The following is a 42,901-nucleotide window of genomic DNA, read 5'->3' on the forward strand; positions in this document are numbered from 1 at the left end:
ATATGTGAACCGCCTGTCGGACCTGCTGTTCGTACTGGCGCGCGTCCTGAACCGCTTCGCCGGCGGCAGCGACGTGCTGTGGCACCACGACCGCAAGCGCGGCTAAAAGCCTGCTTGTCCTGCAAAGCGCTGCTGCAGGTAATCAAGCATGAGCCGCACCCGGTGCGGCAGATAGCGCCGGCTGGGATAGAGCAGGTTCAATTCCTGCTCCTGTCCCTGCCAATGAGGCAGCACCCGGCGCAGCTTGCGCTGGACCAGCAAGTCCCGCACCAGCCATTCCGGGCATAAGCCAATGCCGCCACCCGCGGCCAATGCGTCGCGGATGGCCAGCGCGTTGTTGACGCGGTAGCGGCCATGCGTGGCGACCGTCACCCATTTCTCCCCGTCCGATAATTCAAGTCCGTCGCCCATACTCGCCCAGGCAAAGCGGATGTACTCGTGAGACGCCAAGTCACCGGGCGCCTGCGGAACACCATGCGTTTTCAGGTAGCCAGGCGACGCAACCAGCAGGCGTGGCGAGGCCCCGGCTCGGCGCGCGATGACACTCGGCGGCAGCTCGGGCCCCAGGCGCACTGCAATGTCCACGCCCTCTTCCACCAGGTCCACCATGCGGTCGTTCAAGATCAGCTCTACTTCAATGGCGGGGTATCGCTTCAGGAAATCCTGCACGAAGGCATTCAAGCAGAATTGGCCAAGGGCGACGGGCGCATTGATGCGAAGCAGGCCGCTTGCCGCTGCAGTTTCCCCGCGCGCATCCGCCACCGCGTCGGCATATTCTTCCAGGACGCCACGGGCGCGTTCGTAAAAGCGGCGCCCCGGCATGGTGGGCGACAAGCTCGACGTGCTGCGCTCCAGCAGGCGCACGCCAAGTTCGTTTTCCAGCGCAGCGACAATTTTGCTGATATTCGATTGCGTGGTGCTCTGCTCGCGGGCGACAGCTGACAAGCTGCCCAGTTCGACGGCACGCACGAAGCATCGGAGGGAACGTAAGGTATCCATAGTTATTCCATTCAAGACTTAACTATAGTCCACTTCGCACTCTTCCAGTCCAATCGAGAATGAATGACGATCTCCATACCCGAATCAATGTGGAGGACCCTCATGAAACGACTCATCTTTTCGCTCGCGGCCATGCTGGCTGCGGGCGCCGTACATGCCACCGATTGGCGCACCACCTGGTATGCCGCACCAATGCCCAGTTGGGGCGCCGAATTTCCCCTCCCAACCATGATGCCAGCCACCTTTGAAGCACAGACTGTGCGCCAAGTCATACGTACCAGCACCGGTGGCGAGCGGATTCGCGTCAGCTTTTCGAACCGCTATGGCAAGACGCCGCTCGTGATTGGCGCAGCGCGGGTCGCAATCACGTTTGACGATCCCTCGCGCGCCGCTAGTGCGCGGCAGGCGGACAGCGGCATGCCACTGACTTTTTCCGGCCAACCCAACATAACGGTTGCAGCGGGACAGGCAGTCACCAGCGATGCCGCGGCGCTGCCGGTGGCGGCTCGCCAGCGGCTGTCGGTTTCGGCCTGGCTTCCGGAACGAACTCCTTTAAGCACCTTTCATTGGGGCGCACAGCAAACCGCATTTGTGGCGCCAGGGAACCAGGTCGATTCCATCGGCTTGACCGGTGCGCAGAAGATCACGGGGCGCGCATTCCTGAGTGCAGTGCAGGTGGACGGTCCGGGGCGCCGCACCATTGTTACCCTGGGCGACTCGATCACCGACGGCAACGGCTCCACACCGGACCGCAACCGCCGCTGGCCGGACCAGTTGGCCGAGCACTTGGCGGATGTCGCCATCGTGAACGCCGGGATCTCCGGAGCGCGGCTGCTGGCGGATGGCATGGGCGAAAAAGCCATGGCGCGCTTTGAGCAAGATGTCCTGTCACAGCCTGGCGTCGATACGGTCATCGTCCTGCTCGGAATCAACGATATCGGCTGGCCCGGCAGCGCATTCGCCGCAGACGAAGCGCCCGCGGCTACTTCGGCGATGATTGCAGGCTTTCGCAGCTTGATTGCCGCGGCACATGGGCGGCAGGTCCGCATCGCGGGCGGCACCTTGCTTCCTTTCGAAGGCGCCCTTCAAGGTACGCCTTACTCCGGCCACTATTCCCCGTCAAAGGACAAAGTACGCCGCGAATTGAACGAATGGATCCGAAGCAGCGGAGAATTCGATGCCGTGATTGATTTCGATCTCCTGCTGCGCGACCCCGATCACCCATCGCGCCTGCGCCGCGACTTCGACTCTGGCGACCATCTGCACCCAGGGGATGCCGGCTACGCGGAAATGGCAAGGGCTGCCGCGCTAATTGCCAAGTAGCCGCGACATGCCTTTGGCTAAACTGAGGCGCGTCGCGCCGCTGGGGTGGCTCGCAAGCAAGGTTGGCCCTGCGGAATCCTCCGCGAGTTTGGCGTAGAAGCGCAGCATGGCCGAACAGGGCCAGCCTGCGCGAAACGCCATCAGCATCCCAAGCTGGTCGGCCTCGCGTTCCTGGATCGCCGATAGCTTGGACAGGCGTAATTGGAGCGGGATGTCGGACGCCAGCCGTTCGTCGACCACTTCGAGCGGCAAGTCGCGATGGCTGTCCAGCAGCGCTTCGGACAAGGTTTCGCGCTCATGCTCCGCGACGATGTGGGCGATTTCATGGGCCAGCAGGACTGCCAATTCGCCATCGTCAAGCTTGAGGCGTGCGACAAACGACCTTCCGAGGAGCAGTTTTCCGCCAGCCTGGCTTTCCGCTTCGACGCCCGGATCGCCAGTGACGTGGATTTCCCACTGCCATCCTGCGGCTTCGGGCTTGAGCGTCGTGGCAACGCGGATCAAGCCGTTGGCAATGCGCTGTACGCGGGCAAGAAGCACACGGTCGCGGTCAAGCTGGCCGGCAGCGGCGAGCGACACCGTCTGCTCGATATAATGCTCCTCGGAGAGCTGCCCTACTTCTTGCGCCGAAAAGCGCAGTTCTTGCCAGCGGCCGGAGTCGGGCACTTGCGCAGCCGCTTGCACTGCAACCAGGAAAAGGAGCGATAGAAGACGCATTCGAGGCTCCGATTGACATAAACTATTTATACCAATGTAGGCGACGCGGGGAACACAAACAAGATATGAGAAAAATGATTGCGTTCGCAGCGAGCATCATGATTGCGGCTCATGCTGCGGCACCTTATCCCGCGGATCACTTCGAATCGCCGCTCTGCTAAACTGCGGAGATGCGAAAAATTCAACAATGCGTTTTTGCCATCGCGCTGGCGTTTGCGGTGGGTGCTGCAGTCGCCGAGGACACGACGCCGAGCGTCGAGGTGCAGGGCGTGAAAAACCCGGATATGCGGTCATATCGCGCCGTGGTGGCGGGGCTCGATGCATTCGAGGAGCATCATGCGCTGGCGCCTGCGCTGCCGGAACTGCGTTTCCGCCTTTCTGCGCGCGGCGGTGCGGACATGCCGGCGGGAGATGCAATCTACCTGCGCATCGTCGGCAACGGCGATCCGATCCCGGTGCCAGTGGCACAGGACGGCACCTTCACAGTGCCGCGCGTACAAGCGGCAATCGACGATGATGCAGACCTGGTCCTGAACCGCAAGAAAGGCGTTCTGAAAGGCCGCCCCGAGGTCCGCACGCCGGGCCTGCCGGACAATGTTCGCCGCCTGGGTGATTTGCGGCTGGAGTGCCGGGTGATCGTCGCCATCGCCAAGAAGGAAATGGGGCTGATGATGAATCTCTTCATCAATACCGTGCTGTTAACACCTAATTGGTGCACTGCCGGTTACGGCAACGAAAAGATCAAATTCCCCTTCCCCAGCCTGCGCGCACTTGACGACGCCGAAATCGTGGACGGCGACCGCCGCGCTCCCATCAAGGTCAGCGAATTCAGTTTCGAGACCCCGATTGCGGAAGCCGAATGGTCGAATGATGCGCGCATCGTATTGCACTACGCACCCGATCTGACGCCGGAAGAGAAAGCAGATCCCTGGCTGCAAACCATGTTCGTCGTCGGCACGATGAATAACCGCGATTTGCGCAGCACGCTGCGTAAATCCGAGGATGGCTTGTACTCGGCCGAACTGGATCTGGACAAGGGTTCGCACTGGCTCAAGGTCGGCACGCGCAACCTGGAAGCGATCAGCCTTGGCGCAACCCGGGCCGACCAGCTGCTGGTCGACGGCGCCATCACGCCGCTGACGAAGAAAGGCAAACGTTTGCACATCAAAGTGGAAAACGCCGGCCGCTACGCGCTCACGCTGGACGCACGCGACAAGGAAGCGCCGACACTGCGCGTTTCGCGCCTGCCCTGACTATAAAAGCCAGGAGCAAAAAAAACGGCGCCGCAGCGCCGTTTCTTCACAGGCTCGGAAGATCAGCCGTTGCTGACCACCAGGCGCAGCTCGTCGCCGAAGCGGCCCTTGATCGAGGCCGCGATGCCGGCAGCATCCAGGCCCACCAGCGCCAGCAGCTTGGCCGGGTCGCCATGGTCGATGAACTTGTCCGGCAGGCCAAGCATCTGGATCGGCTTGACGATGCCTTCGGCAGCCAGGGCTTCCGCGACGGCTGCGCCGGCGCCGCCCATGATGCAGCCCTCTTCCACCGTCACCAGGTAATCATGGTCGGCTGCCAGCTGCTTGACCAGCTCCACGTCCAGCGGCTTCACGAAACGCATATTGGCCACGGTGGCGTTGAGCAGTTCGGCTGCGGCCAGCGAAGGCGCCACCATCGAGCCGAAGGCCAGGATGGCGATCTTCTGGCCCTTGCGGCGGATTTCGCCTTTGCCGATCGGCAGCGAAGTCAGTTCCTGCTCGATGGCCGCACCAACGCCGGCGCCGCGCGGATAGCGCACCGCTGCCGGACCTGGGTAGTGGTAGGCCGTGGTCAGCATCTGGCGGCATTCGTTTTCGTCGGACGGCGCCATCACCACCATATTCGGGATGCAGCGCAGGTAAGCCAGGTCGTAGTTGCCGGCGTGGGTTGCGCCGTCGGCGCCCACCAGGCCGGCGCGGTCCAGTGCAAAGGTCACGTCCAGGTCTTGCAGGGCCACGTCGTGGATCAGCTGGTCGTAGCCGCGCTGCAGGAAGGTCGAATAGATCGCCACCACAGGCTTCAGGCCTTCGCAGGCCAGGCCGGCGCCGAAGGTCACCGAGTGCTGCTCGGCGATGCCGACGTCGAAGTAGCGATCCGGGTATTCCTTATCGAAGCGCACCATGCCCGAACCTTCGCGCATGGCCGGCGTGATACCGACCAGGCGCTTGTCGGCCTTCGCCATGTCGCACAGCCAGTCGCCGAATACTTCGGTGTAGGTTTTCTTGGAAGGCGCCAGCGCAGGCTTGATGCCTTCGGCCGGGTTGAACTTGCCGGTACCGTGGTACAGGATAGGCTCGGCCTCGGCCAGCTTGTAGCCCTGGCCCTTCTTGGTCACGACGTGCAGGAACTGCGGGCCTTTCAGCTGCTTGATGTTCTGCAGGGTCGGGATCAGGGAATCCAGGTCGTGGCCGTCGATCGGGCCGATATAGTTGAAGCCCAGTTCTTCGAACATGGTGGCCGGCACCACCATGCCTTTGGCGTGTTCTTCCAGGCGCTTGGCCACTTCCAGCAGCGGCGCAGGCAGCACGGACTTGGCGATATCTTTCGACGCCGCGTAGAACTGGCCCGACATCAGGCGCGCCAGGTAGCGGTTCAGCGCGCCGACCGGCGGCGAGATCGACATATCGTTGTCGTTCAGGATCACCAGCAGGTTGCAGTCCTTCTCCACGCCGGCGTTGTTCAGCGCCTCGAACGCCATGCCGGCGGTCATGGAACCGTCGCCGATCACGGCGATCGCATGACGCTGCTCGCCCTTGATCTTGGCGCCCATGGCCATGCCCAGCGCAGCGGAAATCGACGTCGACGAGTGGGCCGTGCCAAAGGTGTCGTATTCGGACTCCACGCGGCGCGGGAAGCCGGAAATGCCGTTCAGCTGGCGCAGCGTGTGGAATTGCTCGCGGCGGCCGGACAGGATCTTGTGCGAATAGGTCTGGTGGCCCACGTCCCACACGATGCGGTCCTGCGGCGTGTTGAACACATAATGCAGCGCGACGGTCAGTTCCACTGTGCCCAGGTTGGACGACAAGTGGCCGCCGGTCTTCGATACAGAGTCGAGCAGGAAGGAGCGCAGTTCTTCAGCCAGTGGCGTCAGCTGGTGGCGGCCGAGCTTGCGCAGGTCCGCAGGGTTGTTGATGGTCTCAAGCAGTTTCATTTTTAAGCTTTCCTCTGCACGATCAGGTCTGCGAGTTCACGCAGGCGCAGGGCTTGTTCTCCGAATGGCGCCAGTGCGGCATGCGCATCCTGCCGCAATTTTTCCGCCAGGGCGATCGACGGTTCCAGGCCGAGGATGGAGACGTACGTCGGCTTGTTGTCCGCCGCATCCTTGCCTGCCGTCTTGCCCAGCGTGGCCGAATCGGCCGTGGCGTCGAGCACATCGTCAACCACCTGGAAGGCCAGGCCAATGGCGCGCGAATATGCGTGCAGCGCCAGCAGCTCGGCTTCCGTCAAATCCTTGCCTGCCATCGCGCCCAGCACGACGGAGGCGCGCAGCAGCGCACCGGTCTTCAGCTGGTGCATGCGCTCCAGCTGTTCCAGCGTCAAGCTGATGCCAACGCTATCGAGGTCGATGGCCTGGCCGCCGCACATGCCGGCCGAACCGGCAGCATCGGCCAGCAGGCGCAGCATGGCGACCAGGCGTTGCGGCGGCACAGAATCAACACCAGCCAAGACGCCGAAGGCTTGCGCCTGCAGCGCATCGCCCACCAGCAGCGCAGTGGCTTCGTCATAGGCCACATGCACCGTCGGCTTGCCGCGGCGCAGCTCGTCGTCGTCCATGCAGGGCATGTCGTCATGCACCAGCGAATAGGCGTGGATCATTTCCAAGGCAGCGGCGGCGCGGCTCAGGGCCTGCGCGTCGGCGCCGAACAGCGCGCCGGCAGCATGCACCAGCAGCGGGCGCACGCGCTTGCCGCCATCGAGTACGGCGTAGCGCATGGCGGCGTGCAGCTTGGCCGGAACAATGTCTTCGGCAGGCAGGTAGGACGACAAGTCCTGCTCCATGCCGGCCTGGATGGTCTTCATCCAGTCCTGGAACGATGCGCTCATTGGGCGGCCTCCTCGCCTTCTGCGAAAGGCTTAAGCATATCGCCTTCCAGCACTTTGACCTGGGCTTCGACTTTGTCGAGTTGCCCGGCGCAGAATTTCACCAGTTCGGAACCGCGTGCATAGGCGGCCACCGAGGCCTCCAGCGGCAACTGTCCGGCTTCCATCTGGCTGACCAACTGGGCCAATTCGGCCATCGCTTCCTCAAAGGTGGCGGGCGCATTCATTTTTTTTGGCATGGCAAATAACTTTAATGTAGCCCGCTATTTTAGATCAAACTCCCGTATCCGGTCTAAAAAGCGGCCTCTAAACCAGGGAGAAACGTTGCAATTACTTTCACTCCGCCTGCCGCGCGCCCTACCCGAGAAAGTTCAGCGAAGATAGCCTATTTCGCGCTATAATCTCCGGTTCTGTCCGAAATACCGTTTTTATTATCTGAATTCAGGTCTTTACGGATCTTTCTCTTCTTGGTTTGATTTTAATTAAGGGGGGTTTGGATGTCCGATCTGGGTAGCCACGCCAAGCTGGCGCGTTCGAACGCGCAACTTCCGGTCAACGTCTATTTTGACGAAACGCTTCTGCAGCGTGAAATGCAGGAACTGTTCAAGAAAGGTCCGAGGTACGTCGGCCATGAGCTGATGGTGCCGAACGTCGGCGACTTTGCCACGCTGGCGGCTGAAAATGAAGGCCGCATGCTGGTGCGTAATGCCCAGGGTATCGAACTGCTGTCCAACGTCTGCCGTCATCGCCAGGCGCTCATGTTCAATGGGCGCGGCAATGCGGAGACGATCGTCTGCCCGTTGCACCGCTGGACCTACGACCTGAAGGGCGAGCTGATTGGCGCGCCGCACTTCCCGGATACCCCATGCCTGAACCTGCCCAAAGTCCAGCTGCAGAACTGGAACGGCCTGCTGTTCGAGCAGAACGGCTACAATGTGATGGAAAAGCTGGGCACCCTGTCGGTAACCAAGGACCTGGACTTCAGCGGCTACATGCTGGACCACGTGGAAGTGCACCACTGCGACTACAACTGGAAGACCTTCATCGAGGTCTACCTGGAGGATTACCACGTCGAGCCCTTCCATCCGGGCCTGGGCAGCTTCGTCACCTGCGACGACCTGCGCTGGGAATTCGGCCAGGACTACAGCGTGCAGACCGTCGGCGTGAACCGCGGCCTGAAAAAGTCCGGCTCCGACACCTACCAGAAGTGGCATGAGCAGCTGCTCAAGTTCCGCAACGGCGAACCGCCGAAGCACGGCGCGATCTGGCTCACCCTGTACCCGAACATCATGGTCGAATGGTACCCGCACGTGCTGGTGGTTTCGACCCTCTGGCCGGAAGGCCCGAACCGCACCAAGAACGTGGTGGAGTTCTACTATCCGGAAGAAATCGTGCTGTTCGAGCGCGAATTCATCGAAGCCGAGCGGGCCGCCTACATGGAAACCTGCGTCGAAGACGATGAAATCGGCGCCCGCATGGACGCCGGCCGCCGGATCCTGATGGAACGCGGCGAAAACGACGCCGGCCCATACCAGTCACCGATGGAAGACGGCATGCAGCACTTCCACGAGTGGTACCGGAGCAAACTGGACATCTGATGCAATCTCTCTGGATGCTCGTAGCCAGTTTCCTGTTCGCCGCCATGGGGGTGTGCGTGAAACTGGCATCCGACGAATTCAGCGTTTCCGAAATGGTGATGTACCGCGGGGTGATCGGCATGGTCATCCTGTTCACCATGCTGCGCCTGCAAGGCGGCACCCTCAAGACCACCATGCCGCTGGCCCATTTGTGGCGCGGCGCGGTCGGCGTACTCTCGCTCTGGATCTGGTACTACACGATCGCCAAGCTCCCCCTGGCCACGGCCATGACGCTCAATTACATGGCGCCGATCTGGATCGCCGTGTGGCTGTTCGGCCATGGCTGGTGGCACCAGAAAAACCGCGTCGAATGGCCGCTGATCGTGGCGGTCGGCATGAGCTTTGTCGGCGTGACCTGCCTGCTGCAGCCAGCCTTCAGCGCCAACCAGTTGGGCCCTGCCCTGATGGCGCTCGGCTCCTCCGTGCTGTCCGCCATGGCCTATATGCAGGTGCGCAAGCTGGGCCTGGCCGGCGAGCCCGAATCGCGCGTGGTGTTCTTCTTCAGCGTGACCAATTTCCTTGCCGGCTCCTGCGGGCACCTGCTGGAAAGCGGCTGGCACTGGCACTCGCTGGCCAACACGCGCGGTGCCCTGTTGATACTGGGCGTTGGCCTGTGCGCCACCGCCGCGCAAGTCGCGATGACGCGCGCCTACCGCCTTGGCAAGACGCTGGTGGTGGCCAACTTGCAGTACACCGGCATTGTGTTTTCCAGCATCTGGGGCGTATTGCTGTTCAGCGACAGCTTCGGCTGGTTGAGCTGGGTGGGCATGGCCATCATCCTGCTGTCCGGTGTGGCGGCAACGTTCTACAATACGCGCAGCACGGAACGTGGCAAGGCCATTTCCGACACCGACCCGATTGCCAGCGAAGTATAAGGACCACGCATGTTCACCACCCTGATCGACGCCAACACCCTTTCGCAGCACCTGGACGACCCGAAATGGGTCATCCTCGATTGCCGCCACGACCTGATGAACCCCGACTTCGGCCGCAACGCCTTCGCCGAAGGCCACATCGAGGGCGCCCAATTCGCCAATATCGACACCGACCTGTCGGGGCCCAAAGTTGGCGCCGACGGCGTGTTCCGCGGCCGCCACCCGTTGCCGGACCGCGCAACGCTGATTGAAACGCTGCGCGCCTGGGGCATCAGCGACGACTCGCAAGTCATCGCCTACGACGCGCACGGCGGCATGTTCGCGGCGCGCCTGTGGTGGCTGCTGCGCTGGGTCGGCCATGGCGCGGTCGCCGTGCTGGATGGCGGCCTGGCAGCGTGGAATGCCGCCGGCCTGCCGCTGCTAACACCGGCTTTGCCGCGCACGCACGGCAACCTCACTGACAAGCCATCGCTGGTACGCACCGTATCGGTAGGCGAGCTGGTGGAAAACCTGGACAGCAAGCGCCTGCAAGTGATCGACGCCCGCGCCAACGACCGCTTCCGCGGCGAGAACGAAACCATCGACCCCGTCGGCGGCCACATTCCGGGCGCGCGCAACCGCTTCTTCAAAGACAACCTGCAAGCAGACGGCCGGATGAAGGAAGCCGCCGCGCTCAAGCAAGAGTTATCCGCCATTGTCGGCGCACCGGAAAAGGCCGTGATGCAATGCGGCTCCGGCGTCACCGCCTGTCACAACCTGCTGGCACTGGAAGTCGCCGGCCTGTCCGGCGCAGCGCTGTACCCCGGCTCGTGGTCCGAATGGAGCGCCGCCCCCTCACGCCCCATCGCCACCGGCCCCGCCTAAGTCCTCATACAGCCCAGCCCGTGTCCCACCCTGGGGTCACACCCGAAACGGGACACGGGCTCGTCCACGAGCATTGGCAGAGCTCGTGTCTCATTTCGGGTGTGACCCCATGGTGGGACACGGGCTCTGCCATGGGCTGTTAGTCGCCGCCTCCGCCGCAGCTGCTTCCGCAACTACTGCCACAGCTGCTGCCGCAACTGCTTCCGCTGCTGTCGCAGCTGCTGGAGGAGTCGCCGCAGTCTATGGAGCTGCCGCAGCCTGAGCCGCAGGCGCTGCCGCTGCTGCCGTCGCTGCTGGTCGCTGCCAGGCGGCGGGCGCGCTCTTCAAAGTCGTTGAACTGGGCTGCGGTGATCAGGCCGGCGCCCAGCAGGCCGGCTGCGGCCATCTGCGGCGGACAACTGATCATCGGATCGAAGCGCCCGGACGCGTCCAGCTGGCTATAGCCGGGTTGGCCACGCTTCACGGCGTAGCCGAAGCCAAACGGCATTTTTAACTTCTTGTCCAACAAGAAAAGCGACGGCAGGCGCGGGCCTTCGCGGTGCAGGCCCTCGGCCTGGCGTGCCCGCACCAGGCACACTGCCAGTGCTTCATCCAGGTTGCCGCCCATCGTTTCACCTTCCACATGGGGCACCGTGCGGCCAAAGTGCTTACGGCAGAAGACTTCCAGCTTGAGCGGCGATAAGCGCAGCCAGGCGTGCCACACCGAGTCGGCCGCCTTGGAGGGCAAGGCGCATGCGCCCTTGCCTTGCGCGGCGCATTCGAAGAAGTCGAGCAGGCCGATCGTGGCGCGGGCAAAAAAAACGGCATCCGCCGGGATGCCGTGATATTCGTTGCGTGCGCTGCTTTTCCAGTAATCGTAAAGGCTAGGCGGTAAGTCCTTGAGCGCTTTGCTGTGCCGGGAACGCTGCATGATGCGTTGCGCGTACCAAGTTTTCAACATTGTCGAGATCATGATGCCAGCCTATGAAAAGATTGTGACAAGTGTATTACAACGTGGTGTGCTTGCCGCATCAGCTCGGTTTCCATTGGAAATTTGGGGGAGAAAGTGTGACTATGTTCTTGAGAGTTCGTCGGGGATAACGAGCTTGTTGCGAGGGCAAAATTATGAAAACCAGAACAGAGCCGGCGGCTACGGACTTCGGCTCACAGGACATTGTCCAGATTGCCATGCGCATCAATGTGGAAGCGGGCAGCATCCACGCATGGATCTTCCTTAAACAAAATGGCTTCCGCGATGAGGAAATCATGAACCTGCTGCGCCATACGCCGACGCTGCAGGTGGTTCACTGAACCTTACTTTTTCTTCTTTCCAGCTTCCTTGCGCGCCCGCTCGAAGGACGGTGTCCAGAGCGGATGCCCTTTTTCGCCCGGGCTCAGGTCGAAGTCGGGATCCAGCTTGAACGCCTTGATGAATTGCTGGCGGCACAGCGTGGTGCGGTTGGTGACGCAGTAGCTGAACGCCGTGTACTTGATCGCTTCCAGCTGCAGCGGCGTTTCAGCCTTGGCCAGTTCCGGCGCAGTGGTGAGCTGCTTGATCGCGCCGTTGAAATTGCCCGCCTTGTACATCTCGATGCCAGCGTTCAGCGCTTTGCTTGCTGGCGTCAGCTCGGGCGGCGCAGGCGGCACAACAGGCGTATTAGTCTTGGCTTGCACCGGGGTTGCAGGCTTCGATGCCACGGCATGGGTTTGCGCTGGCTCTTGCTTATGCGGTTCCAGGATTTCGCAGCCGGCCAATGCCAGCGCGGCTGCAATCAATACGAGCTTTCTCTTCATGCTCCGAAGTCGTGTTTAATGGTCACGGGCTTCCTGGCGTCGACAGTTACTTTGTGGACGAAGACTGGGAAGTTGGGATTCTCCAGGCGAATTTCATGTTCGCCCAGCGGCAGCGTCAGTTTCTTCAAAGGCGGTGTGATGCCTTTCTGGACGCCGTCGACGTAGATTGTAGCCCACGGCTGGACGGCAATCGAGACGGTTCCGCTAGTAGGTGCACTTGGTTCTGCGGCGGCCGTCGCGGTATTCGGGACACCGGCCGACGCGGCAGGTCCGCCCGCCGCTGCTTTTGCGGTGGATGCGGTCGCAGGCGCGGAAGCTGCGGCAGCTTGTTGCGGCGCCGTGGCATTGGCCGCAACCGGGGCTTGCGCCGGCACAGTGCCCACTGCGCTGCCTGCAGCGGCCTGCGCTGCACCGGCGCCCTCCGAGGCAGCTGCAGACGCGCTGGCGGACTGGCTTGCCAGTTGCGCTTCCGCGCTCGCGACTTGGGTTGCGGCGGGAGCGACGGGACTGCCATCAGCGAACCACGCGATGCCGCCAACCAGCAGCGCCAGCGCGGCGACGCCGGCGCCGATCACGGTGTTCGATGGCCGTGCGCGGACCGCAATTACCCCCGCGGCAGCAGCTGATGCAGCCTGCCTGGCTGGCTTTACCGGCTTGGCGTCGGCTTTGCTGCGGCTGGCACGCTTGTCGGCATCGGCTGCAAGCGGCGCGGCCTTGTCGGCACTGCTGCCTTGGGTCCCGTCCGGAGCTGGCGCCGGCGCCTCTACATCAGCGGCGCGAGCAGGCTTGTCTGCCTTGTCGCTTGCCGGTGCAGCAGCCGCAGGCGCTGCGGCTCCGGCAGCAACAGGGGCCGCACTGGCCGACGACGATTTCGACGAACTGCGCGATTGGCGCACGCCTTCAAGTCCCAGCAGGATGGCGAATTCGGCGATGGTCTGCGGACGGATTTCCGGCCTGACAGCCATGCCACGGTCAATCGCTTCCAGGAACTGGGTGCCGTAGCCTTCGCGCCCGCTGATCGCCAGCGGTTCGATCGGATCATTCAGCATGCGCGCCACGGCGGCCGGCGGAGCCTTGCCGGTAATGGCGGCGTACATCACCGCCGACAGCGAATAGATATCGGTCCACGGCCCCTGGCGCATCGACTCGTCGTCCGCGTACTGTTCGACCGGTGCAAAGCCAGGCTTCAGGATCACGGTCAGCGACTGCGCCATGTCCTGCACGATCTGGCGCGCGGCGCCGAAATCGAGCAGCACGGGTTTGCCGTCCGGCTGGATCATGATGTTCTCGGGCGAGACATCGCGGTGCAGGATGCTGGCGGCATACAGCTTATCCAGCGCGCTCAGGATTGGTTTCAGCAGGCGTTTCAGCCAGGCCTCGTTCACCAGTTCCGGGTTGTCGCGCAATACCGACTTCAGGGTGCGGCCTTCGTAATAGCGCATCACCATATAGGCCGTGCCGTGCTGCTCCCAGAAACGGTACACCTTGACCAGCGCAGGATGGTCGAACTGCGCCAGCAGGCGCGCTTCGTTGATAAAGCTGCGCAGGCCCGCTTCAAACGCCTCCGCATGGCGCTTGGAGCGCACGGACACGGTGTGCTCGGTCGAACGCGCAGCGAGCGCAGATGGCATGTATTCCTTGATCGCCACGGTACGCTGCAGCGAGTGGTCGAAAGCGAGATAGACGATGCCGAAGCCGCCCTCCCCGATCACCTGGCGGATTTCGAATTCTGAGATGCGGGTGCCAATCGGCAGGCAATTTGGCAGGTTGATCAACTCAGCTGCTTTGTTCATGAAGCGTCACCAATAAAGATAGCCTGCGCGCTGTAGTTGTCCCGAGCCTTGTGCACCAGGCCCGCGCGCTCGTCGGCCAGGGCGCAGATCGCAGCCAGCCATTCTTGCGCGCTGCCCGCTTTCGCCAGCAGCAATTCCATCTGCGGCTCGGCGACCCATTCCCACAGGCCGTCGGTGCAGATCAGGATTGCATCGCCGGCGCGCAGGGCCAGCGGAGGTTGCACAGAAGGAGGCACTTCATTTTCGGTGCCAATAGCAGCATACAGCACATTGCGCTTGGGATGGCTGCGCGGATCGGCGCCTGCTGCCAGGCCGGCGTCGATCATTTGCTGCACCATGCTGTGATCGCGCGTGGCCTGCAACAGGCGGCCGGCGCGGAACAGGTAGATGCGAGTGTCGCCCATGTGCGCCCATGTCGCTTGCGCGCCGGCGCGGTCCACCAGGGCCAGCGCCACGGTGGCGCTCATGCCTTGCAGCGATGGGCGCGCCCTCTTGCTGCGGGCCACGGCGATGGCCGCCTCGGCCACCATGGCCGGCGTGGCGTCGGCGCTGAAGGCCGGCCGCTCGCCGAAATTGCTCAAGACCGATTGCACCACCGTTTGCGCCGCGACCTCGCCGCCTTCATGGCCGCCGGCGCCGTCCGAAATGACGAAGCAGGCCAGTTCGCCGCGTTCGGCGCGGCCAATGGCATCCTGGTTGGACGCACGTCCGCCGACGGAGGACACCTCCGCGACGTTGAGCGCAATGCGCTGGGGCATATCGGCCATGGGTGCTACTCCTTACTCCAATGTATCCAGCTTGCGTTCGTAGGCGGCGAGGAAGGCGTCGCCCAGCGATGCGTGGAAGTCGGCGCTTGTGGCCTTGGCCAGGGCCGCGTGCTTTTCGCAGTAGTGGTCCCACAGCGCCGCCTTGCGCAGCGGCGGCAGCATCGCGGTCAGCGGGCTGGCGCGATGGCGGGCAGCGAGGGTTTCCGGCGCCAGGCGCTTCAGGGCTTCCGCCACGGCGCCTTCCATGCCGGCCTTGACGCACTTCTGATGCGCGGCCAGGTCGGCGAAGGCGTCTTCCAGCGCTTCCACCGGGCCCATAAAGCCAGGCATTTTCTTGCGCAGCATCTGGGTCTTGGCGGCCAGGCTGTCAGGCAGGAATTTCAGGGGATTGTTATTGCGCACCACCACCACGGTTGCATCGGCGTGGATGTCGCGTTTGAGTTCAGCTCGATTTCCCAGCAGACTGTGGGCTCCGCCAATCGAGGTGGCTACCAGCTTGCCCAGCATTTCCATGAATTCTGGCGTGAGTTGCCAGTTGGGTTGCACCCCTGCGCCGCGCTGGAAAGCGGCCATCAGGGTCTCGGCGGTATGGTTTTCGGTCGAAGTTTCGAGCATCGGGGGTCTCCTATCCCCCTACCATAGCAAAAATGATGCCAATCGGAAACTGATTAATGGCTATCGTGCGCGCTTCCGGTCAAGAATAGCACAATTACAACACCTAATGCTATAAGTAAAACTTGTGGAATGGTTTCACGCATGGTGGCGCGGCGCTGCATTTGCGGCATCAGGTCGCTCACCGCGATGTAAATGAAGCCCGAGGAGGCGAATACCAGCACGAAGGGAATCAGGTTGGTGGCCTTGTCCAGCGTGTAATAACCGAGCAGGCCGCCCGCCACGGCGAGCAGGCTGCACAGCAGGTTGTAGACGTAGGCGCGGGTGCGCGAGAAGCCGGCGTTCAGCAGCACGATGAAGTCGCCGATCTCCTGCGGGATCTCGTGGGCGATGATGGCGACGCCGGTGACGATGCCCAGTTGCGGATTGGCCAGGAAAGCCGCCGCGATCAGGATGCCGTCGGTGAAATTGTGCATGCCGTCGCCCAGCAGGATCATCCAGCCGGCGCGGCCTGCTTCGGCCTTGTCGTGGCCATGGTGATGATGGTGGCCGTCGTGTTCGTGGTGGTGCGAGTGGCGCAGGATGGCCAGCTTTTCGAGCAGGAAAAAGGCCAGCAGGCCGGCCAGCAGGGCGCCGAACAGGTGGCGCGGGTCGGTGCCCGACTCAAACGCTTCCGGCAGCGCGTGCAGCAGGGAGGTGGACAGCATGATGCCGACCGACAGGCTGACCATTTTCTCCACCACTTTCGACAGCAGGGCGAACGAAAACACCGCCGCTGCCGTAATGCTGGCAACGCCGGCAATCGTGGTGGCCAGCAGGATGGAGGTCAGGACGGGGTCGATGGTGCTTCCTTTGCATGCAAACCGTGCATTTTACCGTTCAGCTGCATTTTCCGCTAACTTGGGCCACGCCGTTGGCCCGGAACCAGTCCAGGGCGCGCTGCCAGCCGTCCTGCGCCGCCTGCGGATGGTAGCTGGGGCGGTAGTCGGCATGGAAACCGTGTTGGGCGTCGGGGTAGACGTGGATCTGCGACTTGCTCTGCCCTTGGGCAAGGGCGGCGCGCATCTGTTCCACTGTATCGAGCGGGATGTGCTCATCCTTGCCACCATACAGGCCTAGCACCGGGGTTTTCAGCGCGGTGGCGATTTCCACTGGCAGCGTTGGCCATCCTTTGGTCGGCGCGCCGGCCAGGCGGCCGTACCAGGCGACGCCGGCCTTCACCTGCGGATTGTGGTGACTGTAGAGCCAGGTGATGCGGCCGCCGTAGCAGAAACCGGTAATGCCGAGGCGGCGGGTTTCGGCGCCGTAAGTGTGCGCCCACTCTACTACTGCATCGAGGTCGGCCATCACTTGCGCGTCGGGGGTTTTGCGGACGATGTTGGACATCAGGGCGGCGACGGTGGGCTCGCGGCTCGGGTCGCCTTGGCGGATGAACAGGTCTGGCGCGAGGGCCAGGTAACCTGCTTCGGCCAGGCGGTTCGCTACGCTGATGATGTAGTCGTGGATGCCGAAGATTTCGGAAATGACAAGTATCGTCGGCAGGCTGGACTTGCCTTCGGGGTGGGCCAGGTAGACCGGGAGCTGCTGGCCGGCCACGTCGATGTGGATGGTGCGGGTGATCATTGTTGACAAGCTTTGTCTGAGGGGAGTGCCAAAATTTGTCAGTAGTGACAAAAATTGGCCTTTTAAACCCGGTAAACCAGGGTCTGACCCAAGGGTCAGACCCGCCTGCTCAACGGCCTTGGATGATTCCAGATTCATTGGCCGGCGAACAGACGGGGTTCAGTGCGCCTCTTCCCAGTTGCAGCCAACCCCCACTTCGGCCACCAGCGGCACTTTGAGCTCCGCCACGCCCGCCATCAGCTTCGGCAGCATGTCCTTCACCAGTTCCAGCTCAGCATCCGGCACTTCGAGCACCAGTTCGTCGTGTACCTGCATGATCATCTTAGAAGCCAAGCCTTCGCGCTCAATCCAATCCTGCACCGCAATCATCGCCAGCTTGATCAGGTCCGCCGCCGTGCCCTGCATCGGCGCGTTAATGGCCGCACGCTCCGCGCCTTGGCGGCGCGGGCCGTTCGGCGAATTGATCTCCGGCAGCCACAGACGGCGGCCGAAGACAGTCTGCACAAACCCCTGCGCCTTCGCTTCCGCCCGGGTCTCGTCCATATAGCGTTTCACGCCAGCGAAGCGTGCGAAATAGCGGTCGATGTAGTTCTGCGCCGCCGTGCGGTCGATGCCCAAGTTGGCAGCCAGCCCGAACGCGCTCATGCCGTAGATCAGGCCAAAGTTGATTACCTTGGCATAACGGCGCTGCTCCGGCTGCACCTCGGACGGGGGCACGCCAAAGATTTCGGCAGCCGTGGCACGGTGAATGTCCTCGCCTTCGTGGAAAGCGCGCAGCATCGCCTCGTCGCCCGAAATATGGGCCATGATGCGCAACTCGATCTGCGAATAGTCGGCCGACACGATGTGCGAACCGGGCGGCGCAATGAAGGCTTCGCGAATGCGGCGCCCTTCGGCTGTACGCACCGGAATGTTCTGCAGGTTAGGATCGTTGGAAGCCAGGCGGCCCGTGATCGCCACTGCTTGCGCATAGTTGGTGTGAACACGGCCAGTCAGCTGGTTGATCATCTTCGGCAGCTTGTCGGTATACGTCGACTTGAGCTTGGCCATGCCGCGGTATTCCAGCAGCACTTTCGGCAGAGGATAGTCTTCCGCCAGTTTTTGCAGCACCTCCTCGTCGGTCGATGGCGCGCCGCTTGGCGTCTTTTTCACGACCGGCAGTTCCAGCTTGGTGAAGAAGATTTCGCCGATCTGCTTCGGCGAGCCAAGGTTGAACGGCTGCCCCGCCAGTTCGTAAGCCTTCTGTTCCAGCTCCAGGATGCGTGCGCCCAGTTCATTGGACTGGGTCGCCAGGAGCGCTGCATCAATCAGTACGCCATTGCGTTCGATCTTCTGCAGCACCACGGCAGTCGGCAGCTCGATCTTGCTGTAGATGCGGGTCAGGCCCTCGTCGCCGGAGACCTGGCCGTGCATGGCCAGGTGCAGTCGCAGCGTGATGTCGGCATCTTCCGCCGCGTATTCGGTGGCGCGGCCGATTTCAACCTGGTCGAAACCGATCTGGCTGGCCCCTTTGCCGCACACTTCCTCGTAAGCGATGGTCTTGTGGTTCAGGTGGCGCAGCGCCAGGCTGTCCATGTCGTGGGTCCGGTGCGATTCGAACACATACGACTGCAGGAGAGTGTCGTGGACGATCCCGCGCAGGGTCACGCCGTGGTTGGCAAAGACGTGCGCATCGTACTTCAGGTTCTGGCCCAGCTTAGGCTTGCCGCCGTTCTCCAGCCATGGCTTGAGCTTGGACAGCACCCGGTCGCGCTGCAGCTGCTCCGGTGCGCCGGGATAGCGGTGCGCCAGCGGGATATAGCAGGCAATGCCCGGCTCGGTGGACAGCGAAATGCCGACCATCTCCGCCAGCATCGGTTCCAGCGAAGTGGTTTCGGTATCGAGCGCGGTCAGTTCGGCGGCATCGATGCGCGCGATCCAGGCGTCCAGCTGCTCCTCGGTGAGCACGGTCTCGTAGCTGATGGTGGCCGGTGGCGCGGCGAACAAATCGGCGGTGGCGCCTGGCGCCGGTTCGGCAGCGCGGGCGGCGGCAGGGCTGCCCGCAGGCGGAGCTGCCGGAGTCAGTCCAGACAACTCGCGCAGCAGCGTCTTGAAGCCGTACTTGGTAAAGAAGGCAATCAGCTGCTCGCGGTCTTCATCCTTGGCGCCAAGCGACTCGGAAATCGACATCATATGGGCCGACAGGTCGCAATCGCACTTGACGGTGATCAGTTCGCGGCCCTTCGGCAGCCACTCCAGTGCTGCGCGCAGGTTGCCCCCCACCACGCCGCCGATCTTGTCGGCGTTCTGCATGATGCCATCGAGGCTGCCGTATTCCTGCAGCCATTTCAGCGCGGTTTTCGGGCCGCACTTGGCCACGCCCGGCACGTTGTCGACGGTATCGCCGATCAGGGTCAGGTAATCGATGATGCGGTTTGGTGGCACGCCGAACTTGGCCAGCACGCCCGCCTCGTCCAGTTTTTCGTTGGTCATTGTGTTGATCAGCATGACCTTTGGCGTGACCAGCTGCGCCAGGTCCTTGTCGCCGGTGGAAATCACCACGTCCATGCCAGCCTGCTCGGCCTGCACCGACAGGGTCCCCAGCACGTCGTCCGCTTCCACGCCTTCCACCATCAGGATCGGCCAGCCCATGGCGCGCACCGCCTCATGGATAGGCTCGATCTGCAGGCGCAGGTCGTCCGGCATCGGCGCACGGGTCGCCTTATAGTCCGGGTACATATCGTCGCGGAAGGTCTTGCCCTTGGCGTCGAAGACGCAGGCGATATAGGCGGCCGGGAAATCGGCGCGCAGGCGGCGCAGCATATTGACCATGCCGTGCATGGCGCCGGTAGGATGGCCTTCAGCACTGCGCAGGTCAGGCAAGGCGTGGAAGGCACGATACAGATAGCTGGAACCATCGACCAGCAACAGGGTCTTTTGCATAGCAGGGATGTGGTGTAAATCTCAATATTCCATTATCGCAGAGTTTTACAACGGGACAGGAGGGCTTTTGATACAATGGTCAAACCAATAAATTGAACGAAATCCCATCATGAGCGCCCCAATTTCCTGGATTGCCCTCCCCCTCGTCCTGTTGGCTACCGGCGCCGCCGCACAATCGGCCCCGCCCCAACAACAGCCGCAAAAGCTGGAACAGATCGAAGAAGTGGACAACCCGGTGACGGTGAGCTCGAAACCGAGCCCGCAAACCAAGATTGTGGAAAAGCGCGATGGCGGCCGCGTGACCGAAGCCAAGGTCACCAGCGGCGGAAGCACATATACCGTCAAGCCGAATACCCCGGTTGGCAGTGCACTGCCCGGCGACGCCGCCGGCATGGCCAATCGTGGCCCGCAGTGGACCGTGTTTGAGTTCGACGTCCTCAGCAAGAAGAAGAAACGCTCTGCCGAGGAGGCGGACAAGGAGGACGGCCCGCCGCCTCCTGCGATGCCATCCCAGCCGGCCGCGCCGACCAAGTAAGCGCGCGCCCCGAACGAACATTTAACCTGGTTTCTCATGGCAGTTTTTACCCCGGTCACACTGGAAGATGTCGGCCATTGGATTTCGCAATTCCCCCTTGGCAAAGCCGTCGCGCTGAAAGGTATCGCGTCCGGCATCGAAAACAGCAACTTTTTCCTGACAACAGAGCGCGGCGAGTACGTACTCACGATTTTTGAAAACCTCACCTTCCAGCAGCTGCCGTTCTACCTGCAGCTGATGCGGCACCTGGCCGAACACGGCGTGCTGGTGCCGGCCCCGGTCGCCAACGACAAGGGCGAGCTGTGCGTGCCGCTGCACGGCAAGCCGGCCGCCATCGTCTCCAAGCTCGAAGGCAAGCCGCAGATGGCGCCGCAGCCCGTGCATTGCGCCGCGGTGGGCGGCATGCTGGCGCGCATGCACCTGGCCGGCCAGGACTTCGCGCTCAAGCAGCCCAACCTGCGCGCCCTGCCCTGGTGGCGCGAAGCCACCGCCGCCGTGCTGCCGCACATAGCGCTGGAACAAGCCCACCTGCTGCACGAGGAAATGAAATTCCAGGAAGCCCTGCACGCTTCCGCCGACTACCACGCGCTGCAGCGCGGCCCGGTGCACGCCGACCTGTTCCGCGATAACGTGATGTTTGATGGCGAACGCCTGACCGGCTTCTTCGACTTCTACTTCGCCGGCTGCGATACCTGGCTGTTCGATGTCGCAGTGACCGTCAACGACTGGTGTATCGACCTTGCCACCGGCGCGCTGGACGAAGCGCGCGTGCGCGCCATGCTCGACGCCTACCACGCAGTGCGTCCGTTCACGGCCGCCGAACACTCGCTGTGGCCGGCCATGCTGCGCGCCGGCGCCTTGCGTTTCTGGCTGTCGCGCCTGTACGACCTGCACCTGCCGCGCGCAGCCGAAATGCTGACGCCGCACGACCCTACCCACTTTGAGCGCATCCTGCGCACACGCATTGCCGTTCCGGCACCGGAGTTGTATTAAAAATGAGTAACATCCCCGCCAGCACAGGCGTCGCCTGGATCCGCGAAGGCTTCACCATCTTCCGCAAACAGCCCGGCGGGCTGATGCTGTTGATGCTGGCTTACCTGGTGGCGGGTCTGGTGCTGGGCTTCATTCCCCTGCTGGGCCAGATCCTGCCGATCGTGCTGACACCGGTATTCACGGCGGTGTTCGTGCAGGCTTGTGCGACGGCCGACCGCCAGCAAAGCCTGACGCCGGAAATGCTGCGGCCGATCTTCCAGAAACCGATCTTCCCGCGCCTGGTCGGCCTGGGTACCCTGTTCATGCTGGCGCTTGCGGCGATGGCCCTGATCTTTGGCGCCGTCGTTGGCGGCGACACCCTGCGCCAACTAGCCGAACAGCAGCTGGCGCCGGAAGCTGCTGCAGCCAACGGCAACTTCGGCCTGGCGATGCTGGTGGTGTTCCTGCTCTCGCTGCCGGCGAGCATGGCGATGCTGTTCGCTGCGCCGCTGATCTTCTGGCAGCAGATGGGTGTGGGCAAATCCCTGTTCTTCAGCTTCTTCGCCGTTTGGCGTGCGCTGCGCGCTTTCCTGCTGTTCTTCGTGGGCTGGATGATGATTGTGATGCTGCTGACCCAGGTCGTGCTTCTCCTACTCGGCAAAACCCTGCTGGGCATGGCGATCGTGCAATCGCTGCTGATGGTGATCGCGATGATTTTCCAGTGTTCGGTCTACGCCGCCTACCGCACTATTTTCGGCGAGCCGGAAGTGCCTGCCGCCAAAGAGTAAAGCAAGAGCCATTCTCTTGCTTCTTGATCCAGGCATAAGACCTTTTCAAACCCTAATCTGGTGACCAGGTCGCTGACCATCGACTCGTTTCGAAAGTCGCCAACAGGACCGCGGTAATGAGCCGGTGAGCCATTCCGATCGTTGAACTCAGTGCTATAGCCTTGCGATGACAAGGAAACGAAATACCACTTATAAGCTCTTGCTGCGTCATGGCAGCAACCGTCATAGGCCAGTAGTTCTGCCAAGAACTCAGCAGCATCGGCGGAACCTGCTTCTGCGAATTTCTCCAACTGACTTAGCGCGGATTTGAATTCGGGCGAATCCTTTTGCTCGCACAAAGCGTCAATCTGCGCGCACAGCTCTTCATAGGATGCGTTATCGAATCGAGCATTCATCGGAGTTCAAGTCTCCGGCGAGGTAGTCCAACTGAAAGGTCTTCATTTCTTCACTTCACCAACTGGGCCAACATCCATCCCATCGTAGGAAGCCAAGTGATGAGCCTTCGCGAATTCCGCCAGCTCGGCGTTACGCTTAAGCAGACTATCGATGGAGTGCGTTTCAATACGCTCTACATGAAGCCACCAAAGATCAGGGGCAGCGGAATCCTCCTTGTCGGACAAGTGCACGTTGACGACGCGATAGCCGGCGAGAGAGAGATCCTTCGCAGCAATATCGAGTGGCGCCCGCGATCGATTAGTAAAGAAGTATCCCCACAACATGTCTTTGGACATGTCCCATTTCGTTTTCTTAGAAATGTTCGCATACATCCACTTCAACTCTTCCCGAGTTCCCCCAGGCTGAGCGTCGGCCGATTGAGTCAAGAAAAGCCCTGCGAGAAGGACAGCAATAAAACGGTTTGCAGAATTCATGACAACTCTTCTATTACTTGCGATCGCTAGCTTCAGCGACGAGAGCTTTTATTGCTGCGTCCGAATGTGTCTTCAAATCATCAAAAGCCATTGACGTAGCATCTTTGCTGCCTGTGCCTTCACCGACAACGTCATAGCCATTTTCCCCCGGGGAAACCATGAAATAGAAGGGAAATGCTGGATTGCCAGGGGCCGAGACGACGACGATTGAACGCCCATCGGCACAACCGTAAACAAGCCAGCCTGTTTTTCCGAATGTCTTATTGATTGGCCCGGATTCGCATTTGAGCATTTCCTTATCGCTTTTCGGCGTCGCTGACGCCGCTAAGCTGGTTGAGCAAACTAAGACCGACAACAATGACCATTGGATTGCGATGCGAAGCAGATGCATAAGGCCCCTAGTATAAATTCGGCATTTTATTGCCATTTTGAAACCATATTATGACGCCGGGACCCGCCTGAAGCAAATGGCCTGGCCAGGCCGCACCAGCGCTCCGCCGGTATAATGGCGGGATGCAAAATCTCCTCCACAACCTCAATCCCGAACAACTCGCAGCAGTCACCCTGCCACCGCAAAATGCCCTGATCCTGGCCGGCGCCGGATCGGGCAAGACGCGCGTGCTGACCACCCGTATCGCGTGGCTGATCCAGACTGGCCAGGTCTCCCCGGCCGGCGTGCTGGCGGTGACCTTTACCAATAAGGCGGCGAAGGAAATGCTCACCCGCCTGAGCACCATGTTGCCGATCAATACACGCGGCATGTGGATTGGCACTTTCCACGGCCTGTGCAACCGACTGCTGCGTACCCACTACAAGGATGCGGCGCTGCCGCAGACTTTCCAGATCCTCGATTCGCAAGACCAGCTGTCGATGATCAAACGCCTGCTCAAGGCGAACAATATCGATGATGAGAAGTTTCCGCCTAAGCAGGTGATGTACTTCATCAACAACAACAAAGACCAGGGCTTGCGCGCCTCGCAGGTGGAGGCCTACGACGCGCTGGAGCGCAAACTGGTCGAGCTGTACCAGCTGTACGACGACCAGTGCCAGCGTGAAGGCGTGGTCGACTTCGCTGAGCTGCTGCTGCGCACCTACGAACTGTTGTCGCGTAACGAACCGCTGCGCCAGCATTACCAGCAGCGCTTCCGCCACATTCTGGTCGACGAGTTCCAGGATACGAACAACCTGCAATATGCCTGGCTGAAGCTGATGGCCGGCCATGGCTCGCCCTACGGCGGGGCGTTGTTCGCCGTGGGCGACGATGACCAGAGCATCTACGCCTTCCGCGGCGCCAACGTGGGCAATATGCAGGCCTTCGAAAGCGAATTCCGGGTGCAGAACCTGATCAAGCTGGAACAGAACTACCGCTCGCATGGCCACATCCTGGATGCGGCCAATATGCTGATCGCAAATAACAGCCGCCGCCTGGGCAAGAACCTGCGCACCGACGCGGGCCACGGTGAGCCGGTGCGCGTCTACGAGGCCAGTTCGGACTTGCAGGAAGCGCAGTGGATCATTGAGGAAGCCAAGTCGCTGATCGCAGAAGGCGCCCTGCGGCGGGAGATTGCGATCCTGTACCGCTCCAACGCGCAATCGCGCGTGATTGAACATGCGCTGTTCTCGGCCGGCATGCCTTACCACGTGTACGGCGGCCTGCGCTACTTCCAGCGCGCTGAGGTCAAGCACGCCATCGCTTACCTGCAGCTGATGGACAATCCGCACAACGATTCGGCCTTCCTGCGTGTGGTGAATTTCCCGGCGCGCGGCATCGGTGCGCGCTCGATCGAGCAATTGCAGAACGCCGCGGCCACTTATAACTGCTCGCTGTACGCGGCCGTTCCTTATATGGTCGGCAAGGCAGGCAGTTCGCTGGCCGCCTTCACCAAGCTGATTGAAGGCGTGCGTTTCGAAACGCAGCAACTGGCACTGCCTGAACTGGTGAAAATCACGCTGGATTCTTCCGGCCTGCTGCAGCATTACGCGAACGAGAAGGAAGGCGCCGACCGCGTCGAGAACTTGGAGCAGATGGTCAGCGCCGCCACCCAGTTTGTGTCCGAAGAAGGCTTCGGACAAGGAGCACCTGCCCACCTCGGCCCGCAAGCTTCGGCTGCGGCGGGCGCGCAAGTGGTGGTGGCCGATGGCGTGGAAATCATTGATGCCGATGCCCCGCTGGCGACCGTGATGTCGCCGCTATCGGCATTCCTCTCGCACGCTTCGCTGGAAGCGGGCGACAACCAGGCGCAGGAAGGCCAGGATGCATTGCAGCTGATGACGGTGCACTCGGCCAAGGGCCTGGAATTCGACAACGTCTTCATCACCGGCCTGGAAGAAGGCCTGTTCCCGCACGAGAGCAGCTCGAAGGAAGAAGGCGGGGTGGAAGAAGAGCGTCGCCTGATGTACGTGGCGATCACACGCGCCCGCAAGCGCCTGTACATGGCCTTCTGCCAGACCCGCATGCTGCACGGCCAGACGCGCTACAACATGAAGTCGCGCTTCTTTGACGAGCTGCCGGAGGAATCGCTCAAGTGGCTGACCGCGCGTGTGCAGCAGAACAACTGGTTCAGCACCGGCTCGCGCAAATCGGCCTGGGATGAAATGCCTTCTGTGCCAAGCGCGGACAACCGCCTGGCCGCGCGCATGAACGAACGCTCCGGCGCATCCGGTGGCTGGCGCATCGGCGAGTCGGTGGCGCATGCCAAGTTCGGCGAAGGCGTCATCGTCAACCTCGAAGGCAGCGGCGCCAACTGCCGCGCGCAAATCAACTTCGGCTCCTTCGGCATGAAGGTGCTCGACCTCTCGGTCGCCAAGCTGGAACGACTCTGATCCCGCTGCGGGCGGAAATGTTCGCATTTCCGCCCGATGATTGAGCTAGATCGAAGTATGTTGAGCAATCACGTGACACGATTGCTTTATGTGTGCCAAGAGAACTATCAACGAAAGAAGTATCATTCCTAAAAAGCGAGGAAATGGAATTCTTCGCCGCGAAGTCTGGCTAGATGCTCTCGGGACCGTTACACACTACAACCTGGCTTACATCAACCAGGAACTTTGCCAGCAAGATAACGGCCGCGTCATCGGCTATGACAATTCCCACGGCGAACATCACCGCCACTTTCAGGGGCACACCGAGCACGTGAATTTCATCAGTTTCCCGGACATTGAAGTGCGCTTCGCGCGTGAGGTGGAAGCGTTGCTGGAGGGAAGGCGGCAATGGATAAAATGATTGTACGGCTTGAAAGCGTGGAGGAGTTTCTCGCGCGAGGCAATGAAATCGCCCAAAAGGTCGATCAAGGGTTCCCTTTAGAGGAAAGCTGTATTCGCAGCTTCGAAGACCCGGAAGACTTACTTGCTCTCTTCACGCCATCCAGAAGAGAATTGCTGGCTGAAATATTGCGCGGCCCAGGTTCAATTGACGAGCTCGCCATTCGTCAGCGACGCAACAAGGATGAGATCGAACAAGACGTTCGCATGCTTGCCAAAGCCGATATCGTCACATTCGAAGATGGCATCGTGCAATCAGTGGCCAAAACAATCGTTTTCGAACCAATTCCTCAGCTCGCTTCGGAAGCCTGACTCGATCCGTTACGGCGACCAATGTTTGTATGGATCGTCGGCCGGGTTGCCGGATGTGTCGGTCCAAAAGTCGTCTTCCTGCGACCTGTCCCTGTGCAGTACCCGGTCGTGGTCGGGGTATGTAATGCGGTCTTTTTGCGCACGCGTTCCGATGACCAGGCAGCGAACGGCGGTGGCGCTCTGGTTCCAGAGATAGTGGCCTACTGGATGCGCCGCGGGGAAGGTCGCCGCATCGCCCGGGCCAAGCACATGCTCGGCCGCGCCTTCGACCACTGTCAACTCGCCCTCGAGCACGTACACAAATTCATCTTCCGACTCGTGCCAGTGTTTGATCGACGACCTGGTGCCGGGCATCAGGACGTGAACGAACGCGCCAAACTGCGTCAGCGCGCCCGGCTCGCTAATCCATTCCTCGCGGTTCCCGCTCTCAATCTCTTCGACCTGTCTTTGCGATGTACGAATGATCGGCATCCCGATACCTCCTGCATTTTTGCATAAGCCAAACGCGATAATTGGGAATATCAATGCAAGGAAGCATAGCCTACATTGGTGGCCATTGATCATCCCCATGGAGCCGAGCAAATGGAAACCCTACTGATCCCCGCATCACTCCTCGCCGGCGGCCTACTGGCAGTGCAAGCGGGCGCCAACGCACAGCTGTCCAAGGCAACCGGCAGCCCCTTCGCGGCAACGACCCTGCAGCTGTCGGTCGGAACGCTCGCGCTGCTGACGCTCGCCCTGGCCACCGGTACGCTGACCGCGCTGGCCTCCCTGCCTAGTGTACCTTGGTGGCATGCCATTGGCGGCGTGGCGAGCGCCTTTTACGTTGTTTCCACGATCCTGCTTTTTCCGCGCCTCGGCGCGATCGTGTCGGTCGGCCTTTTCATCGCGGGTCAGATGCTTGCATCATTTGCGCTTGACGTCGGCGGCCTGGCCGGTGGCGCGCCGCGCGCAATCAACGTCCCGCTGGCGCTCGGCATGCTGGCAATCCTCGCAGGCGCGGCGATCATCGTGAAAGGCCAGGCTGGCCAGCAATCGCAGCCGGTTGCGGGCAAGGCTGGATGGATTGTCCTGGCGCTGCTGGCTGGCGCGGTGCTGCCGGTGCAAGGCGTCGTCAATGGCCTGCTGCGGCATGATCTCGGCGCGCCCTTCGTCGTTGGCGCGGTGAGCTTCCTCGTCGCCACGCTGGCGATGGCTGCGACCTTGCTGTTCTCCGCCGCGATCCTTCGCACGCCCGCGCCGACGCTGCAAGGCTTGCCGGCTATGCCCTGGTGGGGCTGGCTGGGCGGCTTCGCCGGAGCGATTTATGTCACCACTGTGTTCACTGCCATTCCAGTCATCGGCGCATCGGCGGCGGTGGGCCTGACAGTCGCTGGCCAGCAAGTGGCTTCCGTCTTCGTCGACCGTCACGGCTGGTTCCGATTGCCCAAGCGCGCAGTCTCGCCGCTGCGGCTGGCGGGTGTCGTGCTGCTGCTTGCGGGCGTGGCAGTCATCAAACTGCTTTAAGCGCGGGACGTTGACGTTTAGATAAATTTCACCTACTGTGTCGGCGGGGCGGATCCTTCAAGCCGGCCTGTCCCTGCCGCGTGCAGGGCACGCCTCTGCGGGGCTACCCCGTGGGATGTTGATTGATCTGCATTTCGCCGCATGAGCGCCATTGCGTTCCACGCAAACATGCTCACGCATCACGAGACTCGTTGAAGGCTCTCCGCTCCATCCACGACGAATGAATACCGAAAAGCTCACCGCGCTTGCACTTGCCGACATGATGCTGGCCACGGACGGCAGCATGGCAAGCCTGGTCGCGGCATGCCATCGCGTATTCGACTCGCCCCAGCCATGGTCGGCGACGATTTGCGCCGCACTCATCGAACGGACCGGGGACAATTTTCACTACTTCAGCCGGCATGAGCTGGCGCATATCCTGCTGCTTCTCACGGGGCGCCGGTTCGACGACTTCGAGGATGGCGACGACGAGCCGTCGCCGCCATTGATCGAATTGCCGGCTGTACGGCGCTATTGCCTCAACCAGCCAATAAGACCGCCAAAGCCAGCGTGGCTGGCTTCACTTGCCCTTCCCGAACTCAAAACGGTAGGCGACCTCGCAGGCTGGCTGAATGAGCCGGTCGGCGCACTGGCATGGTTGGCAGACCAATGGCGGCTTGCCGGTGATGAGCAATCACGCCTGCAGCACTACCATTATCGCTGGGTTCCAAAGCGCGGCGGCGGGCTGCGCCTGATCGAAATACCGAAGGCACGGCTGCGCCGCATCCAGCATAAAATCTTACGCCAGATACTGGATCTTGCGCCTCCGCATCCGTGCGCGCATGGCTTCCGGCACGGCCATTCCAGCGTCACGCATGCAGCGCTTCACGCTGGGAAGAACGTCATCATCCGCATGGACCTGAAGGATTTTTTCCCGAGCATTCAGGCGTCGCGCATCCATGCCTTGTTTGAGAAGCTGGGCTACCCGCCAAGCGTCGCCGGAACGCTGGCAAGGATGTGCGTCAACCGTGCGCCTCGCGGCATCTTCCGGGACAAGCAAACAGGTGGCTCGCTGCCTTGGAGCGAGCGTCAGGCACTGCAATCGCCCCATTTGCCGCAAGGGTCACCCTGCTCGCCCGCATTGGCCAACCTGAGCGCCTACCGTCTCGATATACGGCTCGCATCGCTGGCGCAATCGCTTGGCGCTTCCTACAGCCGCTATGCCGACGACCTGGCGTTCTCAGGCGGTCCGGATCTCGCGCGGGCCGCAGACCGCTTCCATATCCAGGTTGCGGCGATCGCCCTTGAAGAAGGCTTTCGCATCAACACCCGCAAGACCCGCGTGATGCGCAAAGGGACCAGGCAGGAGGTGGCAGGCGTTGTGGTGAATTCCCACCCCAACCTTGCACGCGGCGAGTATGACTTGCTCAAGGCGATCCTGACGAATTGCGTACGCCATGGGCCGGCGTCGCAGAACCGTCACCGCCACCCGAGCTTCCGCGCCCATCTCGCCGGCCGTATCTCTTATGTGAAGATGCTCAATGCGAATCGCGCAGTCAAGTTGCAGCGGCTGTTCGAAACCATTGAGTGGGCGGATTAATTGAATTCCTCGCCCAGCCAGGTCTTGAACGCATCGATATTCTGCGGACGCCCCAGGAAGTCCTGCACCAGCTGCGCTGCAGGCTTGGTGGCGCCCGGGTCGATCACGTATTTGCGATAGTCAGCCGCGGCGCTGCCTCCGAGCGGATGCTCCTTGTCGAAGCGCGCGAACATGTCGATTGCAATCACCTTGTCCAGCGCATAGGTGTAATAGTTCGACGAATAGCCGGTCAGGTGCGTGAAAGTGGTGTAGAAACGGTTGCCGTCCACGAAGGTGTAAGGCATGAAGCGGTTCCACACCTGGTGCAGTTGCGCGTCGAGGTCGACATCGGCAGCCGGCCGGTCGTGCGTGTTCAGCGACAGCGTCGAGTAGAACAGCTGGCCTTGTGCCCAGCCGCCGCGTCCAAAGGCATTGGCGGCGTTCATGCGCGCCACCACGTCTTTCGGAATGACCGCCCCGGTCTGGTAATGCTTGGCGAAAGTAGAAAGCACGTCGTAGCTGCGGAAGAATTCCTCCAGCATTTGCGACGGCGCTTCGACGAAATCGCCTTCCACGTTGAAGCCGCCCTGCTGCGACCAGCGGTTCTGGCTGCCCAGGATATGGTGCATCAGGTGGCCGAATTCATGGAAGAAGGTCACCACTTCGCCATACTGCATCAGGCCCGGATCAGAAGGGATGCCGCCTGAGAAGTTACAGGTCAGCCGGCCTTCCGGAACCTGCTTGCCGCGAATGCCGGGCACCACCGGCGAGGCAGAAAACCATTTATCCTTGCCTTCGCGCGGATGCATGTCGAGGTAAATCCGGCCAACGCGCTTGCCGCCATCCATGACGTCGAACACCGTTACCGATGGATGCCACACTTCGGCGTTCTTCACAGGCCTGAACTGGACGTGGAAGATCTTTGCGGCCGTGTCGAGAATGCCCGCCTCCACCTGCTCGTAGGGGAAGTATGGCCGTACGGACTGGGCGTCGAAGGTGAATTGCTGGCGGCGGAATTGTTCGGACCAGTAACCGGAATCGGCAGCCGAAATAGCGGTCGCGCCAGGCTCCTTCGTTTTCACAAAGGCCAGCAGCTGGGCGTATTCCTTGTCCTTGGCCTCGCGCGAGGCGGCATCGATGTCATCCAGCAGCTTGTGCACGGCGGCGGCGCTGCCGGTCATCTGGTCGGCGGTGGCCAGTTCGGCGAAATTGGAGAAGCCGAGGATACCCGCCAGTTTCTGGCGCGTCGACAGCAAATCAAGCAGCACCTGTTTGTTGGCCGGATAGGCGCGCGTGTTGTAGGCGATGTACATGCGGTGGCGCAGGTCCGCGCTCTTTGCAAAAGAATTGATCGGGCCGCGATCCGGCTCGTCGGTGTTGAAGGCGTACTTGCCGTCCGCACCGGGTTTGTGGCGTGCGATGAAGTCGTCCGGCAGGCCGTCCAGTTCTTCGCGCGTCGCCGTGATGGTCTGCGTGCCATCCTGCACGCTGCGCGCGAAGGCCAGCGAGAGCGAAGTGATCTTGTCTTGCAGTGCGTGGATTTCAGCGCGCTTGGCTTCGTCCTGGTTCACTCCTGCCAGGCGATATTCGAGCAGTGTGTATTCCAGGTAGCGGCGGCTGGCCGGATCGTTGGATGGCAGCGGCACGGCGGCGAGCGCATCGTAGACCTTGCGGTTCAAAGCCAGATCCGTCGCGGCGCTGGAGATTTTCTCGGTCAGCGCCTGCGCCTTGTTGCGCACCTCGGCTGTGCGGCCAACCGTGAACAGAAGGTTGGCGCCGTTGCCGGCCAGCGCCAGCTGGTTCTGCGCTTCGTCATATGCCGCCAGCGTGTTGGCGACGCTGCGCTTTCCCTTCACAGCCAGCAGCTTGCCGATGCTGGCCTGCTCGGCCGCCAGGCGTTCATTCACCCATTGCTCCAGCCTCGCCGGATCATCGCCACCGGCCCAGGCGTGCAGCGGATCGTTCTTGCGCGCTGCGGCTTGCGCGGTCGAGGCCAGCATCGTGCACAGCAAAAGGGGCAAGAGCTTGCGGTTGAAGTGTCGCGCCATGTTTGTCTCCAGGATGGTGATGGGTCGGCTGAGCCGGATTGGCAATATAGCATCGCAGCAGCGGCCCGTCGTGACATTCGTCCTGAAAGCTACGGTCCGCTGTGCAGAACGGCACAGCGAACTCGCCACATCTTGTCGTGAAACCGACAAGCTGCAGGACGCGCCCTTGAATGCATGAAAAACGATGCGACTATGCGTCACACATCTCATTCAAAGGAGCCACGATGGACGACCTCGCATCAATCAATCAGAAAATTCTCGCCGATGGCGAGTCGCTGCCGCTGGTGCAGCTGAAGGACGGCAGCAAAGTCCAAACGGGTACCGTCGCCACCATGTTGCGCAATATCGCGCTGTACAACGCCGGCGAGCGCGGCGACATTGAGCGGCAACTGGAAGCGGCCATTCCAACTGTGGCCAAGGTCGGCCTGTTCGACCTGTTCCCGCCGGAAGAGTGGATTGCAGGAAGCAATGAAGGGCGGCGGCTGGTTGGAATGTTGGCGGCGCGCCACCTTGCATTGAAGTAGTTAATTTCTGAGGGAAACGTTTTCTGCTAGATTGAGGAAAGGGCTGTCCGCACGGAAAAACACAAACATAAGGGTGGCAATGTTCGACTACCTGATCCTCGTCCTCGGCGCGCCCGACAGCAGCGTGCTTTACCTTGGCCACTACGATCCCGTACTGGTCAGCTTGTCGGTGGCGGTTGCCATCTTCGCCTCCTATGCCGCGCTGCTTGTTGCGCAGCTGCTCTCATCGGCCGGAAGCCGCGCGCGCCGTGCGGGATGGCTGGCCGCAGGCGGCGGCTGCCTCGGACTGGGCATCTGGGCCATGCACTTCGTCGGCATGCTGGCCTTCACCCTGCCCTGCGCCAATAGCTACGATGCGGGAATGACGCTGCTGTCCACCGTGCCCGGCATGCTGGCCAGCGCCCTTGCCCTGCACGTGATCAGCCAGGGGCCGCCGAACACGCCCAGGCTTTGCCTGGCAGGCGCCCTGCTGGGGGCGGGTATCGGCGCCATGCACTACACCGGCATGGCGGCGATGCAGTTCGACGGCATGATCCAATACGACTTGCGCCTGTTCCTTCTCTCGATCGTCGTTGCGGTGGCGATGGCGACGCTCGCACTGTGGCTCAAGTTCCGGCTGGAGCGCCTGCAGGGGCGCTGGCGCCCCGCTTCCCCGCTGTGGAGTTCCGTGGTCCTGGGCCTGGCCGTGGCCTGCATGCATTACACCGCCATGGCGGCCGCCTACTTCGTGCGCGATGGCCATGCCGCAGGCGCCAACGGCGCCGACGCCGCGCATATCAGCCCAAGTACGCTGGCCGCCTCCGTGCTGGTGCTTACCAGCCTGCTGATCGTGGTCACCATCGTCGCCACCTATGTCGGCAGACGCCGCCTGTTCACCTTCGAACGCTCGTACCGCCTGATTGGCCTGCTGGTCCTGGGCTGGACCGTGATCGCTTGGCTCGGCGCCAGCTACTTCCAGGAGCGCATGGCCGATGAACTGTACCAGCACGAATTGCAGCTGGCGCGGGAGCAGGCCGCCAACGTCGCCAGCAATATCGAAGAAAGCACGGCCCGCCTGCGCGGCTTCGCACTGATGCTGGCGCGTGATCCCGGCATCCGCCAGATTGCCTTACAAGGACGCGACACGCCCAGCGCCAACGAACGGCTGGCGGAAATGGCGCGCGCACTCAAGGTCGACAGCATGTTCGTGCTCGATGCCTCAGGCACCAGCCTGGCCACCGCCACCGACGCACCGCTGTATGTGGGCCGCAGCTTCGCCGACCGCGACTACTTCATCCAGGCGCGCGCCCGCCAGGTCGGGCAGCAATATGGCGTCAGCCGCGACGGCAAGGTAGGCGGACTGTATTACGCCCACGCTATCCGCGACGGCGACAGATTCCTCGGCGTGGCCGTGGTCAAGCTGAATGCCGCCAGCCTGGCCGCGATGGCCGGCCAGTCGCCAGCCTGGGTTGCGGATGCCAATGGCGTCATCATCTACGCCACCGATCCCGCCCTGCGCCACCGGGCCCTGCCGGGTGCACACGTGCATGCGCTGGAGGCGGCACAGCGGCGCCAGCGCTATGCGCGCGAACGTTTCGACAGCCTGGCGCTGCAAGCCTGGGATAGCGCCGACATGCCGGCGGTAGCGCGCGTCGCCGGCGCCAAGGTGCCGAGCGTGACGGCCAGCCGCGCACTGGCCGACGGCACGTTGACGGTCACCGTGCCGCGTCCCTTGCCGGCCCTGCTGCACCAGGGCGCGCGGCGCTTCTGGCTTTTCCTCCTGATCGAATTCGCCGGCAGCATGCTGGTGGCCGCCGCCACCGCCACTGCGCTCTACCTGCGCGAAAAACAGAAGGCCGACGCCGACCTGCGCGTCGCCGCCACCGCCTTCGAATCACTGGAAGGCATGGCCATCACCGACGCCGGCCACGTGATCCTGCGCGTCAACCGCGCCTACACCGACATCACGGGCTACTCCGAACGCGACGCGCTGGACCGCGAATTGACCGTATGCGACGAAGCCGCCCTGCAACAGCGCATCTGGGAAGGCGTGGCTGCGCACGGCGCGTGGCAAGGCGAAGTCTGGCAGCAGCGCAAGAACGGCGGACGCTTCCCATGCTGGCTGGTGGTGACGGCGGTGCGCGACGCCGCCGGCGGCATCACCCACCACGTCTGCGCGCTGACCGACATCACCGAGCGCAAAGCCTCCGAGCAGGAAATCCGCAACCTGGCCTTGTTCGACTTCCTCACCCAGCTGCCGAACCGGCGCTGCCTGATGGACCGGCTGCAGCACGCGCTGGCCGCCAGCGCCCGCACCGGCCAATGCGGCGCCCTGCTCTTCATCGACTTGGATAACTTCAAGGACCTGAACGACACGCTGGGCCACAATGTCGGCGACCTGCTGCTGCAACAGGCCGCGCGCCGCTTTGTCGGCTGCGTGCGCGAGAGCGACACGGTGGCGCGCCTGGGCGGCGACGAATTCGTGATCATGCTGGAGAACCTGGCCGACGACACGGAGCTGGCGGCCGAACAGGCGCGCGCCATCGGCGCCAAGCTGCTGGCGCGGCAAAACGAGCCTTACGTCATGGGCCCGCACCAGCACAGCTGCACCTCCAGCGTTGGCATCACCGTCTTCCGCGGCGAGCAGGAAAGCGTGGAAGACCTGCTCAAGCAGACCGACCTGGCGATGTACCAGGCCAAGGCAGCCGGCCGCAACACCATGTGCTTCTTCGACCCCGCCATGCAGACCGTCGTGAGCGCGCGCGCCGCGCTGGACGCCGACCTGCGCCAGGGCCTGTCGCTGCAGCAGTTCATGCTGCACTACCAGCCGCAAGTCGACTCGCAAGGCCGCATCACCGGCGCCGAGGCGCTGCTGCGCTGGCAGCACCCCTCGCGCGGCATGGTCGCGCCCATGCAGTTCATCCCCGCCGCCGAGGCATCCGGGCTGATCTTGCCGCTCGGCGCCTGGGTACTGGAACAGGCTTGCGCCCAGCTGGTCGCATGGTCGCGCCAGCCGGCCACTGCGGCACTGGAGCTGGCCGTGAACGTCAGCCCGCGCCAGTTCCACCAGGCCGACTTCGTGCAACAGGTCATGGGAGCACTGATACGCAGCGGCGCATCGCCGCGCCTGTTGAAGCTGGAATTGACGGAGGGCTTGCTGCTGGACGACGTGGAAGCATCAATCGCCAAGATGTCGCTGCTGGCCGCCGCCGGCATCGGCATCTCGCTGGACGATTTCGGCACCGGCTACTCCTCGCTGGCCTATCTCAAGCGCCTGCCGCTCAGCCAGTTGAAGATTGACCGCTCCTTCGTGCGCGACATCCTGCACAACACCGACGATGCCGCGATCACCAAGACCATCCTCACACTGGCCAGCAGCATGGGGCTGTCAGCCATTGCCGAAGGGGTGGAATCGGCGGAACAGCAAAACTATCTGGCGCGCCAGGGCTGCCTGGCCTTCCAGGGCTACCTGTTCGGGCCACCGCTGCCAGTGGCCCAATTCGAAGCCCTGCTGCAGCCGGAGCAGCTGGCGCGCGCCTGAAAAAGGGGACGTACCCCTTTATTGCACCCCGGCCGCCGGGCCGCTGATGCGCACCGGCGCCTGGTAGCCGTCAGGCTTGTCGCCCAGCGGCGCAGCGCCCGACAGCATGGTCTGCATGCCCGGCGTGAAGAAGGTGTAGGGATAGCCCGGCGCCGGCGCGCTGACCGCATCCAGGCGCTCGCGCAAAGCCGCCGGCAGTTCAAAGTCCAGCGCACCCAGGTTGTCCTGCAGCTGCGCCAGCTTGGTCGCCCCCACCATGACCGTCGCTATGCCGGGACGGTTGGCCACCCAGTTCACCGCCACCTGCGCCATGCTGCGGCCAACTTCGTTTGCCACTTTCTCCAATTCCGCCACGATCGCGAAATTGCGCTCGCTGAATTTGGAGAAAGCCGGGTTGTTCGAGCCGCTCATGGTCTGCAGCCGCCCTTCGCCGAACTGGCCGCCGGTGCTGGGTTTGTACTTGCCGGACAAGAGCCCACTGGCCAGCGGGCTCCACACCATCACACCCATGCCGTAGCGCGTGCCCAGGCCGATGAATTCATTTTCGATGGCGCGTTCAGCCAGCGAGTATTCCATTTGCAGCGCCGCCAGCGGTTCATAGCCGCGCAGCTCAGCGACCGCCTGCATGCGGCTGGCATACCAGGCCGGCACGTTGGACAAGCCGATGTGGCGCACCTTGCCTGCGCGCACCGCATCGTCCAGCGTGCGCAGCACTTCTTCCGGCTGCGTGACCATGTCCCAGGCGTGCAGCAGATACAGGTCGATATAGTCGGTTCCCATGCGCTGCAGCGAACCTTCCAGCGCGCGCATCAGATGCTTGCGGCCATTGCCGCCGCCGTTCGGGTTGGAAGGATCGGCGCTGTAAGACGCTTTGGTGGCCAGCACCAGCTTGTCGCGCAGACCGCTATCGCGCACAAACTCGCCGACCCAGCGCTCCGACTCGCCGTTGGTGTACAAGTCCGCCGTATCGATCAGGTTGCCGCCCGCCTCGGTGAAGGCCATGAACTGCTCGCGTGCACTGGCCTTGTCGGCGCCCCATCCCCAGTCGGTACCGAAGGTCATGGTGCCAAGGGCCAGGCGCGATACGCGCAGGCCGGAATTGCCGAGGGTGTAATACTGTTTGAGACTCATGCTTTCTCCATGGTGAGTTAGTTGACAATGAGGAAATGCCAAATAAACAATACCATGGATTTGAAAGTCGGGGTCAGCTCTGGCAATCGGACATCGTTTTCGCAATGCGAAAAACGATGTCCGATTGCCAGAGCTGACCCCGACTTTTATTACATAACCGGCTTGGCGCTGCCGTTGCTGATAGCTTCGTCGATCAGGGCGCGCGAGGTCTTGTCGGCTTCGCGCGAGAGGCGGCCTTGTTCGCGGCCGAGCTCGCCCATCTTCCTGCCGAGCTCGCGCATCGGCTTGGCGGCTTCGCTCATGCGCTCGTGCAGCGCCGCCATATTCGGCGCCTGCCGCGCTGCCATCGCGGCATGGCGGGCGCCGATCTCGGCTCCCTGGCGCGCCATTTCTACGCTCAGCGGTTCAAGCTGCTTGCGCAAGTCTTGCAGGTCGAGCTCGAGCTGGGCGCGGGTCTTGTCGTCAGCCAGTTCCATCTTGCGGCTGGCTTTTTCCATGGCGCGGCCGATGCGTTCTTGCTGGCGCGCTGACTTTTGCATCTTGCGCTCGATCTCGCGTTCCATTTCGCGGTTGGCGGCTTGCTGTTCCTTGCTACCCATGGCTGCTTCGACTTCTTTTTCGATCTGGGCGCCGAGGGCTTCCATTTGCTTGCCCTGGGCTTCCATCAGCTTGCTCTGCTCTTCCATCTTCTTGCCCTGCTCTTCGGCTGGCTGCCAGGCGGATTTGACCTTGGCCAGCACGGCTGGGTCCTGGATCAGGTAGGACTTGCCATCCTTGCGCACGTAGATGAAGTCGCCCTTGGTTTCCTGCTTCAGGCGCTGGGCGCCGGTCAGGTCGGAATTGCGGCCATGGACGTTCATCATTTGCTGGCCGTCGCGCACAACGGTGTAGGCGGTGCCGTTGCCGTCTTCGAAGTTGTAGTTATTGCTGCCACGATAGTCCTTCAGCTCCTTCGGTGGCTTGGGAGCCTTCGGTGGCTTCGGCGGCTTGGGCGGGCGTGGCAGATCCGCCGGCATCGCTGGCGCTGCGGCTTCGGCTGCCAGCGGCGCCGGTGGTGCGGGTGGGGCTTCCGGCGCCGGTGGTGCAGGCGGGGCTGGCGGGGCCGGTGGCGCCGGCTCCACCTCATGCTGCTGGTCGCTGACGTGCAGGATGGCGGCCGGGGCTGCGGCGGCCATGGGCGCTGCGGCGGGGGCCGGTGCTGCGGCGGGCGCTTCGGCAACGTCAGGAGCATCGGCGGCGGCCGGTGCATCGGGGGCCGCAGCGGTCATTGCGGCTGGTGCGGCGCTTGCCGCCGGAAGCGCGCTGGCGGTCGGCATGGCGTGGGCATACAGCGCTGCGCAGGCGGCAAAAATTCCTAACAGCGGGGTCGCCATCTTCCAGCTCAGTGGTTGTGCAGCTGGTCGGATCAGGCGTTTGATTCGGGACATGAGGTCTCCTCCGTGTGCCGCGGGGGCAGCAAAGTGAGTGGTGGCGAACTGGAATTTATCCAGTTCGGAAAGTGCAAGTGCCAGGCGCCGCGGTTCGCCGAGCGTGCTTGCGGCTAAGTCGTCTGCTATCTGTTCGCGTTCGCGGCGGATGCATTGCGACAGCATCCACACGCTCGGGTGGTAGAACAGGAAAATCTCGATGCCGCTCTGGATCAGGTTGACCAGGTAGTCATGGCGGCGCACGTGGGCCAGTTCATGCGCCAGCAGCGCCTCCAGCAGGTCGGGCGGCAGGCCGCTCACCAGGCAGGCCGGCAGCAGCACAATGGGGCGCAGCATGCCGGCGGTGATCGGGCCGTCCAGTGCGTCATCCGAAACGCCGAGGCGCACCGGGCGCTTGATACCCATGCGCTGGGCCAGGGCGGTGGCGCGCATCTGCCAGGTCGCGTCGGCGTGGTAGTGGTTGGGCCGGGTGCGCTGGCGTACCCATTGCAGGCCGAGCGAAAGGCGCAGCGTCATCAGGGCGGCGCCGGCTGCCCACAGCAGCACGAGCCAGGGCATCTGGCGGCGCAGCAGGTATTCCCAGCTGGTCATGGCGTCGACGTCGAGCAGGGCGCTGTCGGCGGCCTGCACGTCGCTGGCGCCGGGGATGGCGGCGATGACGCTGGTTTCCAGTGGGGTGGGCAGGACGTAGCCGGTGTCGGCGGCGTCGGCCAGGCGCCAGGCGAAATTGGCCAGCGGGAGGGCGGCGCACAGCAGCAAGGCGGCGCAGGCGACCAGGTAGCGGGTTTGGGGGCGGGCGTTGCGGAGAGCATGCAGGGCCAGGGCTGCCGCGCAGCCGATCAGCAAGCCTTGCCACAGGAAGTGCAGCAGGGACCAGCCGAGGGCGGGGATGATGGCGTTTAGCAGGTGACTCATGGCAGGCGGCTCCGGGTTTTTTGGTGTCCTTGCTAACTAGATTAAATGATCTAGAACTTTGTGTCTAGAAGTTTTTGTCTAGTTTCAGGTGCAGCGGCTCAGGAGGGAATCTAGCTGCTCGGCGCGGGGATGGCCTGGGGAATGCGACAGGATGCGGATTTTGGCGGCCAGGATGCTTTTAAACCGGTAAACCGGTGTCCGACCCGCAGGGTCAGGCACCGGCTGCGGCGCGGCCGCGGGGATTAGTAGATGACGACGGAGCGGATGGATTCGCCTTTTTCCATCAGGTCGAAGCCTTCGTTGATGCGGTCGAGCGGCAGGGTGTGGGTGATCAGCTCGTCGATCTTGAGCTTGCCTTCCATGTACCAGTCGACGATTTTCGGCACGTCGGTGCGGCCGCGGGCGCCGCCGAAGGCGGAACCGAGCCAGTGGCGGCCGGTGACCAGCTGGAATGGGCGGGTGGAGATTTCCTGCCCTGCCCCGGCGACGCCGATCACGATCGATTTGCCCCAGCCTTTGTGGCAGCATTCGAGCGCCTGGCGCATCAGCTGCGTATTGCCGACGCATTCGAAGCTGTAGTCGGCGCCACCGTCTGTCAGCTGCACGATCGCGTCCACCACGTTTTCCACATTGCGCGGGTTGATGAAGTGGGTCATGCCGAACTGGCGCGCCATCGCTTCGCGGGCGGGATTGATGTCGACCCCGATGATCTTGTCGGCGCCCACCATTTTCGCCGCCTGGATCACGTTCAGGCCAATGCCGCCCAGGCCAAACACCACCACGTTGGCGCCCGCTTCCACCTTGGCGGTGAACAGAACGGCGCCGACGCCGGTGGTCACGCCGCAGCCGATATAGCACACCTTGTCGAAGGGTGCGTCGGAACGGATCCTGGCCAGCGCGATTTCCGGCACCACGATGTAGTTGGAGAAGGTGGACGTGCCCATGTAGTGGAACAGCGGCTTGCCGTCAATCGAGAAGCGGCTGGAGCCGTCCGGCATCAGCCCCTTGCCTTGCGTGGCGCGGATGGCCTGGCACAGGTTGGTCTTGCGCGACAGGCAGAATTTGCACTGGCGGCATTCCGGCGTGTAGAGCGGGATGACGTGATCGTCTTTTTTGAGCGAAGTGACGCCGGGGCCGACATCGACCACCACGCCGGCGCCTTCGTGGCCGAGGATGGCCGGGAAGATGCCTTCCGGGTCCGCGCCGGACAGGGTGAAATGGTCGGTGTGGCAGATGCCGGTGGCCTTGATTTCCACCAGCACCTCGCCCGCGCGCGGGCCGTCCAGCTCTACTTCTTCAATGGTGAGCGGGGCGCCCGCCTTCCACGCTACTGCTGCTTTCGTCTTCATCGCTGGACTCCAGATGTGATAAAGACGACAGCATAGCTTAAGTCCTAACAGCGAGCATGGACTCAAGGCCCAGCATATGCGACACGGTGCGCCACAGCTGGCGCGGCGAGGTCCACGGCTTGGGCAGGAAGGCGTGCGCCTGGTGGTGCAGCATCGGCTGGCTGGCCGAATACAGCAGCACCGGCGTGTACTGGTCGACTTGCCGCAGCTTGCGGATCAGGGTGTGCCCGTCGCCGTCCGGCAGGTCGGGATCGATCACCAGCAAGGCAAACTCGCCGCGCTGCAGCTGGTTTTGCGCTTCGCCATAGCTGGCGGCGTGCACCACTTGAATTTCCGGCGCCAGCAAGGTGGCCAGCACCACGGCGCTATCTTCGTCGGGATCGACGTGCAGCACCCGGGGCGCCGGATGCAAATCAAATGACATGTTCATGGAACGGTTCTCCGCACTGCAGGGAATGGTCGGCGGAGCTGGGCCGAGGGATCTTGCCGGGCCGCGAAGGAAGGGGCGGCCGCTGGAATTGATGGCGGTGGGCGAGTCGGGGCCCACCGCAATAGTCTACCGTATGTCGTCGCGGCGATGAAAACTATTTTTTCAGTCGTGCATTGAATGCTGCATGCAAACCATTCAAGGTTTCTTCCGCTGCAAGCAGCTGGTCGGCCACTTCGTTGATCTTGCGCCGGCTCGAGCGGGCGTGGTCGCGCAGTACTTCGAAGGCGGTGTTGCGGTCGGTCTGGAACTTGCACATCAACAGCCCTACGGCCAGGCTGGTCTCGCGGCCGGCGGCCAGCGCGGCATTGAGGTTGATTTCCGTGCGGCGCAGCTGGCGGATTTCGTCGGCGCGCGCCAGTCCCGCTTCGAAGGCCGGCATCAGGTGCTGCTCGTCGACCGGCTTCACGACGAAGCCCACCGCGCCATAGGCAGCGGCCTGTTTGCCGGCGTCGGCGTCGCCGCGGCCGGAGAGGAACATGAAAGGCACGGTGGTGTTGCGGTTCAGCTGCTTGGCCAGTTCCAGGCCGGACATGCCGGGCATGTGGATGTCCAGCAGGGCCAGGTCAGGTTCCCGTTCTGCGATCAGGGCCAGGGCCTGGTCGGAGGAATGGGCCAGGATGGTGTCGTAACCGGCGCGGGCCAGCAGCTCGCCCAGGAACTCGGTCAGGATCTTGTCATCGTCGACGATCAGGATCAGGCGCTTTGGCGGAGTCTGGGCGTTCATCGGCGTCAACCTTATGGTTATGCTAATGGGGAAATTATAGACTGAAATTCCCGCACCGCCGCCGCCACGTCATCGGCCAGGTAAATGCTGGTAATCGCTGCCACCATATGCGCCCCTTCGGCCACCAGTGGCCGAGCGTTTTCCGGCGTCATGCCGCCGATCACGCACAACGGGACGCTGATCGCTTCACGCGCGTGGCGCAGGATCGAAGGCTCGGTGGTGACTGCGTACTGCTTCACCTTGGACGGATAAAAGCCGCCGAAGGCCACGTAGCTGGCGCCGGCCGCCTGCGCCGCCTGGGCGCGCGCCAGTTCGCCATAGCACGAGGCGCCAATCAGCTTGTTCGGCCCGAGCGAAGCGCGCACCTCGGCCAGCGGGGCGTCGGTGCCGCCCAGATGTACGCCGTCGGCGCCCAGCTCGCGGCACAGCGCCACGTGGTCGTTGACCAGGAAGGGCACGCTGTACTTGTGGCACAACTCGCGCAGCGCCCCGCCCTGTTCACGGCGCAGCGCCGGACCGGCGTCCTTGTGGCGGTACTGCAGCAGGGCCACGCCGGCGGCCAGCACCTGCTCGGTGATGGCCAGCAGTTTTTCAGTGTCATCCCAGTTTGGGGTGACCAGGTAAAGTCCTTGCATTCCTTATGCTCCTTAGCGTTGCGGGATGCGCTGGCCGGGCGCGATGGCGTATGAGGCGGCCAGTGCGCGCTGGGTGTAGCCCTGGGCCTTGGTCAGCGCCTGCGCCATATTGTTGCCCAGCGCGAGCAGGGCCGCGGTGGCGGCAGCCAGGGTGCAGCCGCTGCCGTGGAAGCTGCCGGGCAGGCGCGGCCAGCTCCAGTTCTGCTGGCGGTCCGGCCCGAGCCAGCGGTTGATCACCACCCCGCTGTCCTCGTCATGACCGCCGGTCACCAGCACATGGGTGGCGCCCAGGGCGCGCAAGGCGCGCGCGTGCGCCAGCGCATCGCCGTGGCGCGTGCCGTGCCAGGCCGGGTGGCCG

At 62.7% G+C, this 42,901-nt stretch carries 42 protein-coding genes (1 of these 42 only partly in view); 17 read left to right on the top strand and 25 right to left on the bottom strand.

The genetic code is table 11. The annotated features are described in order from the left end of the window. A protein-coding gene (locus GM658_RS18235; protein WP_155455481.1) for a cob(I)yrinic acid a,c-diamide adenosyltransferase crosses the window boundary here: on the top strand, nucleotides 1–106 show its final stretch. It extends 449 nt beyond the left edge of the window; the window shows 106 of its 555 coding nt (coding positions 450–555); its start codon lies off the left edge, out of view; it ends in the stop codon at nucleotides 104–106. On the opposite strand, the gene GM658_RS18240 is transcribed toward GM658_RS18235, so the two are convergent. Beyond that, entirely contained in the window at nucleotides 103–999 is an 897-nt protein-coding gene (locus GM658_RS18240) for a LysR family transcriptional regulator (protein ID WP_155455482.1), read from the bottom strand. The genes GM658_RS18235 and GM658_RS18240 overlap by 4 nt on opposite strands. Nucleotides 1,000–1,101: 102 nt before the next feature. Here GM658_RS18240 and GM658_RS18245 point away from each other — a divergent pair, with 102 nt between their 5' ends. Next, nucleotides 1,102–2,322, top strand: coding sequence for an SGNH/GDSL hydrolase family protein (locus tag GM658_RS18245; protein WP_155455483.1), 1,221 nt, complete (start codon nucleotides 1,102–1,104; stop codon nucleotides 2,320–2,322). On the opposite strand, the gene GM658_RS18250 is transcribed toward GM658_RS18245, so the two are convergent. Next, nucleotides 2,308–3,039, bottom strand: coding sequence for a M48 family metalloprotease (locus GM658_RS18250; protein WP_155455484.1), 732 nt, complete (start codon nucleotides 3,037–3,039; stop codon nucleotides 2,308–2,310). The two genes, GM658_RS18245 and GM658_RS18250, sit on opposite strands and share 15 nt — an antisense overlap. A 170-nt stretch (nucleotides 3,040–3,209) precedes the next feature. Here GM658_RS18250 and GM658_RS18255 point away from each other — a divergent pair, with 170 nt between their 5' ends. Then, on the top strand, nucleotides 3,210–4,292 hold the full coding sequence (locus GM658_RS18255; protein WP_155455485.1) for a hypothetical protein: 1,083 nt from the start codon (nucleotides 3,210–3,212) through the stop codon (nucleotides 4,290–4,292). A 62-nt stretch (nucleotides 4,293–4,354) separates the two neighbouring features. Here GM658_RS18255 and dxs read toward each other — a convergent pair whose 3' ends face one another. The 3 genes from dxs to GM658_RS18270 are packed head-to-tail and all read right to left on the bottom strand — an operon-like array spanning nucleotide 4,355 to nucleotide 7,352. Next, nucleotides 4,355–6,223 (bottom strand): 1-deoxy-D-xylulose-5-phosphate synthase, encoded by a 1,869-nt coding sequence (dxs, locus tag GM658_RS18260; RefSeq protein ID WP_155455486.1) that lies wholly within the window; start codon nucleotides 6,221–6,223, stop codon nucleotides 4,355–4,357. Nucleotides 6,224–6,225: 2 nt separating this feature from the next. Then, nucleotides 6,226–7,116: a polyprenyl synthetase family protein gene (locus GM658_RS18265; protein WP_155455487.1), complete on the bottom strand. Its 891-nt coding sequence runs from the start codon at nucleotides 7,114–7,116 to the stop codon at nucleotides 6,226–6,228. Next, nucleotides 7,113–7,352 carry an exodeoxyribonuclease VII small subunit gene (locus GM658_RS18270; protein WP_155455488.1) on the bottom strand — a complete coding sequence of 80 codons (240 nt, stop codon included), beginning with the start codon at nucleotides 7,350–7,352 and terminating at the stop codon, nucleotides 7,113–7,115. Before GM658_RS18270 ends, GM658_RS18265 begins: the two co-directional genes overlap by 4 nt. A gap of 258 nt (nucleotides 7,353–7,610) precedes the next feature. On the opposite strand from GM658_RS18270, the gene GM658_RS18275 reads away from it, so the two are divergent. The 3 genes from GM658_RS18275 to GM658_RS18285 are packed head-to-tail and all read left to right on the top strand — an operon-like array spanning nucleotide 7,611 to nucleotide 10,489. Continuing rightward, on the top strand, nucleotides 7,611–8,711 hold the full coding sequence (locus tag GM658_RS18275; protein WP_155455489.1) for an aromatic ring-hydroxylating oxygenase subunit alpha: 1,101 nt from the start codon (nucleotides 7,611–7,613) through the stop codon (nucleotides 8,709–8,711). Further along, on the top strand, nucleotides 8,711–9,625 hold the full coding sequence (locus GM658_RS18280) for a DMT family transporter (protein ID WP_155455490.1): 915 nt from the start codon (nucleotides 8,711–8,713) through the stop codon (nucleotides 9,623–9,625). The genes GM658_RS18275 and GM658_RS18280 overlap by 1 nt, the downstream gene beginning before the upstream one ends. A 9-nt stretch (nucleotides 9,626–9,634) precedes the next feature. After that, entirely contained in the window at nucleotides 9,635–10,489 is an 855-nt protein-coding gene (locus tag GM658_RS18285) for a sulfurtransferase (RefSeq protein ID WP_155455491.1), read from the top strand. Nucleotides 10,490–10,628: 139 nt separating this feature from the next. On the opposite strand, the gene GM658_RS18290 is transcribed toward GM658_RS18285, so the two are convergent. Then, nucleotides 10,629–11,429: a UCP032817 domain-containing protein gene (locus GM658_RS18290; RefSeq protein ID WP_155455492.1), complete on the bottom strand. Its 801-nt coding sequence runs from the start codon at nucleotides 11,427–11,429 to the stop codon at nucleotides 10,629–10,631. 164 nt (nucleotides 11,430–11,593) lie between these two features. On the opposite strand from GM658_RS18290, the gene GM658_RS18295 reads away from it, so the two are divergent. Further along, nucleotides 11,594–11,779, top strand: a complete 186-nt coding sequence (locus tag GM658_RS18295) for a hypothetical protein (RefSeq protein WP_155455493.1) — start codon at nucleotides 11,594–11,596, stop codon at nucleotides 11,777–11,779. Nucleotides 11,780–11,782: 3 nt separating this feature from the next. On the opposite strand, the gene GM658_RS18300 is transcribed toward GM658_RS18295, so the two are convergent. The 7 genes from GM658_RS18300 to polA form a co-directional block, all read right to left on the bottom strand. Then, nucleotides 11,783–12,262: a TssQ family T6SS-associated lipoprotein gene (locus GM658_RS18300; protein ID WP_155455494.1), complete on the bottom strand. Its 480-nt coding sequence runs from the start codon at nucleotides 12,260–12,262 to the stop codon at nucleotides 11,783–11,785. Continuing rightward, entirely contained in the window at nucleotides 12,259–14,055 is a 1,797-nt protein-coding gene (locus GM658_RS18305) for a serine/threonine-protein kinase (protein ID WP_155455495.1), read from the bottom strand. Before GM658_RS18305 ends, GM658_RS18300 begins: the two co-directional genes overlap by 4 nt. Beyond that, nucleotides 14,052–14,822 (bottom strand): PP2C family protein-serine/threonine phosphatase, encoded by a 771-nt coding sequence (locus tag GM658_RS18310; RefSeq protein ID WP_155455496.1) that lies wholly within the window; start codon nucleotides 14,820–14,822, stop codon nucleotides 14,052–14,054. The genes GM658_RS18305 and GM658_RS18310 overlap by 4 nt, the downstream gene beginning before the upstream one ends. 12 nt (nucleotides 14,823–14,834) lie before the next feature. Next, nucleotides 14,835–15,437 (bottom strand): type VI secretion system-associated FHA domain protein TagH, encoded by a 603-nt coding sequence (tagH, locus tag GM658_RS18315; protein ID WP_155455497.1) that lies wholly within the window; start codon nucleotides 15,435–15,437, stop codon nucleotides 14,835–14,837. Nucleotides 15,438–15,490: 53 nt separating this feature from the next. After that, nucleotides 15,491–16,204, bottom strand: coding sequence for a ZIP family metal transporter (locus GM658_RS18320; RefSeq protein WP_170298868.1), 714 nt, complete (start codon nucleotides 16,202–16,204; stop codon nucleotides 15,491–15,493). A 109-nt stretch (nucleotides 16,205–16,313) separates the two neighbouring features. Next, a complete protein-coding gene (locus tag GM658_RS18325) occupies nucleotides 16,314–17,057 on the bottom strand; it encodes a dienelactone hydrolase family protein (protein ID WP_229416967.1) in 744 nt (247 codons plus the stop codon). 159 nt (nucleotides 17,058–17,216) lie between these two features. After that, a complete protein-coding gene (polA, locus tag GM658_RS18330; protein ID WP_155455500.1) occupies nucleotides 17,217–19,979 on the bottom strand; it encodes a DNA polymerase I in 2,763 nt (920 codons plus the stop codon). A 109-nt stretch (nucleotides 19,980–20,088) separates the two neighbouring features. Between polA and GM658_RS18335 the strand changes: the two genes are divergently transcribed. From GM658_RS18335 to GM658_RS18345, 3 genes are read left to right on the top strand one after another with little or no spacing between them, the layout of a single operon-like run. Continuing rightward, nucleotides 20,089–20,514 carry a hypothetical protein gene (locus GM658_RS18335; protein WP_155455501.1) on the top strand — a complete coding sequence of 142 codons (426 nt, stop codon included), beginning with the start codon at nucleotides 20,089–20,091 and terminating at the stop codon, nucleotides 20,512–20,514. Nucleotides 20,515–20,550: 36 nt separating this feature from the next. Beyond that, nucleotides 20,551–21,507 carry a homoserine kinase gene (locus GM658_RS18340; protein WP_155455502.1) on the top strand — a complete coding sequence of 319 codons (957 nt, stop codon included), beginning with the start codon at nucleotides 20,551–20,553 and terminating at the stop codon, nucleotides 21,505–21,507. 2 nt (nucleotides 21,508–21,509) lie between these two features. Next, nucleotides 21,510–22,274 carry a BPSS1780 family membrane protein gene (locus tag GM658_RS18345; protein WP_155455503.1) on the top strand — a complete coding sequence of 255 codons (765 nt, stop codon included), beginning with the start codon at nucleotides 21,510–21,512 and terminating at the stop codon, nucleotides 22,272–22,274. Here GM658_RS18345 and GM658_RS18350 read toward each other — a convergent pair. The 3 genes from GM658_RS18350 to GM658_RS18360 are packed head-to-tail and all read right to left on the bottom strand — an operon-like array spanning nucleotide 22,226 to nucleotide 23,534. Next, nucleotides 22,226–22,669 carry a hypothetical protein gene (locus GM658_RS18350; protein WP_155455504.1) on the bottom strand — a complete coding sequence of 148 codons (444 nt, stop codon included), beginning with the start codon at nucleotides 22,667–22,669 and terminating at the stop codon, nucleotides 22,226–22,228. The two genes, GM658_RS18345 and GM658_RS18350, sit on opposite strands and share 49 nt — an antisense overlap. A gap of 42 nt (nucleotides 22,670–22,711) precedes the next feature. Next, the gene (locus GM658_RS18355; protein ID WP_155455505.1) at nucleotides 22,712–23,143 is read right to left on the bottom strand and encodes a ribonuclease E inhibitor RraB; all 432 of its coding nucleotides are present in this window, start codon (nucleotides 23,141–23,143) and stop codon (nucleotides 22,712–22,714) included. A gap of 13 nt (nucleotides 23,144–23,156) precedes the next feature. Beyond that, complete coding sequence (locus GM658_RS18360; protein WP_155455506.1) at nucleotides 23,157–23,534, bottom strand: hypothetical protein; 378 nt, start codon at nucleotides 23,532–23,534, stop codon at nucleotides 23,157–23,159. Nucleotides 23,535–23,656: 122 nt separating this feature from the next. Between GM658_RS18360 and GM658_RS18365 the strand changes: the two genes are divergently transcribed. The 3 genes from GM658_RS18365 to GM658_RS18375 all read left to right on the top strand — a co-directional run bounded on the left by GM658_RS18365 (nucleotide 23,657) and on the right by GM658_RS18375 (nucleotide 26,716). Continuing rightward, the gene (locus GM658_RS18365) at nucleotides 23,657–25,966 is read left to right on the top strand and encodes a UvrD-helicase domain-containing protein (RefSeq protein ID WP_155455507.1); all 2,310 of its coding nucleotides are present in this window, start codon (nucleotides 23,657–23,659) and stop codon (nucleotides 25,964–25,966) included. Nucleotides 25,967–26,054: 88 nt separating this feature from the next. Continuing rightward, on the top strand, nucleotides 26,055–26,366 hold the full coding sequence (locus GM658_RS18370) for a toxin-antitoxin system TumE family protein (RefSeq protein WP_155455508.1): 312 nt from the start codon (nucleotides 26,055–26,057) through the stop codon (nucleotides 26,364–26,366). Continuing rightward, the gene (locus GM658_RS18375; RefSeq protein WP_155455509.1) at nucleotides 26,354–26,716 is read left to right on the top strand and encodes an HVO_A0114 family putative DNA-binding protein; all 363 of its coding nucleotides are present in this window, start codon (nucleotides 26,354–26,356) and stop codon (nucleotides 26,714–26,716) included. The genes GM658_RS18370 and GM658_RS18375 overlap by 13 nt, the downstream gene beginning before the upstream one ends. Before the next feature lie 9 nt (nucleotides 26,717–26,725). Here the strand turns inward: GM658_RS18375 and GM658_RS18380 are convergent, their stop codons facing one another. Then, on the bottom strand, nucleotides 26,726–27,187 hold the full coding sequence (locus GM658_RS18380) for a cupin domain-containing protein (RefSeq protein WP_155455510.1): 462 nt from the start codon (nucleotides 27,185–27,187) through the stop codon (nucleotides 26,726–26,728). Nucleotides 27,188–27,298: 111 nt separating this feature from the next. Between GM658_RS18380 and GM658_RS18385 the strand changes: the two genes are divergently transcribed. Both GM658_RS18385 and GM658_RS18390 read left to right on the top strand, forming a co-directional pair. After that, complete coding sequence (locus tag GM658_RS18385; protein ID WP_155455511.1) at nucleotides 27,299–28,222, top strand: DMT family transporter; 924 nt, start codon at nucleotides 27,299–27,301, stop codon at nucleotides 28,220–28,222. A 220-nt stretch (nucleotides 28,223–28,442) separates the two neighbouring features. After that, nucleotides 28,443–29,801 (top strand): reverse transcriptase family protein, encoded by a 1,359-nt coding sequence (locus GM658_RS18390; protein ID WP_155455512.1) that lies wholly within the window; start codon nucleotides 28,443–28,445, stop codon nucleotides 29,799–29,801. Here the strand turns inward: GM658_RS18390 and GM658_RS18395 are convergent. Beyond that, nucleotides 29,798–31,828, bottom strand: a complete 2,031-nt coding sequence (locus GM658_RS18395) for a M3 family metallopeptidase (RefSeq protein ID WP_155455513.1) — start codon at nucleotides 31,826–31,828, stop codon at nucleotides 29,798–29,800. The two genes, GM658_RS18390 and GM658_RS18395, sit on opposite strands and share 4 nt — an antisense overlap. A gap of 224 nt (nucleotides 31,829–32,052) precedes the next feature. Between GM658_RS18395 and GM658_RS18400 the strand changes: the two genes are divergently transcribed. After that, the gene (locus tag GM658_RS18400) at nucleotides 32,053–32,352 is read left to right on the top strand and encodes a DUF7709 family protein (RefSeq protein ID WP_211841893.1); all 300 of its coding nucleotides are present in this window, start codon (nucleotides 32,053–32,055) and stop codon (nucleotides 32,350–32,352) included. Between the two features lie 79 nt (nucleotides 32,353–32,431). Further along, entirely contained in the window at nucleotides 32,432–35,872 is a 3,441-nt protein-coding gene (locus GM658_RS29670) for a bifunctional diguanylate cyclase/phosphodiesterase (RefSeq protein WP_155455515.1), read from the top strand. A gap of 18 nt (nucleotides 35,873–35,890) precedes the next feature. On the opposite strand, the gene GM658_RS18410 is transcribed toward GM658_RS29670, so the two are convergent. From GM658_RS18410 to GM658_RS18440, 7 genes are all read right to left on the bottom strand, one after another. Continuing rightward, the gene (locus GM658_RS18410) at nucleotides 35,891–37,003 is read right to left on the bottom strand and encodes an aldo/keto reductase (RefSeq protein WP_155455516.1); all 1,113 of its coding nucleotides are present in this window, start codon (nucleotides 37,001–37,003) and stop codon (nucleotides 35,891–35,893) included. Between the two features lie 149 nt (nucleotides 37,004–37,152). Then, complete coding sequence (locus GM658_RS18415; RefSeq protein WP_155455517.1) at nucleotides 37,153–39,345, bottom strand: M56 family metallopeptidase; 2,193 nt, start codon at nucleotides 39,343–39,345, stop codon at nucleotides 37,153–37,155. A 242-nt stretch (nucleotides 39,346–39,587) separates the two neighbouring features. Further along, nucleotides 39,588–40,694, bottom strand: coding sequence for an S-(hydroxymethyl)glutathione dehydrogenase/class III alcohol dehydrogenase (locus GM658_RS18420; RefSeq protein WP_155455518.1), 1,107 nt, complete (start codon nucleotides 40,692–40,694; stop codon nucleotides 39,588–39,590). 37 nt (nucleotides 40,695–40,731) lie between these two features. After that, nucleotides 40,732–41,124, bottom strand: coding sequence for a response regulator (locus GM658_RS18425; RefSeq protein WP_155455519.1), 393 nt, complete (start codon nucleotides 41,122–41,124; stop codon nucleotides 40,732–40,734). A 154-nt stretch (nucleotides 41,125–41,278) separates the two neighbouring features. Further along, nucleotides 41,279–41,908 carry an ANTAR domain-containing response regulator gene (locus GM658_RS18430; protein WP_155455520.1) on the bottom strand — a complete coding sequence of 210 codons (630 nt, stop codon included), beginning with the start codon at nucleotides 41,906–41,908 and terminating at the stop codon, nucleotides 41,279–41,281. A 17-nt stretch (nucleotides 41,909–41,925) separates the two neighbouring features. After that, nucleotides 41,926–42,543, bottom strand: a complete 618-nt coding sequence (thiE, locus tag GM658_RS18435) for a thiamine phosphate synthase (RefSeq protein WP_155455521.1) — start codon at nucleotides 42,541–42,543, stop codon at nucleotides 41,926–41,928. 12 nt (nucleotides 42,544–42,555) lie between these two features. Beyond that, a partial coding sequence (locus tag GM658_RS18440) for a bifunctional hydroxymethylpyrimidine kinase/phosphomethylpyrimidine kinase (protein ID WP_211841894.1) occupies nucleotides 42,556–42,901 on the bottom strand: 346 nt, incomplete at its 5' end.

This window comes from Massilia eburnea (assembly GCF_009720745.1).
Taxonomy (GTDB): domain Bacteria; phylum Pseudomonadota; class Gammaproteobacteria; order Burkholderiales; family Burkholderiaceae_D; genus Rugamonas; species Rugamonas eburnea.

Bases quoted from the DNA above. Each gene is read 5' to 3' on its own strand.
- GM658_RS18240 (WP_155455482.1), bottom strand. From the start codon at position 999: ATGGATACCTTACGTTCCCTCCGATGCTTCGTGCGTGCCGTCGAACTG.
- GM658_RS18245 (WP_155455483.1), top strand. From the start codon at position 1,102: ATGAAACGACTCATCTTTTCGCTCGCGGCCATGCTGGCTGCGGGCGCC.
- GM658_RS18250 (WP_155455484.1), bottom strand. From the start codon at position 3,039: ATGCGTCTTCTATCGCTCCTTTTCCTGGTTGCAGTGCAAGCGGCTGCG.
- GM658_RS18255 (WP_155455485.1), top strand. From the start codon at position 3,210: ATGCGAAAAATTCAACAATGCGTTTTTGCCATCGCGCTGGCGTTTGCG.
- dxs (WP_155455486.1), bottom strand. From the start codon at position 6,223: ATGAAACTGCTTGAGACCATCAACAACCCTGCGGACCTGCGCAAGCTC.
- GM658_RS18265 (WP_155455487.1), bottom strand. From the start codon at position 7,116: ATGAGCGCATCGTTCCAGGACTGGATGAAGACCATCCAGGCCGGCATG.
- GM658_RS18270 (WP_155455488.1), bottom strand. From the start codon at position 7,352: ATGCCAAAAAAAATGAATGCGCCCGCCACCTTTGAGGAAGCGATGGCC.
- GM658_RS18275 (WP_155455489.1), top strand. From the start codon at position 7,611: ATGTCCGATCTGGGTAGCCACGCCAAGCTGGCGCGTTCGAACGCGCAA.
- GM658_RS18280 (WP_155455490.1), top strand. From the start codon at position 8,711: ATGCAATCTCTCTGGATGCTCGTAGCCAGTTTCCTGTTCGCCGCCATG.
- GM658_RS18285 (WP_155455491.1), top strand. From the start codon at position 9,635: ATGTTCACCACCCTGATCGACGCCAACACCCTTTCGCAGCACCTGGAC.
- GM658_RS18290 (WP_155455492.1), bottom strand. From the start codon at position 11,429: ATGTTGAAAACTTGGTACGCGCAACGCATCATGCAGCGTTCCCGGCAC.
- GM658_RS18295 (WP_155455493.1), top strand. From the start codon at position 11,594: ATGAAAACCAGAACAGAGCCGGCGGCTACGGACTTCGGCTCACAGGAC.
- GM658_RS18300 (WP_155455494.1), bottom strand. From the start codon at position 12,262: ATGAAGAGAAAGCTCGTATTGATTGCAGCCGCGCTGGCATTGGCCGGC.
- GM658_RS18305 (WP_155455495.1), bottom strand. From the start codon at position 14,055: ATGAACAAAGCAGCTGAGTTGATCAACCTGCCAAATTGCCTGCCGATT.
- GM658_RS18310 (WP_155455496.1), bottom strand. From the start codon at position 14,822: ATGGCCGATATGCCCCAGCGCATTGCGCTCAACGTCGCGGAGGTGTCC.
- tagH (WP_155455497.1), bottom strand. From the start codon at position 15,437: ATGCTCGAAACTTCGACCGAAAACCATACCGCCGAGACCCTGATGGCC.
- GM658_RS18325 (WP_229416967.1), bottom strand. From the start codon at position 17,057: ATGATCACCCGCACCATCCACATCGACGTGGCCGGCCAGCAGCTCCCG.
- polA (WP_155455500.1), bottom strand. From the start codon at position 19,979: ATGCAAAAGACCCTGTTGCTGGTCGATGGTTCCAGCTATCTGTATCGT.
- GM658_RS18335 (WP_155455501.1), top strand. From the start codon at position 20,089: ATGAGCGCCCCAATTTCCTGGATTGCCCTCCCCCTCGTCCTGTTGGCT.
- GM658_RS18340 (WP_155455502.1), top strand. From the start codon at position 20,551: ATGGCAGTTTTTACCCCGGTCACACTGGAAGATGTCGGCCATTGGATT.
- GM658_RS18345 (WP_155455503.1), top strand. From the start codon at position 21,510: ATGAGTAACATCCCCGCCAGCACAGGCGTCGCCTGGATCCGCGAAGGC.
- GM658_RS18350 (WP_155455504.1), bottom strand. From the start codon at position 22,669: ATGAATGCTCGATTCGATAACGCATCCTATGAAGAGCTGTGCGCGCAG.
- GM658_RS18355 (WP_155455505.1), bottom strand. From the start codon at position 23,143: ATGAATTCTGCAAACCGTTTTATTGCTGTCCTTCTCGCAGGGCTTTTC.
- GM658_RS18360 (WP_155455506.1), bottom strand. From the start codon at position 23,534: ATGCATCTGCTTCGCATCGCAATCCAATGGTCATTGTTGTCGGTCTTA.
- GM658_RS18365 (WP_155455507.1), top strand. From the start codon at position 23,657: ATGCAAAATCTCCTCCACAACCTCAATCCCGAACAACTCGCAGCAGTC.
- GM658_RS18370 (WP_155455508.1), top strand. From the start codon at position 26,055: ATGTGTGCCAAGAGAACTATCAACGAAAGAAGTATCATTCCTAAAAAG.
- GM658_RS18375 (WP_155455509.1), top strand. From the start codon at position 26,354: ATGGATAAAATGATTGTACGGCTTGAAAGCGTGGAGGAGTTTCTCGCG.
- GM658_RS18380 (WP_155455510.1), bottom strand. From the start codon at position 27,187: ATGCCGATCATTCGTACATCGCAAAGACAGGTCGAAGAGATTGAGAGC.
- GM658_RS18385 (WP_155455511.1), top strand. From the start codon at position 27,299: ATGGAAACCCTACTGATCCCCGCATCACTCCTCGCCGGCGGCCTACTG.
- GM658_RS18390 (WP_155455512.1), top strand. From the start codon at position 28,443: ATGAATACCGAAAAGCTCACCGCGCTTGCACTTGCCGACATGATGCTG.
- GM658_RS18395 (WP_155455513.1), bottom strand. From the start codon at position 31,828: ATGGCGCGACACTTCAACCGCAAGCTCTTGCCCCTTTTGCTGTGCACG.
- GM658_RS18400 (WP_211841893.1), top strand. From the start codon at position 32,053: ATGGACGACCTCGCATCAATCAATCAGAAAATTCTCGCCGATGGCGAG.
- GM658_RS29670 (WP_155455515.1), top strand. From the start codon at position 32,432: ATGTTCGACTACCTGATCCTCGTCCTCGGCGCGCCCGACAGCAGCGTG.
- GM658_RS18410 (WP_155455516.1), bottom strand. From the start codon at position 37,003: ATGAGTCTCAAACAGTATTACACCCTCGGCAATTCCGGCCTGCGCGTA.
- GM658_RS18415 (WP_155455517.1), bottom strand. From the start codon at position 39,345: ATGAGTCACCTGCTAAACGCCATCATCCCCGCCCTCGGCTGGTCCCTG.
- GM658_RS18420 (WP_155455518.1), bottom strand. From the start codon at position 40,694: ATGAAGACGAAAGCAGCAGTAGCGTGGAAGGCGGGCGCCCCGCTCACC.
- GM658_RS18425 (WP_155455519.1), bottom strand. From the start codon at position 41,124: ATGAACATGTCATTTGATTTGCATCCGGCGCCCCGGGTGCTGCACGTC.
- GM658_RS18430 (WP_155455520.1), bottom strand. From the start codon at position 41,908: ATGAACGCCCAGACTCCGCCAAAGCGCCTGATCCTGATCGTCGACGAT.
- thiE (WP_155455521.1), bottom strand. From the start codon at position 42,543: ATGCAAGGACTTTACCTGGTCACCCCAAACTGGGATGACACTGAAAAA.